General features: G+C 71.1%; 53 protein-coding genes and 2 pseudogenes (2 of these 55 only partly in view). 23 read left to right on the forward strand and 32 right to left on the reverse strand.

Going from position 1 to position 56,743, the window contains the following annotated elements:
* Together FB470_RS12290 and FB470_RS12295 are read left to right on the forward strand one after the other, a co-directional pair.
* On the forward strand, positions 1–191 hold the 3' portion of the coding sequence (locus FB470_RS12290) for a hypothetical protein (protein ID WP_306991201.1). The gene continues 118 nt to the left of window position 1, outside the view; only the last 191 of its 309 coding nucleotides appear in the window; the start codon falls outside the window, past its left edge; it ends in the stop codon at positions 189–191.
* Between the two features lie 43 nt (positions 192–234).
* The gene (locus FB470_RS12295) at positions 235–948 is read left to right on the forward strand and encodes a DedA family protein (RefSeq protein WP_306991203.1); all 714 of its coding nucleotides are present in this window, start codon (positions 235–237) and stop codon (positions 946–948) included.
* A gap of 52 nt (positions 949–1,000) precedes the next feature.
* Here FB470_RS12295 and FB470_RS12300 read toward each other — a convergent pair whose 3' ends face one another.
* Positions 1,001–2,392 (reverse strand): FAD-binding oxidoreductase, encoded by a 1,392-nt coding sequence (locus tag FB470_RS12300; RefSeq protein WP_306991206.1) that lies wholly within the window; start codon positions 2,390–2,392, stop codon positions 1,001–1,003.
* Between the two features lie 1,659 nt (positions 2,393–4,051).
* Between FB470_RS12300 and FB470_RS12305 the strand changes: the two genes are divergently transcribed.
* From FB470_RS12305 to FB470_RS12320, 4 genes are all read left to right on the forward strand, one after another.
* Positions 4,052–4,576 (forward strand): MarR family winged helix-turn-helix transcriptional regulator, encoded by a 525-nt coding sequence (locus tag FB470_RS12305; RefSeq protein WP_306991208.1) that lies wholly within the window; start codon positions 4,052–4,054, stop codon positions 4,574–4,576.
* Complete coding sequence (locus FB470_RS12310) at positions 4,573–7,206, forward strand: MFS transporter (protein WP_306991210.1); 2,634 nt, start codon at positions 4,573–4,575, stop codon at positions 7,204–7,206. Before FB470_RS12305 ends, FB470_RS12310 begins: the two co-directional genes overlap by 4 nt.
* On the forward strand, positions 7,203–8,024 hold the full coding sequence (locus FB470_RS12315) for a YceI family protein (RefSeq protein WP_306991212.1): 822 nt from the start codon (positions 7,203–7,205) through the stop codon (positions 8,022–8,024). Before FB470_RS12310 ends, FB470_RS12315 begins: the two co-directional genes overlap by 4 nt.
* A 118-nt stretch (positions 8,025–8,142) precedes the next feature.
* A complete protein-coding gene (locus tag FB470_RS12320) occupies positions 8,143–8,826 on the forward strand; it encodes a DedA family protein (protein ID WP_306991214.1) in 684 nt (227 codons plus the stop codon).
* Positions 8,827–9,184: 358 nt separating this feature from the next.
* Here the strand turns inward: FB470_RS12320 and FB470_RS12330 are convergent, their stop codons facing one another.
* Positions 9,185–9,928 (reverse strand): SDR family oxidoreductase, encoded by a 744-nt coding sequence (locus FB470_RS12330; protein ID WP_306991216.1) that lies wholly within the window; start codon positions 9,926–9,928, stop codon positions 9,185–9,187.
* A gap of 93 nt (positions 9,929–10,021) precedes the next feature.
* On the opposite strand from FB470_RS12330, the gene FB470_RS12335 reads away from it, so the two are divergent.
* On the forward strand, positions 10,022–10,582 hold the full coding sequence (locus FB470_RS12335; RefSeq protein ID WP_306991218.1) for a TetR/AcrR family transcriptional regulator: 561 nt from the start codon (positions 10,022–10,024) through the stop codon (positions 10,580–10,582).
* Here FB470_RS12335 and FB470_RS12340 read toward each other — a convergent pair.
* The 8 genes from FB470_RS12340 to FB470_RS12375 form a co-directional block, all read right to left on the reverse strand.
* Complete coding sequence (locus tag FB470_RS12340; protein ID WP_306991220.1) at positions 10,554–12,086, reverse strand: class I adenylate-forming enzyme family protein; 1,533 nt, start codon at positions 12,084–12,086, stop codon at positions 10,554–10,556. The two genes, FB470_RS12335 and FB470_RS12340, sit on opposite strands and share 29 nt — an antisense overlap.
* A gap of 50 nt (positions 12,087–12,136) precedes the next feature.
* Positions 12,137–12,550, reverse strand: a complete 414-nt coding sequence (locus FB470_RS12345) for a VOC family protein (RefSeq protein ID WP_306991222.1) — start codon at positions 12,548–12,550, stop codon at positions 12,137–12,139.
* A gap of 117 nt (positions 12,551–12,667) precedes the next feature.
* Positions 12,668–13,414 carry an SDR family oxidoreductase gene (locus tag FB470_RS12350; protein WP_306991224.1) on the reverse strand — a complete coding sequence of 249 codons (747 nt, stop codon included), beginning with the start codon at positions 13,412–13,414 and terminating at the stop codon, positions 12,668–12,670.
* The gene (locus tag FB470_RS12355) at positions 13,411–14,049 is read right to left on the reverse strand and encodes a nucleoside/nucleotide kinase family protein (RefSeq protein ID WP_306991225.1); all 639 of its coding nucleotides are present in this window, start codon (positions 14,047–14,049) and stop codon (positions 13,411–13,413) included. Before FB470_RS12355 ends, FB470_RS12350 begins: the two co-directional genes overlap by 4 nt.
* A complete protein-coding gene (locus FB470_RS12360) occupies positions 14,046–14,885 on the reverse strand; it encodes a PfkB family carbohydrate kinase (RefSeq protein WP_306991226.1) in 840 nt (279 codons plus the stop codon). The genes FB470_RS12355 and FB470_RS12360 overlap by 4 nt, the downstream gene beginning before the upstream one ends.
* The gene (locus FB470_RS12365) at positions 14,882–15,688 is read right to left on the reverse strand and encodes an ATP-binding cassette domain-containing protein (protein ID WP_306991227.1); all 807 of its coding nucleotides are present in this window, start codon (positions 15,686–15,688) and stop codon (positions 14,882–14,884) included. Before FB470_RS12365 ends, FB470_RS12360 begins: the two co-directional genes overlap by 4 nt.
* Entirely contained in the window at positions 15,685–16,674 is a 990-nt protein-coding gene (locus tag FB470_RS12370) for an ABC transporter permease (RefSeq protein ID WP_306999223.1), read from the reverse strand. The genes FB470_RS12365 and FB470_RS12370 overlap by 4 nt, the downstream gene beginning before the upstream one ends.
* Complete coding sequence (locus tag FB470_RS12375; protein WP_306991229.1) at positions 16,671–17,675, reverse strand: substrate-binding domain-containing protein; 1,005 nt, start codon at positions 17,673–17,675, stop codon at positions 16,671–16,673. Before FB470_RS12375 ends, FB470_RS12370 begins: the two co-directional genes overlap by 4 nt.
* Before the next feature lie 118 nt (positions 17,676–17,793).
* Here FB470_RS12375 and FB470_RS12380 point away from each other — a divergent pair, with 118 nt between their 5' ends.
* On the forward strand, positions 17,794–18,810 hold the full coding sequence (locus FB470_RS12380) for a LacI family DNA-binding transcriptional regulator (RefSeq protein ID WP_306991230.1): 1,017 nt from the start codon (positions 17,794–17,796) through the stop codon (positions 18,808–18,810).
* A gap of 219 nt (positions 18,811–19,029) precedes the next feature.
* Here FB470_RS12380 and FB470_RS12385 read toward each other — a convergent pair whose 3' ends face one another.
* The gene (locus tag FB470_RS12385; RefSeq protein WP_306991231.1) at positions 19,030–20,019 is read right to left on the reverse strand and encodes a glycoside hydrolase family 76 protein; all 990 of its coding nucleotides are present in this window, start codon (positions 20,017–20,019) and stop codon (positions 19,030–19,032) included.
* 56 nt (positions 20,020–20,075) lie between these two features.
* On the opposite strand from FB470_RS12385, the gene FB470_RS12390 reads away from it, so the two are divergent.
* Positions 20,076–22,256, forward strand: a complete 2,181-nt coding sequence (locus tag FB470_RS12390) for a molybdopterin-dependent oxidoreductase (RefSeq protein WP_306991232.1) — start codon at positions 20,076–20,078, stop codon at positions 22,254–22,256.
* On the opposite strand, the gene FB470_RS12395 is transcribed toward FB470_RS12390, so the two are convergent.
* The 5 genes from FB470_RS12395 to FB470_RS12415 all read right to left on the reverse strand — a co-directional run bounded on the left by FB470_RS12395 (position 22,222) and on the right by FB470_RS12415 (position 25,485).
* The gene (locus FB470_RS12395; RefSeq protein ID WP_306991233.1) at positions 22,222–22,872 is read right to left on the reverse strand and encodes a TrmH family RNA methyltransferase; all 651 of its coding nucleotides are present in this window, start codon (positions 22,870–22,872) and stop codon (positions 22,222–22,224) included. The two genes, FB470_RS12390 and FB470_RS12395, sit on opposite strands and share 35 nt — an antisense overlap.
* Positions 22,869–23,453 (reverse strand): hypothetical protein, encoded by a 585-nt coding sequence (locus tag FB470_RS12400; RefSeq protein WP_306991235.1) that lies wholly within the window; start codon positions 23,451–23,453, stop codon positions 22,869–22,871. Before FB470_RS12400 ends, FB470_RS12395 begins: the two co-directional genes overlap by 4 nt.
* A 15-nt stretch (positions 23,454–23,468) precedes the next feature.
* On the reverse strand, positions 23,469–23,858 hold the full coding sequence (locus FB470_RS12405; RefSeq protein ID WP_306991237.1) for a DUF2784 domain-containing protein: 390 nt from the start codon (positions 23,856–23,858) through the stop codon (positions 23,469–23,471).
* Between the two features lie 113 nt (positions 23,859–23,971).
* Positions 23,972–24,535 (reverse strand): orotate phosphoribosyltransferase, encoded by a 564-nt coding sequence (gene pyrE / locus FB470_RS12410; RefSeq protein ID WP_306991238.1) that lies wholly within the window; start codon positions 24,533–24,535, stop codon positions 23,972–23,974.
* Between the two features lie 68 nt (positions 24,536–24,603).
* Positions 24,604–25,485, reverse strand: a complete 882-nt coding sequence (locus tag FB470_RS12415) for a LysR family transcriptional regulator (protein ID WP_306991240.1) — start codon at positions 25,483–25,485, stop codon at positions 24,604–24,606.
* A 126-nt stretch (positions 25,486–25,611) separates the two neighbouring features.
* Between FB470_RS12415 and FB470_RS12420 the strand changes: the two genes are divergently transcribed.
* On the forward strand, positions 25,612–26,826 hold the full coding sequence (locus tag FB470_RS12420; RefSeq protein ID WP_306991242.1) for an MFS transporter: 1,215 nt from the start codon (positions 25,612–25,614) through the stop codon (positions 26,824–26,826).
* Complete coding sequence (locus FB470_RS12425; protein ID WP_306991244.1) at positions 26,823–28,067, forward strand: FAD-dependent oxidoreductase; 1,245 nt, start codon at positions 26,823–26,825, stop codon at positions 28,065–28,067. The genes FB470_RS12420 and FB470_RS12425 overlap by 4 nt, the downstream gene beginning before the upstream one ends.
* Positions 28,068–28,415: 348 nt before the next feature.
* On the opposite strand, the gene FB470_RS12430 is transcribed toward FB470_RS12425, so the two are convergent.
* On the reverse strand, positions 28,416–28,667 hold the full coding sequence (locus FB470_RS12430) for a hypothetical protein (protein ID WP_306991246.1): 252 nt from the start codon (positions 28,665–28,667) through the stop codon (positions 28,416–28,418).
* Between the two features lie 174 nt (positions 28,668–28,841).
* Between FB470_RS12430 and FB470_RS12435 the strand changes: the two are divergent.
* A pseudogene (locus FB470_RS12435) lies at positions 28,842–29,842 on the forward strand (IS481 family transposase).
* Here FB470_RS12435 and FB470_RS12440 read toward each other — a convergent pair.
* On the reverse strand, positions 29,839–30,405 hold the full coding sequence (locus FB470_RS12440) for a TetR/AcrR family transcriptional regulator (protein ID WP_306991248.1): 567 nt from the start codon (positions 30,403–30,405) through the stop codon (positions 29,839–29,841). The pseudogene FB470_RS12435 and the gene FB470_RS12440 sit on opposite strands and share 4 nt — an antisense overlap.
* Before the next feature lie 83 nt (positions 30,406–30,488).
* On the opposite strand from FB470_RS12440, the gene FB470_RS12445 reads away from it, so the two are divergent.
* A complete protein-coding gene (locus FB470_RS12445) occupies positions 30,489–30,968 on the forward strand; it encodes a DoxX family protein (RefSeq protein WP_306991249.1) in 480 nt (159 codons plus the stop codon).
* On the opposite strand, the gene FB470_RS12450 is transcribed toward FB470_RS12445, so the two are convergent.
* On the reverse strand, positions 30,930–31,883 hold the full coding sequence (locus tag FB470_RS12450) for a helix-turn-helix transcriptional regulator (RefSeq protein ID WP_306991251.1): 954 nt from the start codon (positions 31,881–31,883) through the stop codon (positions 30,930–30,932). The genes FB470_RS12445 and FB470_RS12450 overlap by 39 nt on opposite strands.
* Before the next feature lie 91 nt (positions 31,884–31,974).
* Here FB470_RS12450 and FB470_RS12455 point away from each other — a divergent pair, with 91 nt between their 5' ends.
* Complete coding sequence (locus FB470_RS12455; protein WP_306991252.1) at positions 31,975–32,499, forward strand: DinB family protein; 525 nt, start codon at positions 31,975–31,977, stop codon at positions 32,497–32,499.
* A gap of 166 nt (positions 32,500–32,665) precedes the next feature.
* Positions 32,666–33,213, forward strand: a pseudogene (locus FB470_RS12460) (DDE-type integrase/transposase/recombinase); the annotation flags it as partial.
* Between the two features lie 77 nt (positions 33,214–33,290).
* On the opposite strand, the gene FB470_RS12465 reads toward FB470_RS12460, so the two are convergent.
* The 5 genes from FB470_RS12465 to FB470_RS12485 all read right to left on the reverse strand — a co-directional run bounded on the left by FB470_RS12465 (position 33,291) and on the right by FB470_RS12485 (position 40,441).
* Complete coding sequence (locus FB470_RS12465; RefSeq protein ID WP_306991254.1) at positions 33,291–34,055, reverse strand: SDR family NAD(P)-dependent oxidoreductase; 765 nt, start codon at positions 34,053–34,055, stop codon at positions 33,291–33,293.
* Positions 34,052–34,783, reverse strand: coding sequence for a type III secretion system chaperone family protein (locus FB470_RS12470; protein ID WP_306991256.1), 732 nt, complete (start codon positions 34,781–34,783; stop codon positions 34,052–34,054). Before FB470_RS12470 ends, FB470_RS12465 begins: the two co-directional genes overlap by 4 nt.
* A 60-nt stretch (positions 34,784–34,843) precedes the next feature.
* Entirely contained in the window at positions 34,844–37,447 is a 2,604-nt protein-coding gene (gene clpB / locus FB470_RS12475) for an ATP-dependent chaperone ClpB (protein ID WP_306991258.1), read from the reverse strand.
* Positions 37,448–37,607: 160 nt separating this feature from the next.
* Positions 37,608–39,911, reverse strand: coding sequence for an MFS transporter (locus tag FB470_RS12480; protein WP_306999225.1), 2,304 nt, complete (start codon positions 39,909–39,911; stop codon positions 37,608–37,610).
* A 35-nt stretch (positions 39,912–39,946) separates the two neighbouring features.
* On the reverse strand, positions 39,947–40,441 hold the full coding sequence (locus FB470_RS12485) for a MarR family winged helix-turn-helix transcriptional regulator (protein ID WP_306991260.1): 495 nt from the start codon (positions 40,439–40,441) through the stop codon (positions 39,947–39,949).
* Between the two features lie 336 nt (positions 40,442–40,777).
* On the opposite strand from FB470_RS12485, the gene FB470_RS12490 reads away from it, so the two are divergent.
* Together FB470_RS12490 and FB470_RS12495 are read left to right on the forward strand one after the other, a co-directional pair.
* On the forward strand, positions 40,778–41,950 hold the full coding sequence (locus tag FB470_RS12490) for a globin domain-containing protein (protein WP_306991262.1): 1,173 nt from the start codon (positions 40,778–40,780) through the stop codon (positions 41,948–41,950).
* 9 nt (positions 41,951–41,959) lie between these two features.
* The gene (locus FB470_RS12495) at positions 41,960–42,655 is read left to right on the forward strand and encodes a dienelactone hydrolase family protein (RefSeq protein WP_306991264.1); all 696 of its coding nucleotides are present in this window, start codon (positions 41,960–41,962) and stop codon (positions 42,653–42,655) included.
* 266 nt (positions 42,656–42,921) lie between these two features.
* Here FB470_RS12495 and FB470_RS12500 read toward each other — a convergent pair whose 3' ends face one another.
* The 6 genes from FB470_RS12500 to FB470_RS12525 form a co-directional block, all read right to left on the reverse strand.
* A complete protein-coding gene (locus FB470_RS12500; protein WP_306991266.1) occupies positions 42,922–43,359 on the reverse strand; it encodes a heat shock protein transcriptional repressor HspR in 438 nt (145 codons plus the stop codon).
* The gene (gene dnaJ, locus FB470_RS12505; protein ID WP_306991267.1) at positions 43,356–44,537 is read right to left on the reverse strand and encodes a molecular chaperone DnaJ; all 1,182 of its coding nucleotides are present in this window, start codon (positions 44,535–44,537) and stop codon (positions 43,356–43,358) included. Before dnaJ ends, FB470_RS12500 begins: the two co-directional genes overlap by 4 nt.
* A 29-nt stretch (positions 44,538–44,566) precedes the next feature.
* Positions 44,567–45,253: a nucleotide exchange factor GrpE gene (grpE, locus tag FB470_RS12510; RefSeq protein WP_306991269.1), complete on the reverse strand. Its 687-nt coding sequence runs from the start codon at positions 45,251–45,253 to the stop codon at positions 44,567–44,569.
* Entirely contained in the window at positions 45,250–47,106 is a 1,857-nt protein-coding gene (gene dnaK, locus FB470_RS12515; RefSeq protein WP_306991271.1) for a molecular chaperone DnaK, read from the reverse strand. The genes grpE and dnaK overlap by 4 nt, the downstream gene beginning before the upstream one ends.
* 134 nt (positions 47,107–47,240) lie before the next feature.
* Positions 47,241–48,620 (reverse strand): alpha/beta hydrolase, encoded by a 1,380-nt coding sequence (locus FB470_RS12520; RefSeq protein WP_306991273.1) that lies wholly within the window; start codon positions 48,618–48,620, stop codon positions 47,241–47,243.
* Complete coding sequence (locus tag FB470_RS12525; protein WP_306991275.1) at positions 48,617–49,288, reverse strand: DUF4097 family beta strand repeat-containing protein; 672 nt, start codon at positions 49,286–49,288, stop codon at positions 48,617–48,619. The genes FB470_RS12520 and FB470_RS12525 overlap by 4 nt, the downstream gene beginning before the upstream one ends.
* 147 nt (positions 49,289–49,435) lie before the next feature.
* Here FB470_RS12525 and FB470_RS12530 point away from each other — a divergent pair, with 147 nt between their 5' ends.
* The gene (locus FB470_RS12530; RefSeq protein WP_306991277.1) at positions 49,436–49,972 is read left to right on the forward strand and encodes a YbhB/YbcL family Raf kinase inhibitor-like protein; all 537 of its coding nucleotides are present in this window, start codon (positions 49,436–49,438) and stop codon (positions 49,970–49,972) included.
* A 719-nt stretch (positions 49,973–50,691) separates the two neighbouring features.
* On the opposite strand, the gene FB470_RS12535 is transcribed toward FB470_RS12530, so the two are convergent.
* Together FB470_RS12535 and FB470_RS12540 are read right to left on the reverse strand one after the other, a co-directional pair.
* Positions 50,692–51,252 (reverse strand): TetR/AcrR family transcriptional regulator, encoded by a 561-nt coding sequence (locus FB470_RS12535; RefSeq protein WP_306991279.1) that lies wholly within the window; start codon positions 51,250–51,252, stop codon positions 50,692–50,694.
* 13 nt (positions 51,253–51,265) lie between these two features.
* Positions 51,266–51,589 carry a DMT family transporter gene (locus FB470_RS12540; protein ID WP_306991280.1) on the reverse strand — a complete coding sequence of 108 codons (324 nt, stop codon included), beginning with the start codon at positions 51,587–51,589 and terminating at the stop codon, positions 51,266–51,268.
* 147 nt (positions 51,590–51,736) lie between these two features.
* Between FB470_RS12540 and FB470_RS12545 the strand changes: the two genes are divergently transcribed.
* The 5 genes from FB470_RS12545 to FB470_RS12565 all read left to right on the forward strand — a co-directional run.
* Positions 51,737–54,022, forward strand: coding sequence for a (Fe-S)-binding protein (locus FB470_RS12545; protein WP_306991282.1), 2,286 nt, complete (start codon positions 51,737–51,739; stop codon positions 54,020–54,022).
* A gap of 394 nt (positions 54,023–54,416) precedes the next feature.
* Complete coding sequence (locus tag FB470_RS12550) at positions 54,417–54,887, forward strand: DUF742 domain-containing protein (protein WP_306991284.1); 471 nt, start codon at positions 54,417–54,419, stop codon at positions 54,885–54,887.
* Between the two features lie 20 nt (positions 54,888–54,907).
* Positions 54,908–55,912 carry a cation diffusion facilitator family transporter gene (locus FB470_RS12555; protein ID WP_306991286.1) on the forward strand — a complete coding sequence of 335 codons (1,005 nt, stop codon included), beginning with the start codon at positions 54,908–54,910 and terminating at the stop codon, positions 55,910–55,912.
* A gap of 52 nt (positions 55,913–55,964) precedes the next feature.
* Entirely contained in the window at positions 55,965–56,561 is a 597-nt protein-coding gene (locus FB470_RS12560; RefSeq protein ID WP_306991288.1) for a TetR/AcrR family transcriptional regulator, read from the forward strand.
* Positions 56,554–56,743, forward strand: partial view of an acyl-CoA dehydrogenase family protein gene (locus FB470_RS12565; RefSeq protein ID WP_306991289.1) — the 5' end (the start) only. It continues 1,424 nt past the right edge of the window; 190 of the gene's 1,614 nt are visible here — the first part of the coding sequence; its start codon is at positions 56,554–56,556; its stop codon lies off the right edge, out of view. The genes FB470_RS12560 and FB470_RS12565 overlap by 8 nt, the downstream gene beginning before the upstream one ends.

Consider the following 56,743-nt stretch of genomic DNA (forward strand, 5'->3'; position numbering starts at 1 on the left):
GCGCCGACGCGAGCTCGCTGGAGCGCGAACGCGCCGCGCTCGAGCAGCCGGCCCGGTCCGGGCCGCCGCCGGCGAAGGTGCGCCGCGTGGTGCCGCAGGTCCGCCACCTGCCGGTCTACTGGGTGCTCGGCCTGGCCGCCGTGCTCGGTCTCGCCACGGGCGCCGTCATCGGTCTCATCACGCTGCTGTGAGCCCACACAGTGCACACAGGGTCACCCTGTACCGTTTTGTGCTGTGATTCTCGCCGAGACCGCGACCACGCTCGCTCTGATGCCGAAGTGGTTCAACCCCGAGTACCTGCTGACCCAGTTCGGCGCGTACGTCATCGTCGGGTTGTGCCTGGTCATCTTCATCGAGAGCAGCATCTTCCCGGTGCTCCCCGGTGACTCGCTGCTGTTCACCGCGGGTCTGTTCGTGGCGCAGGGCTCGATCCGCACGCCGCTGTGGCTGGTGTGCCTCGTGGTGACCGTCGCGGCGCTGCTGGGCAACGTCGTCGGGTACCTCATCGGCTGGAAGGCGGGCCCGGCGCTGTTCAAGCGGCCGGATTCGCGGTTCTTCAAACAGGAGTACGTGGACAAGACGCACGCCTTCCTGGAGAAGCACGGCTCGAAGGCCGTCGTGCTGGCGCGGTTCGTGCCGTTCGTGCGGACGTTCATCACCTGGATCGCCGGCATCGGCCGCATGGACCCGAAGAAGTACTTCACCTACACCGTCATCGGCGGCATCCTGTGGGCCGCCGGCATCACCGCGCTGGGGCACCTGCTCGGCAACATCTCGTTCATCAAGAACAACATCGAGGCCATCTTCATCCTGATCGTGCTGGTCTCGGTGGTGCCGATCGCCATCGAGTGGGCGAAGAACCGCCGCGAGAAGAAGCTGGCCGCCGCCAAGGCGACGTCCGACGCCGACTCGGAAGTCACCCAGCAGATCCCGCGCATCGACGGCTGAACCGTACGAACAAGGCCGCCGCACGACAACGGTGCGGCGGCCTTTTCGCGTCTCAGGTCAGCGAGAACATCGAGCCCGGGTTGAAGAGGTTCTCCGGGTCGAGGGCCTGCTTGATCTGCCGGTGCACGCGCATCCCCACCGGACCGATCTCGCGTTCCAGCCACTCCCTCTTGATCTTGCCGACGCCGTGCTCGCCGGTCACCGTGCCGCCCAGCTTCAGCCCCACGTCGAGGATCTCGTCGAACGCCCGCCGCGCCCGCGCGAACTCGTCCTCGTCGTCCGGCTGGTAGACGATCGTCGGGTGCATGTTGCCGTCGCCGGCGTGCCCGACCACCGCGATGCGCAGCCCGACCTCCTCGCTGATCCGCTGGCAGCCCGCGATCAGCTCGGCGATCCGGGTCCGCGGCACGGACACGTCGTCGGTCAGCCACACGCCGTACTGCTCCAGCGCCGTCAGCACCACCCGCCGGGCCTGCATCAGCATGCGGCCCTCCGCGAGGTCGTCCGTTGCGTACGTCATCGTCGCGCCGGCGTCCTGGCAGATCTGCTCGAGCGCGGCCAGTTCGCGCCGCGCCACCTCGCCGCCCGCGTCGGACTGGCACAGCAGCAGCGCCTGGCAGTCGGAGCCGGCGCCGAGATCGGTCTTCAGGTACGTCTCGGCCGCCTTGATGGAGCTGGCGTCCATGATCTCCATCAGCGACGGCACCAGGCCCTCGCGCACGGTGCGGGCCACCGCGGTGCCCGCCGCCTCGGTGGTGTCGAACCCGGCGACCAGCGTGCCCGGCGCCTGCGGCAACGGCCGCAACGCCAGGGTCGCCTGCGTGATCACCCCGAGCGTGCCCTCGCTGCCCACGAACAGGCGCGCCAGGTCGTACCCGGCGACGCCCTTGACCGTCCGCCGGCCGGTCTTCAGCACCGACCCGTCGGCCAGCACGACCTCCAGGCCCAGCACCGAGTCGGTGGTCACGCCGTACTTCACGCAGCACAGCCCGCCCGCGTTGGTGGACAGGTTGCCGCCGATGGTGCACCAGTCGTAGCTGGACGGGTCCGGTGGGTAGAACAGCCCGTGCTTCTCCACGGCGTTGCGGAAATCGAGGTTGACCACGCCCGGCTGGACCACCGCGAGCCGGTTGCCCGCGTCGATCTCGACGATCTGGTCCAGCTTGGTCATCACGAGCACGACGCAGCCGTCGATCGCGTTCGCCGCGCCGGAGAGCCCGCTGCCCGCCCCACGCGGGACGATCGGCACCTTTGCCTCGGCGCACGCCCGGACCACCGCCTGCACGCCTTCGACATCGCTGGGCAGGACCACCGCCAGCGGACGGCCGGAGGGTGCCAGCGGCATCATGTCGCGGGAGTAGCTGCCGGTGACGTCCGCGTCGGTCAGAACGGCGTCCCTGCCCAGCTCGGCGCGCAGTTTCGTCAGCAAAGCGTCGGTGCTCATGCATCTATGCTAGCGGCGATCGCGTCCGCAGTGCGGAAAAATTTTTCCGAACGTGGGGGGAGGGGTTGGGGAGGGTGGCTGCGTTCCTGGTGGCTGGGGTGAGCTGAGCAGGGGTTCGGCAGGTCGGTGGCTGTGGTGGGTGGGGTTTGCCGGGCCTGGTGGCTGCGGTGAGCGGGCACTGTTGGGCCGGGGCCAGGTGTTGCCGGGGCCAGGGGCCATGTGGTGGGGGTTTGTTGGGCCGGGTGGCCGCGGTGAGCGGCGTTTGTTGGGGCCGGGGTCCCCGGTGGCGGCGGTTTGTTAGGGCCGGGGTCCCCGGTGGCGGGGATGCCAGGCCGGTGCCCTTGGTGAGCGGGCGCTTGCTGGGCCAGGGCAAGGGCTTTGCCGGGTCTGGCAGCTGAGGGGGAGGGTTTGCCGGCCGGGGCAAGGGGTTCGCCATGGCCTGGTGGCCGCGGTGGGTGGGGATTGCCGGGCACCGGTGCTTTCCCGGCGGGTAAGGCCTGACGCTCCGGTGGCTCGGCTGAGCTGGGTTCGGCGCATGGGCAGGTGGCGCGCGTTCATCGTTGGACCAGTGACGCGTCGGTGATAGGACCAGTGGTGCGGTTGCCGGTGGTGGCCGCGCGAAGGGACCGGTGGCGGCTGTGCGAATGGGCTGATGGTGGCCGCGCGAACGGACGGGTGGCCGCTGCGCGAATGGGCCGATGGTGGCCGCGCGAAGGGACCGGTGGCGGCCGGCGCGAGCGGATCGGTGGCGGCTGTGCGAACGGACCGGTCGCGGCTGCGCGAGTGGGCGGCTGGTTGGCGTGTGGATGGACCGCTGGCGCCTGTGCGCGTGGGCCGCTGGTAGCCGTGCCGGCTGACCGCTGGCGGCGTGGTGCACGAGCGGGCCAACCATCTGGCGGTGGGTGGAGCGCTGGTGGTGCGGCGACGGGCCGACGGTGAGGTTCGCCGATGGGTCAGTGGCGCGTGCATGAGCGGACCACTGATGTCGCGGCGACCGGACCAGCGACCCGGGTGCACGACTCGACCAACGACGCCGCGGCGGGTGGCGCACCGGCGCGCATGAGGGGAGCGCTCGGCTCCACACCACATCGACCAGTCGCGCCATGACCCGACCCACCCCCTGTGCCCAAGAAGCACCCGAGCAAGCCCACCCCAGCGCTCACAAGAAGCACCCGAACGGCCCAGCGCTGGTGCCGGCTGCGGAGGCTGCGGTGCCCGCAACACCCGCCCGCGGGCACGCCCGCGTGCCGCCGGGTCGCCCGCGAGCCGCCCGCCGCCGCGCCCGCGGCTCGCCCGCCGGGTGCCCGCGTGCCGCCCGCCAGCGCGCTCGCGAGCCGCCCGCGACTCGCCGCCAGGCGCCCGCCACCCGCCTGCCGGCGCGCCCGCCACCCGCCCGCCGAGCCGCCTGCGAGCGGCCCGCGACTCACCCGCCGGCACGCCCGCGTGCCGCCCGCCGAGCCGCCAACCACCAGCCCGCTGGCGCGCCCGCCACCCGCCCGCCCCACACCTAAAACCAGTTGCCTATGGCAACTAAAGTGTCCTCGACCACAGAGCGGGTTATTTGAGTGGCGCAACCAACTAGTCAGGGTGCATCCTTGACAAGAGCAAGTAGTTGCTTCGGTCAAATAAGACATCCCGCACGAAGAGAGTGATCCGGCCATGCCATCTCCCGTCGAGGAAGCGGCCTTCACGGACACCGAGCTCGACATCGCCGACGAGCTGGGCGTTCAGCTCGTGCGCTTCATGCGACTGCTCACCAAGGCCAAGTCCCAGGTCGCCAAGCTCGGACCGGACGGGATCGAACGGGCCGCCTACGCGATCCTGTTCCAGCTCATCCACGACGGGCCTCAGCGCACCAGCAAGCTGGCCGAGGCGCTGCACTCCGAGATCTCCACGATCAGCAGGCAGAGCAGCGCGCTGGTGCAGCACGGCCTCGTCGAGCGCCTGGCCGACCCGGAGGACGGGCGCGCCTGCCTGCTGGCCCCGACCGCGGAGGGCATGCGGGTGTTCGAGGAGAACCGCAAGCAGCGCAACCGCTGGCTGGCGGAGGTCCTCGCCGAATGGCCGGAGGACGAACGCCGGGTCCTGAACAAGCTCCTGGACCGGCTCAACACGGGGATCGAACGACACGCTCCACACCTCGCCGACCAGGTCTCGGCGCGCATCAAGGGGGACAACGCATGACACGCTCCACAAGACAACAACCGGTGCCCGCGGGGGGCGCCGTCGCGGACGAGGGTCCGCGCCTGAGCCACAAGCAGATCCTGACCATCCTCAGCGGACTCCTGCTGGGGATGTTCCTGGCGGCGCTGGACCAGAACATCGTCAGCGTCGCGATCGTGAAGATCGCCAACGACCTGCACGGCTTCGACCAGCAGGCGTGGGCGACCACGGCGTACCTGATCACCGCGACCATCGCGACCCCGCTGTACGGCAAGCTGTCCGACATCTACGGGCGCAAGCCGTTCTACCTGATGGCGATCGCGCTGTTCGTGATCGGCTCGGCCGCCTGCACGTTCGCCACCTCGATGTACGAGCTGGCCGCGTTCCGCGCCTTCCAGGGCCTGGGCGCCGGTGGTCTGATGTCGCTGGCGATGACGATCATCGGTGACGTGGTGCCCGCCCGCGAGCGGGTCAAGTACCAGGGCTACTTCATGATGGTCTTCGGCAGCGCGACCGTGCTCGGCCCGGTGCTGGGCGGCCTGTTCTCCGGGTTCGAGAGCCTGGGCGGTCTCGACGGGTGGCGCTGGATCTTCCTGATCAACGTGCCGATCGGCGCCCTCGCGCTCGCGGTCGTCGCCAAGGTGCTCAACGTGCCGCACCAGCGGCAGAACCACCGCATCGACTGGTTCGGCGCGGTCTCACTGGCCATCGCGGTGGTGCCGCTGCTGCTGGTCGCCGAGCAGGGCCGCACCTGGGGCTGGGGCTCCACGACCGCGGTGATCTGCTACGCCGTCGCGGCGTTCGGCGCGGTGCTGTTCCTCTTCGTCGAGTACGTGATGAAGGACGAGGCGCTGATCCCGCTGCGGCTGTTCCGCAACTCGACGTTCAGCGTCGCGATCGGCGGCGGGACCCTCGTCGGTATCGGCATGTTCGGCTCGATCAGCATGATCCCGCTGTACTTCCAGGTCGTGCGGGGTTACTCGCCGACCCAGGCCGGCCTGCTGATGTTGCCGCTGGTGCTGGGCATCATGACCGGCTCCCAGATCTCGGGCCGCATCACCGCGAAGACCGGGCACTACAAGATCCTGCCGGTCATCGGCACGGTCCTGATCGCCGGCGGTGCCGCGATCTACGCCCAGGTGCACTACGACAGCCCGCTGTGGCAGCCGCTGCTGATCGCGCTGCTCATCGGCCTGGGCCTGGGTGGCTGCATGCAGACGCTGATCATCGCCGCGCAGAACGCCGGCCCGCGCCGGGACATGGGCGTGTCGACGGCGTCGGCGACGTTCTTCCGGCAGATGGGCGGCACGCTGGGTGTCGCGGTCTTCCTGACCATCCTGTTCAACCTGCTGCCGGGCAAGATCGCCGGCGCGTTCGGCGGCCGCCTGCCGCAGGGCTTCGACCAGAGCCAGCTGGGCGCGCTGCAGGCCGACACCAGCAGCCTGCACAACCTGCCCGACGCGGTGCAGATCCCGATCCTGACCGGGTTCACCAACTCGATCCACGGGGTCTTCTACGTCGCCGGCGGCGTGGCGCTGCTCGCCGCGATCGTGCTGGCGTTCATGAAGGAGATCCCGCTGACCGGCGGGCCGGCCAAGCCGGCCCCGCCGATCGAGGGCGGCGAGGCACTGGTGCCGGTCGAGGACACGGCGAAGGCCATCGCGGAGGCCGACACCTGGGCGGACGCGGACGCCGCGTTCGCCGAGGACCGCGAACCCGTGCTTGTTGGTGGGAGGCATGCAGTGAGTGAAAACGGACACGGCGACTACCAGCTGGCCGCGCAGAGCGCGCCGATCACGAACGCGGTCGCGAGCGCCGGGACGGACAACGCGCTGGGCACCGGCGGTCAGCCGATCACCGGCACCATCCGCCGCCAGGACGGCACGCCCGTCGGCGGCGCCGCGCTGACCCTGATCGACCAGCGGGGCCGCCAGGTCTCGCGGGCGTCGGGCAGCGGCGACGGCGGCTACCGCATCGGCGCGCCGGGCAACGGCACCTACGTGCTGATCGTGTCGGCGGCCGGGCACCAGCCGCAGGCGGCCAGCGTGGTCGTCGCGGACGGGCCGGCGCGACTGGACCTCACGCTCGTCGGCTCGGGCGAGGTCAGCGGCGTGGTCCGGGTGGCGGGCAAGGGTTCCCCGCTCGCCGGTGCGACCGTGACGCTGACCGACGCGCGCGGTGAGGTCACCGGCGCCGCGATCAGCAACGCCGAGGGCGTCTACGTGTTCAACGGGGTCAGCTCCGGCACCTACACGCTGGTCGCCAGCGCCGACCGGATGCGCCCGGTGGCCTCGCTGATCACCGTGCCGGACAGCGGTGTGCTGCACCAGGACGTCGAGATCGCACCGGCCGTGCTGCTGGCCGGCACCGCCCGCACCGACGGCGGCCGCCCGGTCCCGGACGCGCGGATCACGGTCCTCGACTCCGAGGGCAACGTCGCCGCGGTCGCCCGGACGGACGAGAACGGCCAGTACGTCGTCAGCGACCTCCCGGAGGGTGACTACACCGTGGTCGCCAGCGGGTACCCGCCGGCGACGAGCCAGGTGAACCTGCCGGGTGGCGGCGACGTCAGCCACGACGTGCGGCTGGGCTACGAGCAGGTGCTCGACCAGCTGGGCGACCCGGCGAAGAACGGGGTGGAGCACTCATGAGCGGGTTGCGTGCGCAGATCCGCACGGCCGAGGGCTGGGCGGTGGAGAACGCGGTTCTGACGGTGACCGACATGAGCGGCCAGCAGGTCGCCCGTGCGGTCGCGGACGCCACGGGCGCGGTGGCCACGCCACCGCTCCCGCCCGGCGTCTACACGGCGGTCCTCACCGCCGCCGGGCACAGCCCCCTGGCGCGGACCGCGCAGATCGGGTCGGACGGGTCGGGGTCGCTCGGCGACCTGGTGGTGACGCCGATGGCCGGTGCCGTCGAGCTGCCGCCCGCCGGGCCGTGGACGATCGACCCGGTGCACTCGAGCGCGGTCGCGACCGCCCGGCACCTCGGGATCGCGAGCATCAAGGCGCGGTTCTCCGACATCAGCGGCCGCATCGAGGTGGCGCGGCCCGCCGAGCAGTCGCGGGTCGAGGCCGAGATCAAGGCCGCGAGCATCGACACCGGCATCAAGATGCGCGACGACCACCTGCGGTCGCCGGAGTTCCTGGACGTCGAGTCCTACCCGGTGATCGGGTTCCGCAGCACCGGGATGCGGCAGCGCGGCACCGACACCTGGGTGCTGGCCGGCGAGCTGACGCTGCACGGTGAGCGCAAGCCGATCGAGATGGACCTGACCTACGGCGGCTACGGACCGGACCCGTGGGGTGGCGTGCGCGCCGCGTTCCACGCGGAAACGCAGCTGCACCGGAACGATTTCGCGATCAACTACAACGCGATGGTGCGGGCCGGGGTCGCCGCGATCGGATCGACGGTGAAGATCGAACTCGACATCGAGGCCGTTCAGGGCGAATCACTGCCCCAGATGTGAAAAAACCGGACCGCGGCCGTGCTCCTTTTCGTGAGGGCACGGCCGCGTTCGGTAACAGATCACCTCGATTACGTCGATCGGCTGACCGGTCGTTGCGTGCGGCACGTACGCTTTCCGGGTGACTTTCACCTACGCCGCGTCCGAAGCCGTCGGCGTGGGCTGGTTGGACACGGCCGGCCCGCTGCTGGTCTGGGTCATCGTGCTCAGCTTCGTGTTCGTCGAATGCGCCCTGATCATCGGGCTGTTCCTGCCCGGTGACTCGCTGCTGTTCGCAGCCGGTGTCGTGCTCGCCTCGCACGGTGCGCACACCAGCGCGTGGCTGCTGTCGGTGGCGGCGCTGGTCGTCGCGGTCATCGGCAACCAGGTCGGGTACTACATCGGGCAGCAGACCGGGGTCAGGTTCATCGCCCGGCGCGGTGGCAAGGTCCTCAACCGGCACAACCTCGAACGAGCCCGCGAGTTCCTCGACCGCAAGGGCTTCTTCGCGATCGTCGCCGCCCGGTGGATCCCGTGGATCCGCACGCTGGCCCCGCTGATCGCCGGGGCCGCCCGGATGGACTCCCGGCGCTTCCTGCTCGCCACCACCCTCGGCGGCGTGTTCTGGGTGCCGACGCTGGTGCTGGTCGGCTACTACGGCGCCGGCCTGCTGGACGCGATCCCGTGGGTCAAGACGGTGCTGGTGTGGCTGTCGATCGCGTTCTTCGTGTTCGGCACCGGGTACGGCTTCGTGCGCTACCGGCAGGAGATGCGCCGCCCGGTCGACGAGGAACCCGACGAGCGCGAATACCCGGCCGCCGCCTAGGTGTACTTGGCCAGGACGTTGGTGGCGGTTGGGCTGGGTTGACGTGGGGAGGGCCTCCGGTTGGGGTGTGGCTTGTCCAGGACCCACGCCAGGCCGGAGGCTGCGCCGCTTTCCTGCAGCGGGCGATCGCCTCCTTCGCTGATCGCGGCATCACTCGGATCCAGCGGTTGATGACCGACAACGCCTGGGCCTGCCGCTGGTCACTCCGGCCAATCTGTGCCGAGCACGGCATCCGACAGACGTTCATCAAGCCCCACTGCCCCTGCCAAACCGGCAAAGTCGAAAGCTGCAACGGCGGCCACCCACCTACCAGCCGCCTGCCACCAACCTGATGGCCGAGTACACCTAGGGCGCCCGCTCAGCCCTGCCTGGCCGGCCGGATGGTCAGGTCGCCGATTTCCACGTCGTCGGGCTGCTCGATGGCGAACGCGATCGCGCGTGCCACGGCGTCCGGGCTGATGCCGAGCGCCGCCATGGCCTGCTGGGCCTGATCGCGCTGCCCGGGGTCGGCCACGTGGTCGACGAGCTCGGTGCGCACGAACCCCGGCGAGATGGCGGTCGTGCGGAGGACGCCGTCGGTGGACTCCTGCCGCAGGGCTTCCAGCAGCGTGCGCACGGCGTTCTTGGTGCCCGCGTAGACGGCCTGCGCCGGCACGATCTTGAGGCCCGACGTCGACACCGTGGTGACCAGGTGCCCGTGGCCCTGACGGCGGAACACGGGCAGCGCGGCGGCGATGCCGTGCAGGACACCGCGCAGGTTGACGTCGATCATCGCGTTCCAGTCGTCGACGTCGAGGTCGGCGACCGGCGCGATCCGGGCGACTCCGGCATTGCTCACCAGCACGTCCAGGCGTCCGAACCGGCGCACCGCCAGTGCCACCATCCGCTCGAGATCGGTGCGTTCGGTGACGTCGACCGGTAGCATCTCCGCCCGGCCGCCGCCGTCCCGGATCCGCGCCACGAGCGAGTCGAGCCGGTCGGTGCGCCGGGCGCCCAGCACGACCGCCGCGCCGCGGCCGGCCAGCTCCAGTGCGGTGGCCGCACCGATGCCGCTGCTGGCTCCCGTGATCGCCACGACCTTGTTCTCCACACTGCTCGTCACGTCTTCTCCCAAGCTAAGGTGACAACTGTCCGGTTACTGCGTTCCACCGTACCGGACAACTGTCCGCTTTGCTGTGCCCGAGGAGGTCGCCCGGTGCCGGGTCGTGAGCGGCGGTCGGACGCGGCCGCCAACCGGGAGCGCATCATCGAGGTCGCGCGGACCGAGCTGAGCCGGTCCAACCGGGCGGCGGCCGACCTCAAGCTGCACGCGGTCGCCAAGTCGGCCGGGGTCGGGCAGGGCACCCTCTACCGGCACTTCCCGACCCGCGAGCACCTGCTGGCGGAGGTGTACCGCGACGAGCTGACGCAGCTCGTCGACGCGGTGGCGCCGCTGCTGGCCGAGCATCCCCCGCTGCGGGCCCTGACCTGCTGGCTGGAGCGGCTGGTCGAGTACGCGCGGGTGAAACGCGGCGTCATGGCGGCCATCGAGGCGTCGGCGTGGCAGGACCTCTACTCGGGCCAGCACCACCGGCTCGACGAAGCGCTCGGGACGTTGCTCGAGCGCGGCAAAGCCGCCGGTCAGGTGCGTGACGAGGTCGACGCCGCGGACGTCATCCTGCTCCTGGGCGCGTTGTCACGGATACCCGAGCCGGACTGGGACACCCGCGCCCACCGGCTCGTCGCGGTCATCGTCGCCGGTCTCCGCCCTCGTTGAGCAGCCTGCTCTTCTGGATCTTGCCCGCCGGGGTCAGCGGCAGGCTGTCCCGGACCACGATTTCCTTGGGTACCTTGTAGTCGGCGATCTTCCCGGCGCAGAACGCCGTCAGCTCCTCGGCCGTCGTGGTGGCGCCCGGGGCGAGGACGACGTAGTAGCGGCCGATCTCGCCCAGCACCGGGTCCGGGACGCCGATCCCCGCGGCCAGCACGACGTCCGGGTGCGCGGCGAGCACGTTCTCCACCTCGACCGGGTAGACGTTGAACCCGCCCTGCACGAACATCTCCTTGGCCCGGCCGCGCAGCCGCACCGCGCCGTTGCCGGTCACGCACGCCATGTCGCCGGTGCGCAGCCAGCCTCCGGCGAGCGTCTCCGCCGTCTCGCGGGGCCGGCCGTGGTAGCCCGCCATGAGCGACGGCGACCGCACGAGCAGCTCGCCCGTCTCGCCGGCCGGGAGGTCGGTTCCGGCCGGGCCGGCGACGCGGATTTCGACGTCCGGCAGCGGGTGCCCCACCGTCGCCACCGTCGTCTCGAAGTCGTCGTCCCAGGCGGTCATCAGGACGGCGCCGGAGGTCTCGCTGAGCCCGTAGAGGTTCATCACGGTGGCGTTCGGGAACCGCGTGGTCAGCCGGTCGAGCAGGGCGGGCTCGGCGTTCGCGCCGCCGGTGACGACCAGCCGCACCGCCGAGGTGTCGACCGATTCCAGTTCCGGCCGGTTCAGCAGCAGCGTGTGCATCGTGGGCACCCCGACCCACAGGGTGAGACCGGGACGGGTGAACAGGCCGGCGACCTCGCGGGGGTCGAACGCGGGCAGCAGGACGGCGCGGGCGCGGGCCACCAGTGCCGTCAGGACGCAGCAGGTGATCCCGCTGACGTGGTTGAGCGGCACGGCGACAGGCAGGACGTCGTGCTCGCCGAGGCGCATGTGCCGGGCCTGCGCCCGCGCCGCCGCGAGCTGGCCGCGGTGCGTGAGGACGGCGCCCTTGGGCGTCCCGGTGGTGCCCGAGGTGTAGATGATCATCACCGGGTCGTCCGGGGCCACCGCGACCTTGGCTTCCCCGGGCGGTCCGGCCTCGGCCGACAGCTCGTCGTAGGACCGGTCACCGAAGGACACGACGGTGTCCAGGTGCGGCAGGCGGTCACGCAGGCGCTCGAGGAGCGCCACGAAGTCCACCCCGTCGTGCGCGGGCACCGTGACCACCAGGCGCGCGCCGGAGTCGCCGAGCATGTGCGCGAGCTCGTTCTCCCGGTAGCGCACGCTCAGGCCCACCACGACCGCGCCGATCTTGGCCGCGGCGAAGTACACCACGAGCCACTCCGGCGTTGTGGGGCCGAGCACGCCGATGCGGTCGCCGTGCCGGATGCCGCGGCGCAGCAGCCCGGCCGCGACCCGGTCGGACAGCCGGTCCATCTCGGCGAACGTGATCGCCCGGTCGCCGGTGAGCCAGCCGGGGGCGGACGGGACCCCGGCAGCGTCGGCGAGGGCGTCGAAGATCCGGGACATCCACAGTCCTCCGGGTGCGGTGGGCGGGCCGGAAGGTGATTCTTCGCAGCTTAGGAGTCGAGGTCGGCCCAGACCTCGAGCTGGATCCCGTCCGGGTCGCGGAACACGACGACGGCCGAGCCGGGCAGCGTGCGGGACGCCTTCGCCGGGCTGTAGGTGACCCCGTACGCGGCCAGCCGCTGCTCCCACTGCTTCAGCTCGCCGAAGCTCGGCACCGTGAAGGCGACGTGGTCGAGCCCGGTTCTGCGCTCGTCGAACGGGCCGCGTTCGGTCTCGGGGTGTTGCAGCAGCACCATGGAGAACGCGTCACCGGGGGCTTGGAGGAGGACCTTGCGCAGGCCCGTCTCCGGGTCTTCGCGCCGCCCGGTCTCCTTGAGTTCGAGCACCCGCTCGTACCACGGAACGCTCCGGTCGACGTCGGTCACCGTGAGGGCCAGGTGGTGCACTCCGGTCAGCTTCGACATGCAGTCCCTTCTCACCCGTTCGTGCCCCCTCGTGGGTACAACGTCCTCGACGGGTTCCCGGTTTCCACCGGCGTACCTGTGGACAACTCGAAGATTCATCCACAGGCTGTGGGCAAGTCAGCGACCGCCTCCGACCGGCAGGACCGCGCCCACCGCGTAGGACGCGGCCGGCGAAAGCATCCACAGGACCGCCTCGGCGATCTCCTCCGGCTCGGCGGCCCTCGCGAGCGGGATCGACGGCGCGATCCGCGAGATCCGGCCGGGCATCCCGGCCGCCGCGTGCAGGCCGGTGTCCACCAGTCCGGGCGCCACCGCGTTGACCCGCACGCCCTCGGGCGCGACCTCCTGCGCCAGGCCCCAGGTCAGGGTCTCGACCGCGGCCTTCGTGGCCGCGTAGTGGACCCACTCGCCCGGCGAACCGGTGCGCGCGGCGGTTGACGATACGTTCACCACGGCACCACCGGAGCCGCCGTACCGCGTCGACATGCGCCGCACCGCCTCGCGGCAGCACAGGAACACGCCCGTCACGTTCACGTCCAGCACGCGCCGCACGACCGACACGTCCTGCGCGTCCAGCCGTCCGGGCGTGTTCCCGGTGATCGCCGCGTTGTTGACCACAGCCGTGAGGGGCCCCAGCCCGGCCGCGGCGTCGAACAACGCGATCACGTCCTCCTCGTCGGCGACGTCCCCGCGCACCGCGAGCGACTTCCGTCCGAGGGCCTCCACGCGGGAGACGACCGACTCGGCGGCCGGACTGTCGCTCGCGTAGTTGACGACCACGTCGTACCCGCGCGACGCGCCCAGGACCGCCACCGCCGCGCCGATGCCCCGGCTGCCGCCGGTGACGACGAGGACACCGCTCATATCACGAAGTTCTGCAGCGGCAGGTTCTCCAGCACCAGGTCGGCCCGCCCGGCGGTGGTCTCGATCAGGTCGGCGTTGCGCTGGTCGCTGCCCAGCGCGCGGCCCTTCGCCTCGACCAGGGTGCGGCCGTAGCTGCGGTGGCGGTTGACCAGCCGCTCAACCCGTTCCTGCTCGTCGGGCCGCAGGAACCACACCTCTTCGAGCAGCCCGGGCACGTCGCTCCACGGCTCGGCGTCGACCAGCAGGTAGTTGCCCTCGGTGATGACCAGCGGCACGTCCGGCGGCACGCACACCGCGCCCGCGATGGGCTCCTCGATCTCGCGCCGGAACTGCGGCGCGTACACCGTCTCCTTGGTCTCCTTGATGCGCCGCAGCAGGTTCACGTAGCCGTGGGCGTCGAAGGTGTCCGGCGCGCCCTTGCGGTCGGTCCGGCCCAGGCGCTGCAGCTCGACCTGCGCGAGGTGGAACCCGTCCATCCCGACCACGACCGCGCGGTTGCCCAGCGCGTCGGCCAGCCCGCGGGCCAGGGTGGTCTTGCCGGCGGCGGGCGCGCCGACGATCCCGAGGATGGACCGCCTGCCACGCGTCACCAGGCCCTCGGCCCTGGCCAGCAGCTCGTCGAACGTCGCAGTCATCGCACTCCCAACTTCCCGACCGGAAGGACCCACGCCCGGGGCCCCACGTGCCGCACCTTCTCCGCGGCCACCTCGTTGGCGAACCGGATCAGCTCCGGCAGCCCGAACCTCCCGACGCCGTGCACGAGCGCGCCGTGCCAGACGTCCCCCGCGCCCAGTGTGTCGAGCGCCCGCACCTCCGGCACCTCGATCTCACCGGCATCGTCCGCCGTTTCCCAGCGCACCGGGCGGGGGCCGTTCGTGACGACGACCGTCGGCACCCCGCGCTCGCGCAGGCCGGGCCCGGGCGCCTCGAAGTGCGCCGAGCAGGCCGCGATGTCCACCAGCGGCAGCAGCTCGTCCAGCACCGGCTTCCAGCTGCCGGCGTCCAGCACGACCGGGATGCCGCGATCACGGGCCCACCGCGCGACCCCCAGCGCCAGTCGCGGCAGGTGCCCGTCCACCAGCACGGCTCGGACGCCGTCCGGCATTTCGGACGGCACGGTGCCCGGGTTCTGCCCGGCGTTGCGGGACACGACGGTCCGCTCGCCGTCGCGATCGCGCACGGCGACGGCGCTGACCGCCGGTGGTTCCGCCTGCTCGGGGGCGATGTCGACGACCCGGACGCCGTGGGCGGTCAGGTCGGCGCGGGCCAGCTCGGCGAGCGGGTGCCTGCCCAGTGCCGTCACCAGGACGGCCGCTTCGCCGAGGGCCGCGACCGTCACGGCGGCGTTCGTCGCCGGTCCGCCCGCGGCCACCTCGACGCTCGAGGACTGGACCTTCTCCCCGGGTGACGGGAGCTCCGCCACCCGCTGCACGAGATCGACCGTGCACAGCCCCGCGAGCAGGACGGTCATGCCGACAGTCCGGTGTGGATCGCCGACTCGACTTCCTCCACCTGCCCGTCCGGTCCGACGCGCAGGGCGCCGGTGATCAGCCCGACCACCTGGTTCATGCTCGTCGTCTTCGGCGACACCACGCCGACCCGCCTGCCGAGCCGGTGCACGTGGATGCGGTCCGCGATTTCGAACACGTGCGGCATGTTGTGGCTGATCAGCACGACCGGCAGGCCGCGCTGCCGGATCCGGTCGATCAGCTCCAGCACCTTCGCGGATTCGGCGACACCGAGCGCGGCGGTCGGCTCGTCCATGATCACGGCCTTGGTCCCGAACGCCGCGGCCCGCGCCACCGCGACGCCCTGCCGCTGCCCGCCGGAGAGCGTCTCGACCGGCTGCGTGATCGACTTGATCTTGATGTCCAGCTCGTCCAGCACCCGCTGGGCCTCGGCGCGCATCTTCGCCGTGTCCAGCTTGCGGACCAGCCCGAACACACCGCCGCGGCGGATCTCCCGGCCCAGGAACATGTTCGTCGCGATGTCCTGCGCGGGCGCGAGCGCCAGGTCCTGGTAAACGGTCTCGATACCGCAGCGCCGCGCGTCCAGCGGGGTGCGGAAGTGCACCGGTTCGCCGTCGACCCGGATCTCGCCCGCGTCCGGCACCAGCGCGCCGGACAGCGCCTTGATCAGGCTCGACTTGCCGGCACCGTTGTCGCCGACCACCGCGAGCACCTCGCCCGGTTCGAGGTCGAAGTCCGCGCCGTCGATCGCGGTGACGCGGCCGAAGCGCTTGACCAGGCCGCGCGCGGAAAGGGTGGGGGTCATTTCTGCCTCCTGGCCAGCCGGTCCACGGCCACCGCGGCGATCACCAGAGCACCGGTGGCGACGTCCTGGTAGAGCGAGTCGACGCCGAGCTGGGTCAGCCCGGAGCGCAGCACCGTCACGATCAGCGCACCCATCATCGTCCCGAACACCGACCCGCGGCCGCCGAACAGGCTGGTGCCGCCGAGCACGACCGCGGTGATCGAGTCGAGGTTGCCGAGCTGGTAGGCGTTCGGGTCGGCGTTGGGCACGCGGCCGAGCGCCTGCCACGCGGCGATGCCGAAGATCAGCCCGGCCACCAGGTAGACCGACACGATCGTCCGGTTGACCTTGATGCCGGACAGCCGCGCGGCCTCGGGCGCGTTGCCGACGGCGTAGACGTGCTTGCCCCAGGCGGTCCTGGTCAGCGCGTACCAGAGCACGAGGTACATGACCAGCGCGAGCGTCATGCCGTAGGTGACCGGGATGCCGCCGAACAGGTAGCGGCGGGTGCCGAGCCAGGCGAGCAGGGAGCCGGGGGCGATGGGCACGGCCTGGCCGCCCGCGACCAGCTTGCCCGCGGCGGTCAGCATCGTGAACAGGCCGAGGGTGACGATGAACGGCGGCAGCTTGATCCGGGTGACCAGCGAGCCGGTGACCAGCCCGAGCAGCGCCGTCACGAGCACGCCGAGAACCAGCGCGAAGATCCCCGGCACGCCGCCGACCAGCAGTTTCGCCATCAGCAGCGTGGCCAGCACCATCGCCGCCGCGTTCGACAGGTCGATGCCGGCGGTGAGGATGATCAGCGTCTGGCCGAGCGCGAGCGTGCCGACCACCAGCGACTGCTCGACCACCAGCGACAGGTTGTCCAGGTTCAGGAACGTGCTGGTGGACACCGAGAACACGACGACCGCCACGACCAGCGCGAGCGCGGGCCCGATCGCCGGGGCGCGGAGGAAGAACTCGCCGAGCGTCTCCCGCTCGGTGCGGTCAACAGTGGTCGCCGTCATTTCGTCCCCCAGCAGTTCTGCAGGCCCCACGTCGTGTCCTGGCTGGGCACGCCGGGCATCGGCCGGTCGGTGATGACGACCGAGCCGGTGTCGATGAACCCGCTCGGCTTCTGTCCGGTCTTCGCGTACTGGACGGCCGCGGTGACACCCTCTTCGGCCATCTTGCGCGGGAACTGCATGACGGTCGCCGCGTAGAGGCCGTCACGCACGTTCTGCACGCCCTGGCAGCCGCCGTCGATCGAGCCCATGAGCAGTCGCAGGCCGCGGGCCTGCAGCGCGGCGTACGCGCCGCGGGCGGTCGGCTCGTTCATCGTGTAGACGGCGTTGATGTCGGTGGTGCGCTGCAGCAGGTTCTCCATCTTCTGCTGCGCGATGGACTGGTCGCCGTTGGCGTTGTCCCGGCCGACGATCGCCGGATCGCCGTCCTTGAGCCCGATGCCCTCGAGGAACCCGTTGTGGCGGTAGGTGTCCACAGTGCTGCCCGCGGTGCCGTCGATCATGATCACCTTGGGTGCGGCGGGCCCGAGCGCGGCCTTCACATAGGCGCCCTGCTGGCGGCCGGCGGCGACGTTGTCCGTGGCGTAGGTGGCGTCCACCGCGCTCGCCGGTTCGGTCGCGGTGTCCAGCGCGATGACCATGACGCCGGCCTGGCGGGCCCGCTCGATCGCGGCGAGCACGCCGGTCGAGGAGTTCGGCGTGATCAGGATGGTGGTCACGCCCTGCTGGACCATGTTCTCGATGGCCCGGACCTGGCCGTCGTTGTCGCCGTCGAACTGCCCGGCCAGTGCCATGAACTCCGCACCCTGGGCCTGCGCGGCGGCGCTCGCCGCGTTGCGCAGCTCCACGAAGTACGGGTTGGTCTCGGTCTTCGTCACCAGGCCGACCTTGGCCCGGCCGCTGCCAGCCGGGGCGGAGCTCCCACCCCAGTGGCGTTCCACTGTGCACCCGCTGACGGCCAGCAAGCCGGCCGTGACGAGGCACAGGAGACTCCGCTGTCTCACGCTGCCCTCCCCGTTGAGGCTGATCGTTTGCCGACGGGGACGGTAGGAGGGCTTACACTACTTCGGCAAGCGTTTGCGCAAACGCTTGCGAATCGCTCGTGCTCGTTGGAGAACTTGAATGCCGTCCAGGCCCACCCAGAAGGACGTCGCCGATCTCGCGGGCGTCTCGATCACCACCGTCTCACACGTGGTGAACGGGACGCGCGCGGTGGCCCCGGAAACCAAGGCCGCCGTGCTGCGCGCCATCGAGGAGACCGGCTACACCGGTGACGCGATCGCCCGGTCGCTGGTCACCGGCGGCACCCGGCAGATCGGCGTCGCGATCTCGCTGCTGGCCAACCCGTACTTCGCGGCGCTGATGCAGGCGATCGAACGCGAGGCCGCGGCCGCCGGGTACACGGTGCTCCTGGCGGACACCCACGACACGGTCAAGACCGAGCAGGAGACGGTCCGGACGCTGCGGTCGCGGCGCGTCGAGGGCATGCTCCTGACACCGGCCGCGGGGGACGGCCGCGTGATCAGCGAACTGGTCTCGCTCGGGCTGCCGACCGTCCTGATCGACCGGCTCACCATGCGGTCCGACGTCGACCAGGTCGGCTCGGAGAACATCCAGTCCACTTCGGCCCTGACCGAGCACCTCGCCTCGCTGGGGCACCGGCGGATCGGGTTCGTCAGCGGGATGCCCGGGCTGACCACCTCCGAGGAGCGGACGCTCGGGTACCGGCTCGGGCTCGGGCGCGGTGGGTTGTCGTGGAACCCGGAGCTGGTGGTGTCCGGGCATTCGTCGCGCGAGGGCGGGGCGGCGGCGACGGCGAAGTTGCTGGCGCTGCCCGACCGGCCGACCGCGCTGGTGGTGGCGAACGACTCGATGATGGTCGGGGTGCTGCACGAGGTCCGGCGCCAGGGGCTGCGGGCGGGGTCCGATGTGGCCCTGGCCGGGTTCGACGACGTCGAGTGGTCGGACCTGGTGGAGCCCCCGCTGACCACGATGGCCCAGCCGATCGAGGAGATCGGCCGCCGGGCCGTGCGGTTGCTGCTGGCGCGGATCAAGGAGCCGGAACGGCCGTTCGAGACGGTGCGGTTGCCGCCACGCTTGATGCACCGGTCGTCCTGCGGCTGCGGTCTCCAGATGTAGTGATCTGACAGGTTGTGCGAATTCGGTGATCGGGTCGATCGCCGACAACGGCGATATGTCGCGACGACGCAGGACGCGGCCCACGACAGAGGCCACCAATCCGAGCTGCCAGCAAGAACACCGCGCCCCGATGGCACTGCTGGGGCAACGCCAGGATCGCGGCTTCGGTCTCCGCGGGAAGGCGGGTGGGGCTGTGATGCGGGCGGGGAGTCACGACATCTAGAGCGTGGCCGCCGCCTCCAGCAGCATCCACGCGCCGAGCTGTACCGAGAGGTCCCGCGCCGGGTGGTCCTTCGGCAGGGGTGGCGCCGGGGCGGGCTCGCTCCACTCCGGACTGAACAGCGGGCCGCCGTAGGCGTCGGCGGCGCCCGTCCAGGCGGCTTCCGCCGAGGCCAGCACCAGTGAGCGGGCCGCGTCCGACTCCGGGCCCGCCGGCAGGCGGCGCGCGGCCAGCGCCAGGTAGCGCGCCAGGATTCCGGCGAACAGGCCGCCGTCGCCACCGCCCTGCCCGCGCAGGACGCCGCCGGGGGCGCAGTGCGCCGCGACCGCCCGGATCGTGCGACCGGCCCGGTCCATTTCGGACATCTCCAGGCAGGCGCCGAGGAAAACTCCCTGACAGTAGGTGTAAATCTCCTGCACCAGCTCGTGGCTGTCCACCCGCAACCCGTCCCACACCAGGCCGGTGTCGGGGTCGACCAGCGTCTTCTCCATCCAGTCCAGCAGTTCCCGCGCCCGTTCGACGTCACCGGCCCTGGCGAACAGGATCGCCGCCGGGCCGTTCGACGGCGCGTTCTTGAACCGGTCCCCGCGCCGCCACCAGATCCCGCCGCCGCCCTCGGGCGTCCACCCCGACCGCAGCTCGTCCAGGAAGAAGCTCACGTCCCGGCCGGTGCGCTGCAGGGCGAGCCCCAGCCACGCCAGGTCGTCGTAGTAGTCGTTGCGCCAGTTGCCGAAGTTGCGCACCCGCACCGACGACACGAACCGGTCGATCGCGGCCTCCCGCGCCGACGTCGGATCGCGCTCCTGGGCGTCGACGAGGCAGTCCAGCAGGTGCGCCTGCCACCAGTAGTTCCAGTGCCAGTGCACCCGCTGGCCGGGCGAGGCCGGCCAGCCGCTCCGGGCGAGCAGCGTGCCCGGCAGGCCCCAGACGCGGCGCAGGTGCCGGGTGGCGATCGCCCGTTCCGCGGCGGCGGCCCAGTCGCTGTGCATGAACCCATGATGGATTGGCCCTCGACAGCTCGCTCGGTTCCGTCGACCATCAGGGGATGACAACGGCGCATGTCACTTGCCCGCTCTGCGAGGCCACCTGCGGTCTCCGGGTCACCTTCGACGATCGCCGGGTCATCCAGGTGCGCGGCGACGACGAGGACGTCTTCTCGCGGGGTTTCCTCTGCCCCAAGGGCGCCTCCCTCGGCGCGCTGCACCACGACCCGGACCGCCTGCGCACCCCGCTGGTCAAGCGCGACGGCAAGCACGTCCCGGTCTCCTGGGACGAGGCGTTCGCCGAGATCGACGACCGCCTCCGTCCGATCATCGAGACCCACGGCCCGGACGTCGTGGCCGTGTACGCGGGCAACCCGAGCGTCCACAACCTCTCCACCGCGCTCTACGGTCGCGTCTTCTTCAAGGCGCTGGGGACCACGAACTTCTACACCGCGGGCAGCGTCGACCAGCTGCCCAAGCACTACTCCAGCGGTTACCTGTTCGGCGACGGCATGTCGATCCCCGTCCCCGACGTGGACCGCACGCGGCACCTGCTCGTGCTCGGCGCCAACCCGCTGGTGTCCAACGGCAGCCTGATGACCGCGCCGGACATGCGCAGCAGGCTCCGGGCGATCCGCGAGCGCGGCGGGAAGGTCGTCGTGGTCGACCCGCGCCGGTCCCGCACCGCTCAGGTCGCCGACGAGCACCACCCGATCCGGCCGGGCACCGACGCGCTGCTGCTGTTCGCTCAGGTCAACGTGCTGTTCGCCGAGAACCGCGTGCACCTCGGCGACCTCGCCGGCCACGTGGCGGGCGTCGAGGACGTGGGCCGGCTCGCCCGCGACTTCGCGCCCGAGGCCGTCGCTCCGGTCACCGGCATCCCCGCCGGCGAGATCCGGCGGATGGCGCGGGAACTGGCCGCCGCCGAGTCCGCCGCGGTCTACGGGCGCATCGGCACCACCACGCAGGCGTTCGGGACCCTCACCAGCTGGCTCGTCGACGTCCTCAACGTCCTGACCGGGAACCTCGACCGGCCCGGCGGTGCGATGTTCCCGCTCGCCGCGGCCGGTCAGGCCAACAGCGCACCCGGCAAGCGCCGCCCGTTCCGGCACGGCCGCTGGCGCACCCGCGTGCGCGGGCTACCGGAAGTGCTCGGCGAGGTCCCGGTCGCGACGCTGGCCGACGAGATCCTCACCCCCGGTGACGGCCAGGTGCGCGCGCTGATCACCGTCAGCGGCAACCCGTGCCTGAGCACCCCGAACGCCGGGCGGCTCGCGGAAGCGCTGGCGCGCCTGGACTTCATGGTGTCGCTGGACATCTACCGCAACGAGACCACCCGGCACGCCGACGTCATCCTGCCCGGCCCGACGCCGTTGGAACGGCCCCACTACGACGTCGCCCTGTACCAGCTGGCCGTGCGCAACGTGGCGAACTGGACCCCGGCGGCGATGCCGAGCGACCTGCCGCAGGAGTGGGAGACCATGCTGCGCCTCACTTCCGTCGTCACCGGCCAGGGACCGGCCCCGGACCTCGACGCGCTGGACGCGTTCGTCGCCGGGCAGATCGCCCAGCGCTCGGGCCTCGACCCGGCCGTCGCCGGCGATCGGCGCGGCCCGGAGCGGCTGATCGACCTGATGCTGCGCGCCGGCCCGTACGACCTGACCCTGGCCGACCTGGAAGCCGCCCCGCACGGCGTGGACCTCGGCCCGCTGCGGCCGCGGGTACCGGAAATCCTGTCCACCCCGAGCGGGAAGATCGAGCTCGCACCGGAGGCGATCACCGTCGACGTCCCGCGCCTGGCCGCGGAACTCGCGCACGCACCGGACGGCGAGCTGGTGCTCATCGGGCGGCGGCAGCTGTCGTCGAACAACTCGTGGATGCACAACCTGGAACCGTTGGTGCGCGGCAAGAACCGCTGCACCGCGCAGGTCCACCCGCACGACGCGGCGCGGCTCGGGCTGGCCGACGGCGAACCGGCGCTGGTCCGGTCGAAGGCCGGGAAGGTCGAGGTGCCGGTCGAGGTCACCGAGGAGGTCCGGCCGGGCGTGGTCAGCATCCCGCACGGCTGGGGCCACGGCGGGCCGGGCACGCAGACCGCCGTCGCCGCGGCGCACGCCGGCGTGAACAGCAACCTGGTGGCCGACGAGACGCTGCTGGACGCGCTGTCCGGAACCGCTGTGCTGAACGGGATCCCGGTGGAGGTGACGCCTACCAGGCCGCCGACAGGTCCGCGTGCTGCCTGATCCAGGTGTGCATCACGATTCCGGCGGCGACCCCGGCGTTGATCGAGCGGGTGGAGCCGAACTGCGCGATCGACACGACCATCGAGGCGACGTCGTGGGCTTCGCCGGACAGCCCGGGGCCTTCCTGGCCGAACAGCAGCACGCACTCGCGGGGCAGCTCGGCCGTTTCCACGCGTTCCGACCCCGGGGTGTTGTCGACGGCCACGATCACCAGGTTCCGGGCGCGGGCGAACTCGGCGAGCGACGGCACGTCGGGGTGGTGCTCGAGGTGCTGGTACCGGTCGGTGACCATCGCGCCGCGCCGGTTCCAGCGCCGGCGGCCCACGATGTGCACCGCGGCGGCGGCGAAGGCGTTCGCGGTGCGGACGACCGTGCCGATGTTGTGGTCGTGCTGGAAGTTCTCGATCGCCACGTGGAACGGGTGCCGTCGCCGGTCGATGTCGGCGACGATCGCCTCGCGCCGCCAGTACCGGTAGGCGTCGACGACGTTGCGGCGGTCGCCCTCGGCGAGCAGCTCCGGGTCGTAGCGCTCGTCGGCGGGCCACTCGCCCGCCCACGGCCCCACGCCGACCGGCTCCCGAACGGTCCACTCGGTCGGTCCGGCTTCGTCGTTCATCGCACCTTCAGACGCTGTGTGAGGTCGGCCAGGAGATCCGCGGTCGCGACGATGACATCCGGTTGCGCGAGTTCGCCGGGGACCACCGCCGCCACGTGCTCGTCGGTGAAGAACAGGGCACGGCCCTGCATCCGCAGATCACCGGCGAGCTCCTGCGCGAGCGGCGGCGGCAGCGCGCGCAGCCGGTCGTAGTCGTCCGGTCCACGCAGGACCAGCGACGGGCCGGGTGCCGGACGCGGCACCAGCACCATCGTCGCGGCGTCCGACGTGGTGTACGCCACCTGGTCCATCCGGTAGCGCAGTTGCAGCACACGCACCGGAACCCCGCGCCACGGCCCGGACAGCCGCAGGGTCACCTGGATGCCGTGGTGCGCCGACGAACCGAGCACCTCGTCGATGCCGGGGAAGGCCACCTGCGGGTTCGGCACCGGCGCGCGGTCGGACCGCCACCCGGTGCGCGCCGCGAGCGCCCGCACCTGCCGGGCGTACGCGTCCTGGGCGGCGCGTGCCTTCGGGCGCAGGACCAAGCCCGCGACGACACCGCACGCGAGGATGCCGATCAGGACGAGGACGACGACCACACCGGCGATTGTGTCCTAGGCCTGCGTCATGGCCTGCGCCGACGGGTGCTCACGGTGCTTCCACCGCAGGTACGCGCCGACGTAGGAGAAGACCACCAGCACCAGTGCGATCGCGGCGACCACCGGGAGCATCGGCCGCGGGAACACCGTGCCGTAGATGTAGTAGGCGTTGAAGCCGCCCGGAAGCGGACCCAGCCCCTGCAGGCCGCGGAAGTAGTCCTCGAGCGCCGTGAGCGGGCACGGAATCGGGAAGACGTTGACCACCACACCCCACATGGCGAAGAACACATGCACGAATGCGCTTCGTGGCCACCGCCACGCGAAAAACCCGCCGAGACCGATGTAGAGCAGGGCCAGAACGTGCACTCCGACCGTGATGTCGGCCAGTACTCGCGCTACCGTCACGCCGCCCCCTTCCAGCGAATCCCCTGGTACCGAGATTACTCCTGATCACCGCAGGAATGTCATCTCGAATTCCGGAGATCACTTCGGGGATTACCCTTAGGGGCCGGGGCGAATCAGGCCAGACCCAAGTCGTCGAGGTCCAGCAGGTAGCGGTAGGCCAGCCCGTCCTTCTCGATGGCTTCGCGCGCGCCGGTGTCGCGGTCGACCACCGTCGCGACGCCGACGACGGTGGCGCCGGCCTCGTTGAGCGCCTCGACCGCGGTCAGCACGCTGCCGCCGGTGGTCGAGGTGTCCTCCACGGCCAGCACCCGCTGCCCGGCGACCTCGATGCCCTCGATGCGCCGCTGCATGCCGTGGGACTTGGTGTTCTTGCGCACCACGAACGCGTCGAGGACCTTCCCGTCGGCGGCGGCGGAGTGCAGCATCGCGGTGGCCACCGGGTCCGCGCCCAGGGTGAGCCCGCCCACGGCGACGTAGTCCCAGTCGGCGGTGAGCTGCCGCATGAGCCGGCCGATGAGCGGGGCCGCGGCGTGGTGCAGGGTGGCCCGCCGCAGGTCGATGTAGTAGTCGGCCTCCTTGCCGGAGGCCAGGGTCACCTTGCCGTGCACGACGGCGAGCTCGGTGACGAGCCGAGCCAGTTCGAACTTCGCTGCCTGATCCAACGCCGGGTTTGCCACGCCCGGAAGTCTTACACACACCCCCGGCGGTCCCGGGTGCCGTCGGGACTCCGCGGCGGTGCGCGCCCTCACGGCGTGCGCCCCAGTCCGATCAACTCCTCCGCCACCTCCGCCACGACCGTCCGGGTGGAGCGCTGCCACGCCAGCCACGTGACCAGCTCCAGCTCCGGCTCCACGAGCGGCCGCCACGGCCAGCTGGTCAGCAGGCGCGTCGCCGAGTGTTCGGTCAGCAGGACCGCGTCGGCCTTGGTCGCTTCCGCGCACGCCAGCGCGTGCTCGGCGAACTGGGCGAACTGCCACCGCGGCACCGCCCCCGCGTCGTGCGCCGCGAGCACCAGGCGGTCGTGCGCGACGGGCACCTGCTGGCTCCCGTGCGCGAGGATCCGCACCCCGTCCAGCTCCCGCAGCCGGCACGCCGGGCCGTCGGCGAGCGCGTGACCCGGCCGCACGGCGACCCCGAACGGCTGCGCGAACAGCCGCGCCCCGCGCAGGCCGCCGAGCGGCTGCTCGTGCACCAGGCCCAGGTCGAGCCGTCCGGCGCGGACCATCTCCAGCTGCTCGGTGCTGCTCGCCTCGGTCAAGGTCACCGCGGCGTGCGGCACCGCGGCGTCGATCCCGGCGAGCGCCGGCAGCAGCCAGTCCGTGGACAGGCCGGGCGGGATGCCGATGTCGACCACCTCCCGCGTCTGGCCGGCTGCGGCGTGCGCGGTGTCGCGGGTCGCGTCGGCCAGGCGCAGCAACAACACCGCGTGCGCGTGCAGCGCGACACCGGCCGGGGTGAGCGTCGTGCCCGTCGCCGCACGCTCCAGCAGGGGCGCGCCGACGTCCCGTTCGAGCTGGCGGATCTGGCGGCTCAGCGAGGGCTGGGTGAGGTGCAGCCGCTCCGCGGCACGCGTGAGCGAGCCCTCCGCGGCGACCGCGACGAAGTACCGCAGGTGGCGCAACTCCACGACGTCCTCCCCTGCCTGTGAGGCATGCCCCACCTGATTAACCGGCATTGGACAGCGCCGCGTCAAGCCACGTGTACTACTCCCTGCCTGTCAGGCACCGGAAGAAGTGAGAAGGGATGCTCAACGATGAGTCGAACCCCCGGCCGGCACCCCTACCGCTGGGTCGTGCTGGTGCTGTCCTGGGCCGCGTTCACGATGACGTCGGTGGACCGGTCGACGTGGGGACCGGCGTCGGTCGCGGTGGGCGAGCACCTGGGGGTCTCGCTCGCCGGGCTGGGCGTCTTCGCCACCGGCTACTACGTCGGCTACGTCATCTCCAACGCGGCGGGCGGTGTGCTCACCGACTGGCTGGGGGCCCGCGTCGTGATGAGCGCGTCGCTGTTCCTCGCCGGCGGGTTCATGATCGCCTTTGGCGAGACCGACTCGGTCGCGATGGGCATCGCCTTCCAGGCCGCGGTCGGGATCTTCGCCGGGTGTGACTACTCCGCCGGTGTGAAGCTGATCGCGCAGTGGTTCACCCCGAAGGACCGCGGGTTCGCGATGGGCGTGTTCATGACGGCCACGTCACTGGGCACGGTCATCGCCAACGCGGTGGTGCCCCGGCTGCTCGAGGCGTCCGGGTGGCAGACCTCGTACCACTTGTTCGGCGGGGCGTCGATGGTCATCGCGCTGCTGTGCCTGCTGCTGGTGCGCGGACGGACCGCCGAGGACGCGACGGCCCGCGCGGTGCCGGACCTGCGACCGCTGGCCCGTTCGCGCGATCTGTGGCTGCTCGGGCTCGCCGGGTTCGGCGGGCTGTGGGGCACCTACGGCTTCATCACGTGGTCGAACGCGCTGATGATCAAGGGCAGCGGGCTGACCGCGGTGCAGGCCGGGAGCGTCGTCGCGATCTTCGGCATCGCCGCCATCGCGGCCAAGCCGTTCATCGGGGTGGTGTCCGACCTGCTGGGCGGGCGGCGGCGGACCCTCACGGTGGTGGTGCTCGGTGCGTTCGTGGTGGCGCTGCTGGTGTTCGGCACGCGCGGCAGCCTGGCCGGGTTCCTGTGGGTGGCGCCGTTCCTGGGCGTCACGGCCTACGTCTACAGCCCGCTGATGGTCGCGATGATCCCGCGGATCGCCGGGGTGGGGCTGGCCGGTTCGGCGGCGGGCGCGACGAACGCGTTCTGGCAGCTGGGCAGCACGGTCGTGCCGGTGGTGCTCGGCGCGGTGTTCCAGGCGACCCATTCGTTCTTCGCGGCGTTCGCGACGCTGGCCGCGGGCCCGCTCGCCGGGGCGCTGCTCATGCTCGGTGTCCGCGAACGGGAGGCGGAGCCGGTGGCGCGCGAGAAGGAGACGGTGTGAGCGAGGCGTACGACGTGATCGTGGCCGGCGGCGGGTCGGCCGGGATCGCGGCGGCGATCGGTGCCCGGCGCGCTGGGGCGCGGACCCTGCTGATCGAGCGCGGCCCGTGCCTGGGCGGCGCGGCGACGCTGCGGAACGTGGTGACCTACTGCGGCCTCTACACGCGGGACGACCGCGAGCAGGCGGTGTTCGGCGTGGCCGGGGAGATGCTCGAAGGGCTGCGCGAACTCGGCGCGGTGAGCGAGCCGACGCGGTTCACCGCGGTGGCGGTGGTGTTCGACCCGGAGGCGGTGAAACGCGTCGCCGACGACCTGTGCGACGCCGCCGGGGTGGACGTCCTGCTGCACTCGCACCTGCTGGACGCGTCCAGAGTGGACGATCGGGTGCGCGCGGTGCGGGTGGCGGACCATTCCGGGGTGCACGAGTACCGGGCCGAGGTGTTCGTGGACGCGACGGGCGAGGCCGATCTGGCGCAGCACGCCGGCGCCGAGGTCCGGTACGGCAACGACGGCTGGGTGCAGAACGGCACGCTCGGCGTGCGCTTCGGCGGCATCCCGGCGAGCGCGGACGTGTCACGCGAGACGGTCCGGGAGGCGGTGCGCGCGGCGAAGGCGGCTGGGGCGACCGGGTTGACCGCGGAGACCGGCCTGATCGCGCGGATGCCGGTGTCCGGCGACCTGATCACCTACCTCGCCGACGAGGGCTACGACGCCCGCGACGCCGCCGACACGAGCCGCGCGGAACGGAGCGCGCGCCGGCAGGCCGCGGCGTACCTGCGGGTGATCCGGTCGCTGCCCGGTTGCGGCGGCGCCTACATCGTCAGCACGGGGCCGGAGATGGGCACGCGCGAATCGCGCCACCTGGTCGGCCGGGCGCAACTGTCCGAAAAGGACGTCCTGGAGCCGGGCCCGGTGGGCGACGCGGTCGCAATCGGCGCCTGGCCGATCGAGTACCACCCCGGGGTGGGGGTGCCGTCGGAGTGGCGGTTCATCGGCGGGCCCGGCTACTACGGGATCCCGCTGGACGTGCTGTGGAGCCGCAACACGCCGAACCTGTTCTGCGCCGGGCGGACGGTGGACGGCGACCGCGGGGCGGGCGCGTCGCTGCGGGCGATGGGAACGGCCTTCGCGACCGGGCACGCCGCCGGCGTCGCCGCGGCACTCGCGGTGTGGAACGGGGACGTAAGCGCTTCCCAGGTGCGCGACGAACTGCAGCGACAGGGCGCCCGCCTGCCGGACTAGGGCATGTCTGACAAAGAGCGCGGCTGGTTCTGACATCCGATCCGGACCTGGCATCGCCGGATGGCTGGTGACGGCACGTGGGACACCGTGCTGCAGCGCCTGCTCGCCACCGCGGATCCTGCCGGGCAGATCGACTGGGCGAGCTCAGTCGATTCCATGATCGCGGGCACATCAGCACTCCACCAACATCACCCGCCCCACACGGGGCTGGGTCGAATGACCCGGATCTGCCGACCGAGCCGTCTGACCATGCGATCGGTCGGTCCCGGGCAGTACTGCGACGCGCCGATGTTCCCGCACCTCCTGCGGCATCTGCGCGTCGCCCGACCGCGTCCGTGGCGATACGGCCTACTCCTCGAGGGCGATCCGCAGGCAGTTGCGCGCGCGTGGCATCACTGCGGTGATCGCTGAACCTGCCGACCAGATCGGGCATCGCAAGGGCCGCGGCTCCGCGGCGGCCGGCCACCTGCATTCGACCCGGTAGACCACCGCGGCCGCAATGTCGTCGAACGCCGCTTCAACCTGCTCGCACAATGGCGCGGCCTGGCCACTCGCTACGACGAACTCGCCATCATCTACCGTTCCGCGGTCGTCCTCCACGCCGTGATCACCTCGCTGTCGCGCGGGGTGCCGCGGGCGACCCACCTTGGCCGACTAGCTGTTGCGGGTCATGACGTTGGTGTCGGCTGGCGGGGTCTGAGACAGGGGGACGGGTCTTTCGGCGGCAGGATGAGAAGTGCGACCCACTCGTCCGCCGAGTAGAAAGACCCGTCCATGCACCACCGTAATGCCCCCTTGTCGCTTGAGGGCCGCCGCCGGCTCGTCGCGCGTTGCCAGACTCGCCCGATCGCCCACGTCGCCGCCGAGATGGGCATCTCCCGCCAATGCGCCAGCAAGTGGGTCAACCGCTGGCGCCGTTATGGCGAAGCCGGCCTGCGCGACCGGCCCAGTGTCCCGCACCGCCAGCCCACCGCCACCCCAGCCGAGGTGGTGGCCCGGATCGAGCAGCTGCGCCGACAGCACAAGTACTCCGCCCGGCGGATCGCCACCGAACTGGCCGCCGAAAGCATCACCATCTCGGTCCGCACCGTCGGCCGATACCTGCTCCACCTCGGCCTGAACCGGCGCCGCTTCATCGATCCCACCGGCCAGAACAACCGGCAACCACAGCGGATCACCGCCCGCTGGCCCGGACACATGATCCACCTGGACGTGAAAAAGACCGGCCAGATCCCCGACGGCGGTGGCTGGCGGATCCACGGCAAAGGCAGCGACCAGGACCGGCAGGTCGCCCGCGGCAAAACCCGAGGCCAGCGAGCCCGCTACACCTACCTGCACTCCGCCATCGACGGCTACTCACGCCTGGCCTACACCGAAGCCCTGCCCGACGAGAAAGCCCGCACCGCGATCGCCTTCACGCACCGCGCGCGGGCCTTCTTCGCCCGCCACGGCATCACCCACATCCACCGCCTGGTCACCGACAACGGCGCCTGCTACCGCGCCCGCGACTTCACCACCGTCCTGCGCGGCGCCCGCCACCAGCGGATCACCCCCTACACCCCACGCCACAACGGCAAAATCGAACGCTACAACCGGATCCTGGCCGAAGAATCCTCTACGCCCACGGCTGGACCAGCGAGCGGGAACGCACCGCAGCCCTGGCGATCTGGAACATCCACTACAACTACCATCGACCACACACTGCCGCCGGAAACCAGCCACCAGCATCCAAGCTCCACACCGGCGTCGCCAACGTCATGGCCTCATACAACTAGCTGTCGCGGACCACGGGCACGTCCCGGAACAGCATTCCGGCCACCGAGCGCGCCGAGGATTCGAGGTCCTCGGTCACCTCGGCCGGCAGTGCGCCTGTGATCCACAGTGACGCGAAGCCGTGCACGAGCGACCAGGCCGCCACCTGCGCGAGCTGTCCCTCCGCGACCGGCCGCACGGCCGCCGCCAGCACGTCTCCCGCGCGCCGCTGGGCGGCGGCCAGCGCCGGGTCGTCCGGGCGGTGCAGGTCGGGCCGGAACATCACGTCGAAGTGCGCGCGGTGCGCGACCGCGAACCGCACGTAGGCCACCCCGGTCTCCACGAGGCCGGCGTCCCGGCGCGCGGCCAGAGCGTCGGCCAGCAGCGCGAAACCCTCGGCCGCCAAGGCGGTCAGCACACCCGCCTTGTCGCCGAAGTGGTGCACCGGCGCGGCGTGTGACACCCCCGCCCGCCGGGCCACGTCGCGCAGGCTGAGTGCCGTCGCGCCGTGCTCCGTGATCGCCTCGGCGGCCGCGGTCAGGATCGCCCGGCGCAGATCGCCGTGGTGGTAGGAGCCCTTCGCCATGCGGGTCAGTCTAGACGCAATCTTTCCATTGACAAGTTCGGGTCGGGCCGGCATCTTGTCAATGGAAAGACAAGGAGATCCCCATGGCACCGATCGTCATCCTGGTTGTGGTCACGCTGGTGCTCGCGGGCGCCGGAGCGGCCGGCGTCCCGTGGCTCCGGCCGTGGCAGGTGGCCCTGCGCGGTGGCGTCGCCGCGATGTTCACGGCCACCGGCGTCGCGCACTTCGTCGGCCTGCGCGAGCAAATGATCAGCATGGTCCCGCCCGCGCTGCCCGCGCCGGGCCTGCTCGTGACCCTGACCGGCATCCTCGAACTCGCCGGCGCCGCGGGCGTTCTGTGGCCGCGCACGACGAAATGGGCCGCGGCCGGGCTCAGCGCCATGCTCGTGCTGATGTTCCCGGCGAACGTCCACGCCGCGGTCGACCACGTCCTCACCGCGTGGCACGACCAGCTCGTGCCGCGAACCCTGATGCAGGTGGTGTTCCTCGCCGCCACGCTCACGGTGTCCGGGCACGCGCGCCGGTCACGCACGGCCGAACCGGTCCGCCCACTCGCGCAGTAGGTCCCGCAGCTCCTGCGGCCGGACGACCTCGAACTCCGCGCCGAGCCCGCCCAGCGCGAGCGCCGGCCAGTCCAGCGACGCGACCGTCATCCGCAGGCGGCACCGTTCGTCGTCGACCGGCTCGATCGTCGCCCACCGGCCGATCTGCTTGCGCGCGACCGCGGCCGGGACGGCGACGACGACCTCGACCTCGTGCGGGCGGGGCAGCGCGCCGAGTCCTTCGCGCACGAACTCCGCGGCGTCGGCGGCGGGCAGCTCGCGCGGCCGGAACCGGGCGCCGGTGGTCTCCGGCTTGCTCACCCGGTCGGCCCGGAAGCTGCGCCAGTCGTGTCGGGCGAGGTCGTAGGCGACCAGGTACCACTGCCGCCCCAGCGACACCAGCCGCAGCGGTTCGACGTGCCGGTCGGTCTTCCGGCCGGCCGCGTCGGTGTAGGCGAAGCGGAGGCGCTCCGTGTCTCGGCAGGCGAGGGCGAGCGCGGTCAGCACGCCGGGGTCGACGCGGGAGACGGCGGCGCCCGGCCAGGTCGTCGGCACGGTCATGGTCCGCAGCGCCTCGACCCGCCGACGCAGCCGGGCCGGCATCACCTGCACGACCTTCGCCAGCACCCGCACCGACGACTCCGCCACACCGTCGACCGAACTCTGCGCGGCGGTCTGAAGCCCGACGGCCAGCGCCACCGCCTCCTCGTCGTCGACCACGAGCGGCGGCAGCGACGCGCCCGGCGCGAGCTGGTAGCCGCCGTCGACCCCGCGCTGCGCCTCGACCGGATACCCCAGTTCGCGCAGCCGGTCGATGTCCCGCCGCAGCGTCCGGGCCGACACGCCCAGCCGCTCGGCCAGTTCGCCACCCGGCCAGTACCGGTGCGTCTGGAGCAGCGACAGCAACCGCAGCGTCCGCGAGCTCGTGTTCGCCATGTTTTCCATCCTCCCGCGGATTGCGGACGGAAAGTGGCCGCAATGGGTCCTACCGTGGTTTTCACAGGGACAACGACGAAGGGCGAAGGCCATGAACACCATCGAGAAGACCGTCACCGGTGAGCGCGCCGACCTGCTGGCCATGCTGGCCAAGAGCCGGTTCTTCCTGACCTTCACCGCGCGCGGCCTCACCGACGACCAGGCGCGGCAGCGCACCACGAAGAGCGAGCTGTGCCTGGGCGGCCTGATCAAGCACGTCACCTCGGTCGAGCGGCACTGGGCGAACTTCATCGTGGAGGGGGCGTCCGCGATGCCGAACTTCAACGAGATGACCGAGGAGGACTTCGCGCAGCGCGAAGCCGAGTTCCAGTTACTGCCGGACGAGACGCTGGCCGGCGTGATCGCCGAGTACGAAGAGGTCGCGCGCCGCACCGACGAGCTGGTCGCGACCGTCGACCTGGACGCGGTCCTGGAGCTGCCGGAGGCGCCGTGGTTCAGCGACCGGGCCTGGTCGTCGCGCCGGGTGCTGATGCACATCGTCGCCGAGACCGCCCATCACGCCGGGCACGCCGACATCATCCGCGAATCGCTCGACGGCCAGAAGAGCATGGGCTAGGTGTGTTGTTCGGTGAGGTTGGTGGCGCCGGGTTGGTGTTGACGTGGGGAGAGCCTCCGGTTGGGGTGTGGCTTGTCTAGGACCCACGCCAAGCCGGAGGCTCTCGTGTCCCACCGTCATGCGCGCACGACGTTCTTGGGCAGGTTGCTGATGTTCAGCGGCATCGCCGCGGCGGACCAGTGCCGAGACCGAGCGGCGGATTGTCGAACTGCGGGAGCGAGAGCGTCGGGGCCCGGACTGGGTGGGGGCGCAACTGGGCGTGCCGACGCGGACGGTGTCGCGGGTGCTGGCCCGCAACAACGTGCCTCGCCTGTCGGCTCTGGACCCACTCACCGGGCAGGTCATCCGGGCCAGCAAGACCACCGCGGTGCGGTGTGAGCGCGACCGGCCGGGCGAGCTGGTGCACATGGACGTGAAAAAGGATCGGCCGGATTCCGGACGGCGGCGGGTGGCGAGCGCATGGCCGCGCTCACCGGGACGCCACCCGCGACCGCAACGCCAGAATCGGTTTCGACTACGTCCACTCGCTGGTCGATGACCACTCCCGGCTGGCCTACTCCGAGATCCCTGCCCGATGAGAAAGGCGCGACTTGCGCTGCCTTCCTCGCCCGAGCGATCGCCCACTTCGCCGAGTGCGGCATCACCATGATCGAGCGTCTGATGACCGACAACGCCTGGGCCTACCGCTGGTCACTCCGGCAGATCTGCGCCGAGCCTAGGGGCGGCCACCCCCGACGGCGCGTCGGCTGGCGAGGCGGGCTACGGGCGGCGAGCGGGGACGAGGCCGGCCGTCAGGTGCGGTCGCGGCCGGCGACGAGGCTGGAGATGCGCCGCAGCAGTCCGCGCGGCAGCAGCCCGCCGATCGCCACCACGGCTTTGTACTGCGGTGACGGGATGGAGATGACCTTGCCGCGCCGCAGGTCGGCCAGGCCCTCGGCGACCACGCGGTCGGCCTTGAGCCAGAACGCCTTCGGGCCCGGCTTCTCCAGCCCGGCGCGCTCGTGGAACTCCGTCTCGGTGAAGCCGGGGCACAGTGCCATCATCCGGATGCCGGACGGCAGGGCGGCGGCGATGCCCTCCGTGAACGACGTGACCCAGTTCTTGCTCGCGGTGTACGTCGAGCCGCGGCCGGAGAAGAACCCGGCGACGCTGGAGACGTTGATGACGTCCCCGCGGCCCCGCTCGATCATGCCGGGCAGGGCCGCGCGGGTCAGCCGCAGCACGGCGGTGACGTTCACGTCCAGCTGCGCCTGCAACTCGTCCACCGGCGCGATCCAGAACTCGCCGGCCAGGCCGAACCCGGCGTTGTTGACCAGCAGGTCGACCGGTTCCGCGGCCAGCCGCGCCTCCACGGCCGCCCGCCCGTCCTCGGTGGCCAGGTCCGCGGGCAGCGGAACGGCCTCGATCCGGTGCCGCTGCGACAGCTCCCCGGCAAGCGCTTCCAGCCGTTCGGCGTTGCGCGCGACGAGAACCAGGTGGTAGCCCTCCTCGGCCAGACGGCGGGCGAACGCGGCGCCGATGCCCGCGGTCGCGCCGGTGACCAGCGCGGTGCTCACTGCGCGGGTTCGCTCGGGGGCGGCGTGCCCAGGCCCGGCTGATCGGCCCGGCCGGGCTGCCAGTGCTGGCCACCCGTGCCGGCCGCGTACTCGTCGTCGAACGGGTCCACGATGTCGGCGATCTCGCCGAGGTCCCGCAGCAGGCGCTCCAGCCGCGACGGCCCGGCCTGCGGCGCGACGCTGGCGAGCACCCACTCGTTCTCCAGCCAGGCCACGCCGACGTCACCGCCGAGCGCGTCGGCGGCGTCCACGAGCTCCTGGGTGATGACCGCGCGGGCGCCCTCCGGGTCGTCGGCGAACGCGTAGCGCTGACCGACGGGACCGAGCAGTTCCGGCATGTCCGCCCGCTGGAACGGCACGCTCGCCAGCCACAGCTCGACCAGCACCGGGTGCACGCGGTTGCAGCGCACGGCGACCACGACCGCCGGGATCTGGCCGTCGGCCTCGATGTCGAACACGAACACCGGGCGGCGGCCGTCGGCGGTGAAGGTCGAGCCGACGACGACGTTCACCGCCGTCTCGGCGCGGAAGTAACCGAGCGCGCCGCCGGACCACTGCCGGACCAGCCGCTCGTCCTCCTCCACGAACTGCCATCCGCGCAGGTCGGACCAGCGCATCCGCTCCCGGTTGCGGGAGCCTTCCCTGGTCCGGTCCACGGCGAGCAGCAGCAGACCCGCCACCAGAGCGACGGCGGCGATGACGAACCAGACCCACGCCGGAATACCCACGAGGGTGAGGGTAGCGCGCTGGGCCGCTGAACCAAGGTCAGCGGCCCGTGTCGCACCCCGTTAGTCCGCCCGGGTGACCACGAGCGTGTCGCCCGCGTCCAGCCCGGGCACGTCGACCCGCACCGTGTCGCCGTCCCGGACCTCGCCGGCCAGCAGCTTCTTCGCCAGCTGGTCGCCGATCGCGGACTGCACCAGCCGGCGCAGCGGGCGGGCGCCGTAGATCGGGTCGAACCCGTTGAGCGCGAGCCAGTCGCGCGCGCCCGGCGTGACGTCCAGGGTGAGGCGGCGCTGTGCCAGCCGCTGGGCCAGCTTCCCCACCTGGATGTCCACAATGGAGGTCAACTGCTCGGTGTCGAGCGAGTGGAACACCACGATGTCGTCCAGCCGGTTCAGGAACTCCGGCTTGAAGTGCCGCTGCACCGTCGACAGCACCGCGTCCCGCCGCTGGTGCTCGTCGAGCGCGGCGTCCGCGATGGCCTGCGAACCGAGGTTCGAGGTCAGGATCAGGATCGTGTTGCGGAAGTCGACCGTGCGACCCTGGCCGTCGGTCAGCCGCCCGTCGTCGAGCACCTGCAGCAGCACGTCGAACACGTCCGGGTGCGCCTTCTCGACCTCGTCGAGCAGCACCACCGAGTACGGCCGCCGCCGGACGGCCTCGGTCAGCTGACCGCCCTGGTCGTAGCCGACGTAGCCGGGGGGAGCACCGACCAGCCGCGCGACGCTGTGCTTTTCGCTGTACTCGCTCATGTCGATGCGGGTCATCGCGCGCTCGTCGTCGAACAGGAACTCCGCCAGCGCCTTGGCCAGCTCGGTCTTGCCGACCCCGGTCGGGCCGAGGAACAGGAACGACCCGGTCGGCCGGTCCGGGTCCGCGACCCCGGCGCGCGTGCGGCGCACCGAGTCCGACACCGCCTGCACGGCCTCGCGCTGCCCGACGACCCGCTTGCCCAGCTCCTCCTCCATCCGGAGCAGCTTGCCGGTCTCGCCCTCGAGCAGGCGGCCGGCCGGGATGCCGGTCCAGGCGGAGACGACGTCGGCCACGTCGTCCGCCCCGACCTCCTCCTTGAGCATGACCTCCGCCCCGGAGGTGCTGTTCGCGTTGTTCTGCTGCGCGGCCTCCAGCTCCTTCTCCAACGCCGGGATCTTGCCGTAGCGCAGCTCGGCGGCGCGGCCCAGGTCGGCGTCGCGCTCGGCCCGGTCGGCCTCGCCGCGCAGCTGCTCCAGCTGCTCCTTGAGCTCGCGGACCTTCTCGATCGAACCCTTCTCGTTCTGCCAGCGGGCGGTCAGCGCGGACAGCTCCTCGCGCTTCTCGGCCAGCTCGGCGCGCAGCGCGGCCAGCCGCTCGATCGAGGCCGGGTCCTCCTCCTTGGACAGCGCCATCTCCTCGATCTCCAGGCGGCGCACGGCGCGCTCGACCTCGTCGATCTCGACGGGACGGGAGTCGATCTCCATGCGCAGCCGGGACGCGGCCTCGTCGACGAGGTCGATCGCCTTGTCCGGGAGGAACCGCGCGGTGATGTAGCGGTCGGACAGCGTCGCGGCCGACACCAGCGCGGCGTCGGTGATGCGGACGCCGTGGTGCACCTCGTAGCGCTCCTTCAGGCCGCGCAGGATGCCGATGGTGTCCTCGACCGACGGCTCGCCGACCAGCACCTGCTGGAAGCGCCGCTCCAGCGCCGCGTCCTTCTCGATGTGCTGGCGGTACTCGTCGAGCGTGGTCGCGCCGACCATGCGCAGCTCACCGCGGGCGAGCATCGGCTTGATCATGTTGCCCGCGTCCATCGCGCCCTCGCCGGTCGCGCCCGCGCCGACGATCGTGTGCAGCTCGTCGATGAAGGTGATGACCTGCCCGGCCGACTCGGTGATCTCCTTGAGGACGGCCTTGAGCCGCTCCTCGAACTCACCGCGGTACTTCGCGCCGGCGACCATCGAGCCCAGGTCCAGCGCCACGACCCGCTTGCCGCGCAACGACTCCGGCACGTCACCGGCGACGATCCGCTGGGCCAGTCCCTCGACGATCGCCGTCTTGCCGACGCCCGGTTCACCGATCAGCACCGGGTTGTTCTTCGTGCGCCGGGACAGCACCTGGACCACGCGGCGGATTTCGGCGTCGCGGCCGATCACCGGGTCCAGCTCGCCCTTGCGGGCGCGGTCGGTCAGGTCGACGCCGTACTTCTCCAGCGCCTGGAACGTGCCCTCCGGGTCCGGGCTCGTGATGCGCGCCGAGCCGCGCACCTTGGTGAACGCCTCGCGCAGCGAGTCCGGGGTGGCGCCGTGGCGCTTGAGCAGGTCGGCCACCTGGCCGCCCTCCGCGGCGAGCCCCACCATCAGGTGCTCGGTGGAGACGTACTCGTCACCCAGCTCGGTGGCGAGCTTCTGGGCGTGCGTCAGCGACTTGACCGCGGGCGGGTCGAACTGCGGAGTGGACACGGTCGCGCCCGTCGCCGAGGGCAGCCCCTGCGTGATCGGCTCCAGCTCCTTGTGCACCTGCCGCGGGTCGGCGCCCACCGCCGTCAGCAGGGGGCCGGCCAGGCCGTCACCCTGCGCCAGCAGCGCGCCGAGCAGGTGTGCGGCGGTGACGCTGGGGTTGCCCGCCACGGTCGCCGCCTGCGCCGCCGACGAGATCGCCTGCTGGGTCTTCGTCGTCGGGTTGAAAGCGTCCATCCCACACTCCATGTCGCATGCCTGCCGGAGACCTTCCTCCAGGTCCCTCGACATGTACAACGGCAACAAACTTGAGTGTGTTCCGCTCAACCCCGACTTCTTCCGAAAAGCACGAAGGCCGCCCCCCGGGGGACAGGGGCGGCCTTCGCGAGTCGCTGCGTCAGCGGGTGGGGTGCGTCAGCTCCACGTCGCGGGACAGCGGGGTTCCGGCGATCACCTCCAGCGGCGCGGCCACTGGCGCGTATCCGCTGGTCACGAGGGTGTAGTCGCCCGCGGGGAGGTCGGTGAAGGAGTACCGGCCCTCCTCGTCGGTCAGGGTCGTCGCGACCACCTCACCGGCCGGGTCGAGCAGGGTCACCTGAGCCTCGGCCACCGGCCGGTCCTCGCGGCCCGCCCGGACGACCCCGGCCAGGCGGGCGGTCCGCACCAGCTCGACGTCGTGCGTGGCCTGTTCGCCCTCGGTGGTCACCAGCGGTGTCGCGGAGGGCTGGTGGCCGGCCGCCGTGACGGTCAGGGTGTGAACCCCGCCCCCCACGTCGTCGAAGTGGTACCAGCCGTCGCCGCCGGTGATGCTCGACGCGACCACCTCGCCGCGCTCGTCGGTCAGCACGAGCGTCGCCCCGCCGACCGGCTGCCCGCCCGCGGTCCGGACCACGCCGCTCAGCCCACCGGCGCCGGCCATCTCGACGTCCCGCCGCACCGGCTTGCCGTTGAGCGTCACCATCACCGCACTCGGCTGGAACGACCCGGCGGAGGTGATCAACAGGTAGCTCGCGTTCGACGGCGCGGGCAGCCGGTAGCTGCCGTCCGCGGCGGTGAGTGCCCGCGCGACCTGCTGGCCCGACGTGTCGGTGAGCGTCACCGCGACACCGGCGAGGGGGCGGCCCGACGGGCCGGTCACCACGCCGTGCACGGCCGAACCGGTGACCGGACCCGGGACCCCAGCCGGCGCGGCCTCGGCGTTCTCGCTGGTCAGGTCGATGCTGCGGCGCAGCGGCACGTCCTTGATGAACAGCACCGCGATCAGCGTGACCACCGCGATGATGCCGCCGGCGAAGAACACCGAGCCGATGCTGTCGCCGTAGGCGGCGCGCACGATCGACTGGAACGGCTCCGGCAGCGCGCCCAGGTTCAGGCTGCCGCCGCCGGTCGGCGCCGAACCGGCGTTGATGCCCAACGCGGACAACGCACTGGTCACGTGGCTGCTGACCTTCGCGGCGAGCAGGGCGCCCAGCGCGGAGACACCGGCCGAACCACCCAGCGTGCGGAAGAACGTCACCGACGACGACGAGGACCCCATGTCCTTCATCGCGACGGTGTTCTGCACGACCAGCACGAGGTTCTGCATCAGCGCACCGACACCGATGCCCAGCAGGGCCAGGTAGATGCCCATCAGCACCAGGTTCGTGTGGTGGTCGATGGTGCTCAGCAGGAACAGGCTGGCCACCAGCAGGATCGCGCCGCCGACCATCCACGGCTTGGTCCGGCCGGTGCGCGAGATGAACTGCCCGGCGATCGTCGAGGAGAGGAACAGGCCGAGCATCATCGGGATCGTCATCAGGCCGGCGTGCGTCGGCGAGTACCCGCGGGCCAGCTGGTAGTACTGCCCGAGGAACACCGCGCCACCGAACATCGCGGTGCCGACCGACAGGCTCCCGATGATGGCGAGCGTGAAGGTGCGGTTGCGGAACAGGCGCAGCGGCACCACCGGGGCGGACACCTTGGTCTCGACGAACACCGCCAGCGCCAGCGCGGCCACGCCGCCCGCCACGTAGCACAGCGTCGACCACGACCACCAGGCGAAGCTGCCGCCCGCCAGCGAGACCCAGATCAGCAGCAGCGACACGCCGCCCACGAGCAGGGTCGCGCCCAGCCAGTCGATCTTCACCTTCTGCTTGAAGACCGGCAGGTGCAGGGTCTTGCCCAGGACGATGAACGCGACCACCGCGACCGGGACCGTGATCCAGAAGTTCCAGCGCCAGCCCAGCGGAGAGTCGACGATCAGGCCACCGAGCAGTGGGCCGGCGACCGTAGCCAGCGCCATGACCGCGCCGATGTAACCGCTGTAGCGGCCGCGGTCACGCGGCGAGATCATCGCCGCGATGACGACCTGGACCAGCGCCTGCATGCCACCGAGGCCCAGGCCCTGAACCGCGCGGAACGCGATCAGCTCGGGCATGGACTGCGAGATGCCGCCGAGCACCGAGCCGAGCGTGAAGATCACGATCGACAGCTGGTACAGCATCTTCTTGCTGAACAGGTCCGACAGCTTCCCCCAGATCGGGGTGCTCGCCGTGGACGCCAACAGGGTGGCGGTGACCACCCACGTGTACTGACTCTGCGAGCCGTTGAGGTCGGCCAGGATCGTCGGGAGTGCGTTCGAGACGATCGTGGACGACAGCATGGCGACCAGCAGCGCCAGAAGGAGGCCGATGAAGGCGCGCCCGACCTGGCGCGGCGTCATCGCCTCCTGGTTCGCTGTCGTGCTCACTTCGGGGATCACTTCCTCTTCTCCGCCGGTTCCGGCGGGCAGGTGACCGGCGCTTGCCCGAGGGCCTCGCGCAGTCCTTCGTTCATCAGGGTCAGCCGGGCGGTGAGCGACTCGATCTCGTCGTCGGTCCAGTCCGCCAGTGCGCGTTGCATGAAGGCGACGTGCAGCTCGCGCCAGCGTTCGAGCTCGGCGCGGCCCGCGTCGGACAGGCTGATCAGGCTGGCGCGCCCGTCCTCGGGCGCGGGCCTGCGGCTGACGAGGCCGGCGGCGGTCAGCTGGGCGATCTGCCTGCTGATCACGGAGACGTCGACCATCTTGCGTTTCGCCATGTCCGACGGACGGCTCTCGCCGTGCACGTTGAGGTCGGACAGCAGCATGGCGGCCGCGGGGTGCAGACCGTCGTGCTCGCGCTGCCACGACTGGTTGATCCAGGCGTGCTGCAGCTGCCCGGCCGTGCGCAGCTCGCGCATCAGTTCAACGGCCTTCTCGTCGCAGTCCCCCATGGACCCACCTCCCGGTTGGTTGTCACATACAACTATAACGCGGGTAGTTGTATGCCACAACTATCTAAGTTGGTGACGTGTCCCACTGGTCGAGCGATTTCGGCGAACCACCCGGAAGGAGCAACTTCGCGAAGAAAGGGCCCGAGACGGTTACCCTGCGACGGATCGTGTTCGCATTAGAGGGTTGCGACTGACTGGATAGGGTGGATTATTCATGATCAATTCACGCTGTGACGGGCCCTCTGGCCTGCTGTTGCGTGGCGCGCTCCTGCTGTTGCGCGTTCGTGAATAATCGACGGCGAGCATGACCGAGCATCCCGGAGCAGCCCCGATCCCATGACCGCCGACCCCGTCAGTCCCGTACCCCGGTCCGTGCACCGGGAGGCGCCGCCTGCCGTCGCCGCGATGGTGCGCCTGATCCGGGAATCGTGGGCGAAGGCCGAGCCGTACCTGCCCGAGGTGACGCAGTTCTTCTACGGCATGTTGTTCACCCTGGCGCCGGCCACGCGGGACTTCTTCCCGATCAACATGGAGGTGCAGCGCAACCGCATGGTGCGGGCGCTGGTCCACGTGTGCCAGATGGTCGACCAGCCCGACGACCTGGTTCCGTTCCTGCGGCAGCTCGGCCGCGACCACCGCAAGTTCGGCGTCGTGCCCAACCACTACGAGGCGGTCGGCACGGCGCTGCTGGCGGCGATGAAGACGCACCTCGGGCCGGACTGGACCGCCGACGTCGAGCGCGCGTGGGCCGAGGCGTTCACGATCGTGGCCCGGCAGATGCAGGAGGCCGCGGCCACCGACGCGAACCCGCCGAACTGGACGGCGCGGGTGGCCGAGCACCGGCGGCTGAGCTGGGACCTGGCGATGGTGCGGCTGGAACCGGAGCGGCACGTCCCGTTCCGGGCCGGGCAGTACCTGAGCGTCGAGGTGCCGCAGCGGCCGCGGCTGTGGCGGTACCTGTCGCCGGCGAACGCGCCGCGCCCGGACGGGTCCCTGGAGTTCCACATCCGGGCGGTCGACGGCGGCTGGGTGTCACGGGCCATCGTGAGCCACACCCAGCAGGGTGATGTGTGGCGGTTCGGTCCGCCGCTGGGAACGCTGGACGTGGACCGGGACAGCGGCCGGGACGTGCTGATGGTCGCGGGCGGCACGGGTGTCGCGCCGATGCAGGCGCTGCTCGACGAGCTGAGCCAGTGGGCCGAGAACCCGAAGGTGCACCTGTTCTACGGCGGGCGCACGCGCGACGACCTGTACGCGCTGGAGGGGCTGCGCATGATCGCGGCGTGCAACCCGTGGCTGACCGTGACGCCGGTTGTGGAGAACGGGCCCGGTCTGGTCAGCGGCGAGCAGGGCACCCTGGCCGACGTCGTGACGCGGTACGGCGCGTGGCCCGGTCACGACGTGCTGGTGTCGGGTTCGCCGGCGATGATCCGCGCGACCGTGTCCCGGATGCTCGTGGCGGGAACGGCGCTCGATCAGATCAGGTACGACCCGTTCACGATCGACTAGCCTGCGCCGATGGACATCCCTGTCGCTGACGGAACCATCCGGGGTTATCTGGCCGCACCGCAGGAAGAGGTGTCCGGCCCGCCGCCGTGGCCCGGCGTCGTGATCGTGCACGACGTGGTCGGCCTGTCGTACGACGTGCGCAACACCACCGACCGGTTCGCCACCGCGGGGTACCTGGCGCTGTCCCCGGACCTGTACTCGCGGGGCGGTTTCGTGCGGTGCGTGAAGTCGGTGTTCAAGGAGCTGACCGCGGGTAGGGGCCGGGCGTTCGAGGACCTGGACGCGGCGCGGTCGCTGCTGGCGTCGCGGGAGGACTGCACGGGCAAGGTCGGCGTGGTCGGGTTCTGCATGGGCGGCGGTTTCGCGCTGGTCGCCGCTTCACGGGGGTTCGACGCGTCGGCCCCGTACTACGGCCGGCTCCCCGCTGATTTGTCCGTTCTGGACGATGCGTGCCCGGTCGTGGCGTCGTACGGGAAGAAGGACTTCTCGCTGCGCGGGGCCGCGGACAAGCTGGAGCGGGAGCTGACCGCCCGCGGGGTGCCCCACGACGTCAAGGAGTACCCGACGGCGGGCCACAGCTTCGCCAACCAGTTCCACGGCCCGGTCAACGTGCTGCTGAAGATCGCCGGCATGAGCTACAACCGCGAAGCGAGCGAGGACGCGTGGCGCCGGGTGATGGCCTTCTTCGCCGAACACCTGCGCTAGCGGAGCGCCGTGCGCTACGGAGAGCCGGGATCACCACAGCGACCACCCGGCGAAGGCGACCTGACAACCCCCGTCATCCCGGAGCCTGCCCGTCCGGCGAGGGCATTTCTTGATCTTTTCGCCGCTTCGCGGCGCCGACCACAGGCGGGCTGGGGATCGGGGCGGGGGAGGTCTGGGAAGGTCCCGGGACGGCTTGTGTTGCCGGGTTCCGGGGCGTGGCGCAAAGAAAACAGGCCCCGCCGTTGGCGAGGCCTGTGGATCTTGTGCTAGCGCTTCCGCCGTGGTTTCCACACGACGAGCGCCGTCTCCTGCTTCAGTGGTACGAGGTCTTTGCGGTAGGACCGGTGCACCGCGGCTGCGGCTTGTTCGGCCGCCGCGTAGGCCGCGGCCAGCTCCTCCGTCAGCTCGTTGACCCGCGACTGGAGTGCCTCGACCTGGTTTTCCAGCTCGATGATCCGCTTGATGCCCGCCAGGTTGACGCCTTCCTCCTGGGACAGGCGCTGCACCTCACGCAGCAGCGCGATGTCCCGCATGGAGTAGCGTCGCCCGCCGCCGGAGGTCCGGCCCGGCGACACCAGGCCCAGTCGGTCGTAGGACCGCAGGGTCTGGGCGTGCAGGCCGGACAACTGCGCGGCCACGGAGATCACGAAGACCGGGGTCTCCTCGTCGGCCCCGTGCGGCAACCCGCCGAACACCTCGATCAACTCCTCTCACGGAGCAGTTTCGTGATCTCCGGACGCGGGTCGTGCTTCTCGGCGACCTTGGCGTACGCCTCGAGCGCCTCCCGCTCCGAAGACTCCAACCGCGACGGCACGGCCACCTGCAGCGTCACCAGCAGGTCACCCTGCGAGCCGTCCCGCTTCTTGATGCCCTTGCCGCGCACCCGCAGCACCCGCCCGCTGCCGGTGCCCGCCGGCACCTTCACCGACACCTTCCCGTCCAGCGTCGGCACCGTGATCGTCGCACCGAGGGCCAGTTCCGGGTAGCTCACCGGGACCGTGATCGTCAGATCATTACCCGACCGGCCGAACACCGGGTCCGGGTTCACGTGCACCCGCACGTACAGGTCACCGGCCGAGGCGCCACCGCGGCCCGGCTCGCCCTGACCGGCCAGCCGGATGCGCTGGTTGTCGTCGACACCCGCGGGCACCCGCACGGTCAGCGTCCGCGTCTGGGTGCTGATGCCCTCGCCACCGCACTCGGGGCACGGGTCGTCGATGATCCGGCCGCGGCCACGGCAGTCGCGGCACGGCTCGGAGAACGCGAACGCGCCCTGGCTGCGGCTCACCAGCCCCGACCCCTGGCAGGTCGGGCAGGTGCGCGGCGAAGTGCCCGGACGGGCGCCGTTGCCGTGGCACGTCGAGCAGGTCGCCGGGCTCGACAGCCGCAGCGGCAGGGTCGCGCCCTTCACCGCCTCGGCGAAATCGATCCGCACGTCCGTCTCGACGTCGGCGCCGCGCTGGCCGCGCGCCGCCGTGCTCTGCTGGCCCCGGCGGCCGAACAGGCCACCGAGGATGTCGCCGAGCCCGCCGAAACCGCCCTGCGCGCCCGCGCCCGCGGTCTGGCCGAAGATGTCGCCCAGGTCGAAACCGCCCGCACCGCCGCCGGCGCCGGGGAAGCCGAAGCCGCCCGGGCCGCCGCCGGAGCCGAACAGCCGCCGCGCCTCGTCGTACTCCTTGCGCTTGGCCGGGTCCGACAGCACGCCGTAGGCCTCCGACACCGCCTTGAACTTCTGCTCGGCGTCGGTGTTGCCGGGGTTGGCGTCCGGGTGGTTCGCCCGCGCCAGCTTCCGGTAGGCCTTCTTGATCTCGTCCTGCGAAGCGTCGGAGGAGACGCCCAGCTCACGGTAGAAGTCCTTACCGATCCACTCCCGTGCACTCACGGACGTCTCCTCCTCTCACCACATACCTCTTACTGCTGTGTGTTCTCATCCGACAACTGCTCGACCGGTAGCTCACCCTCGACCGGGGCGTCGCCCGGCTCGTGGTCGGTGACGCCCACCAGCGCGGCCCGCAGGGCCCGGTCGCCGAACTTGTAGCCGCGGCGCAGCACCGTGGTCACCGTCGGTCCGGACACGTCCGGCGAGGTGGTGTGCTGCACGGCCTCGTGCACGCTCGGGTCGAAGGGGTCGCCCTCCGCGCCGAACGGCTCGAGCCCGATCCGCTGCAGGCTCGCGACCAGCTTGTCCGCCACCGCCTTGAACGCGCCGGTGAGGTCGCCGTGCTGCTCGGCCCGCTCGAAGTCGTCGAGCAGCGGCAGCAGCTCACCGACCACCGACGCCTTCGCCGCGGTCACCACGGCCTCGCGGTCGCGTTCCACGCGCTTGCGGTAGTTCGCGAACTCCGCCTGCAGGCGCTGCAGGTCGGCCGTGCGCTCCGCGAGCTCCTTCTCGACGTCGGACGGGGCGGCGGACACCGCCTCGTCGACGATCGTGTCGCCGAGCGACGGGCCGGCGTCGGCCTCGGCGTCGGGCGCCTCCGCGGGCGGCGGCGTCCGCAGCTCGCCGGTCTGCGGGTCGATCTTGCGCCTGTCCCGCACGACCAGGGGCTCGGTGACCGGCTCCTGCTGTTCCGTGTCGTTCGAGTGGCGTCCCGTCACTTCTTCTCGTCCTCGTCCACGATCTCGGCGTCCACCACGTCATCCGCGCCCTTGGCGTCGGTCGCGCCCGCGGCACCCTGGTCGGCACCCGGGGTGGCGCCACCGGCCTGCTGGGCGTTCGCGTACAGGGCCGTGCCCAGCTCCTGCGACGCGGTGTTCAGCTTCTCGATGGCTTCCTTGATCTTGGCCGTGTCGGTGCCCTTCAGCGCCTCGTTGGCCTCGTCGATCGCGGTCTTGACCTTGCCCTTGACGTCCTCGGGCAGTTTGTCGTCGTTGTCCTTGACGAACTTCTCGGTCTGGTAGACCAGCGTCTCGGCCTGGTTGCGGGTTTCCGCCTCCTCGCGGCGCTTGCGGTCCTCCTCCGCGTGCTCCTCGGCGTCGCGGACCATGCGCTCGATGTCCTCCTTCGGCAGCGCGGAGCCGCCGGTGATGGTCATCGACTGTTCCTTGTTGGTGCCCAGGTCCTTCGCCGTGACGTGCACGATGCCGTTGGCGTCGATGTCGAAGGTGACCTCGATCTGCGGCACGCCGCGCGGGGCCGGGGGCAGGCCGGTCAGCTCGAACATGCCGAGCTTCTTGTTCTGCGCCGCGATCTCGCGCTCGCCCTGGAACACCTGGATCTGCACCGACGGCTGGTTGTCGTCCGCCGTGGAGAAGATCTCGGACCGCTTCGTCGGGATGGTCGTGTTGCGCTCGATGAGCTTGGTGAACACGCCGCCCTTGGTCTCGATGCCCAGCGACAGCGGGGTCACGTCGAGCAGCAGGACGTCCTTGACCTCACCCTTGAGCACACCGGCCTGCAGGGCGGCGCCGACCGCGACGACCTCGTCCGGGTTCACGCCCTTGTTCGGCTCCTTGCCGCCGGTCAGCTCCTTGACCAGGTCGGACACGGCCGGCATGCGGGTGGAACCACCGACGAGCACCACGTGGTCGATCTGGCCGACCGAGATGCCCGCGTCGCGGATGACGTTGTTGAACGGCGCCTTGGTGCGGTCCAGCAGGTCGGAGGTGATCCGCTGGAACTCCGCGCGGGACAGGGTCTCGTCCAGGAACAGCGGGTTCTTGTCCGCGTCGACCGTGATGTAGGGCAGGTTGATGTTCGCGCTGCTCGAGCTGGACAGCTCGATCTTCGCCTTCTCCGCCGCCTCGCGGATGCGCTGCAGCGCCATCCGGTCCTTGGTCAGGTCGATGCCGTGGCTGGCCTTGAACTTGTCCACCAGCCAGTCGACGATCCGCTGGTCCCAGTCGTCACCACCGAGGTGGTTGTCACCACTGGTGGCCCGGACCTCGACGACGCCCTCGCCGATCTCCAGCAGCGAGACGTCGAAGGTGCCACCACCGAGGTCGAAGACCAGGATGGTCTGCTCCTTCTCGCCCTTGTCCAGGCCGTAGGCCAGGGCGGCCGCGGTGGGCTCGTTGACGATGCGGAGCACGTTCAGGCCGGCGATCTGCCCGGCCTCCTTGGTGGCCTGCCGCTGCGCGTCCTCGAAGTACGCGGGGACCGTGATGACCGCGTCGGTGATCTCCTCACCGAGGTAGGCCTCGGCGTCGCGCTTGAGCTTCATCAGCACGCGCGCGCTGATCTCCTGCGCCGTGTAGGCCTTGCCGTCGATCTCGGTCTTCCAGTCGGTGCCGATGTGCCGCTTCACGGACCGGATCGTCCGGTCGACGTTCGTCACGGCCTGGTTCTTCGCCGGCTGGCCCGTCAGCACCTCGCCGTTCTTCGCGAAGGCGACGATGGACGGGGTAGTGCGGGACCCTTCCGAGTTGGCGATGACCGTCGGCTCGCCGCCCTCCAGGACGGCGACGACCGAGTTGGTCGTGCCGAGGTCGATGCCGACCGCTCGCGCCATGGTGATGTTCCCTCCTGGTCAATGCCTGGTGCGCAGCTCTCCGAGCTGCGGTTTCGCGCCCGCGTTGAGCGGGTTCTACTCAAGTTCTATCTCGGGCGCGTCTGGTGCGTCAATCAGACTTGAGTGGTGCTCGCTCAACCTTTCTGACAGGGTAACGAGCGGGTCTGCGGTGTTGTTCCCGGCGTACCCGAAATCAGGTAGGCGGCTTCGTGGCGGCGCACACAGGCGGAGTTGTAGACGCCGGTGTGCCCGTCCTCGTCGTGGGTGAGCAGCACGCTGCCGTGGATCCGGGTACTCAGCGAGTGGGCCCAGGTCAGCGGTGTCGCCGGGTCGTGCTCGCCGCCGACCACCAGGATCGGCGGGGCGCCCCGGACCGGCTCGGGGTGCGGCGGGTTCTCGGCCGGCACCGGCCAGCCGAGGCAGCCCGTGGCGAAGTCCCAGAACTCGGAGTAGCGCCAGCTGTGCGGCGCGACCTGCCGGACCCGGTCGGCGAGCCGCCGCAGGTCGGCTGGGCCGGTGAACGGCGCCGGGAAGTCCTGGCAGCCGACGGACCGGTAGGCGGGGTACTCCGGCGAGGTGAACGGCATCGCGGCGGTCAGGGCGCTCGCGTCCTCGGGTGCGGCGCGGACGGCCTCGGCGAGCCGCGGCCACAGCTGCGGGAAGTAGAGGTGGGCGTAGACGCCCGCGGCCAGTTCCTCCGGGGTGGCGCGACGGCCGAGCTGCCTCGATGGTGCGCCGTGGGCCATCAGGTCGTCGTAGCGGGCGAGCAGGTCGTCGCCGCACACGCCGGGCCCGGCGCACCACTGGGCGAAGCGGAGCAGGCCGTGCTCGGTGGCGGCGGCCTCGTCCAGGATCGCGCGGCGCATCGGCAGGCCGTGGTCGACGGCGCCGTCCAGGACCATCGCGCGCACGTGTTCCGGGTGGCGGGCGGCGTAGAGCGCGCCGATCTCGGTGCCGTACGACACGCCCAGCCAGGAAATTCGTTCCTCGCCCAGCGCGAGCCGGATGCGCTCGACGTCCTCCGCGACCGTGCCGGTGTCCGGGTTCCGGGGGCCGCTGCAGGTGAGGCCGACCTCCCGGTTGTGGGCGACGAGCCGCTCGTAGCCGGCGTCGTCGGCGGGGAACCGGCTGACGGCCGGGTCGTGCATGGGGCCGCATTCGATCGCCGGGCTGCTGCCGCCCACGCCGCGCGGGTCGAAGCCGACGATGTCGAACCGCTGGTTGAGCTGCGCGAACTCCGGGGTGGCCAGGCCGAGACCGCCGTAGCCGACCACATCGGCGCCGGAACCGCCCGGACCGCCCGGGTTGACCAGCAGCGAGCCGATGCGCTGTGCCGGGTCGAGCGCGGGCAGCCGGGTCAGCCGCAGCCGCGCGCCCGGGACCGGCAGCTCGGCGCACTGCAGGCGCTTGGCGGTATCCGGGGTGGCGCAGTCGTGCCAGGTCAGCGCGGGTGCGGCCGGTGCGGTGACCGGGGTGAGCAGCAGGGCGGCGGCGAGGGTGAGCGCGGGGATCACCGGTTGGTCACCGTGACGTCCCCGCTGAGGGTGCTGAGGTCGAGGGCGTGCTGGGCGGCCGGGTCCTGCGCCACGTCGATGTGCCGGTCGCCGCTCTTGGTGTCCCCGCGGACGCGGTAGCGGCCCGCGGGAACGACGACGCGGATGTCGCCGCTGGCGGTTTCGGCCCGCACGTCCTGCGGGTCGCTCGACCACACCTCGATGTCGCCGGACTTGGCGTTGGTGGTGACCGGGCCGGTGACGTCGCGGACCTCGATGTCGCCGGAGCTGGTGCGCAGATCGACCGAGGCGGCGCCGTAGACGGTCAGGTCGCCGGAGCGGACCTCGCCGTTCACGGTGGTGCCCCGGGGCACGACGATGTCGTAGTCGACCGTGCAGTCGCGGCCGCATCCGCTGAGCCGGAGCCGTCCACCGTCGACGGTGAAGGTGTCGCCGGGCCGGTCGCCCCGGTAGTGGAACGTCTGGCGCACCGAGGTCGTGGCCGTGTCCTCGATGCGGACGTGCACGTCCCCCGAGTCGTTGTCGACCTGGACCACCGAGACCGGCTGGGTGACGTCGGCGCTGGCTTCCGCGCGGGCCGAGTTCGGCCACCAGTTCCACCCCAGTGCGATCCCGGCTCCGGCGACGATGAGGGCGACCCCGCCGATCGCGAGTGCCGGTTTGCCCATTGCGTCCTCCCCAGTCCTGTGTGCTGTGCGGGTCACGCTATGGCGTGGGAGTGGGCGCCGGTATCGGGGAAGCCCCCGGTTCATCCCGGGGGCCACCCCGAATCGCACTAGGGTGATCAGCGGCCACTTCGTGACGAGGAGGAATCGATGCCACAGCCACCGAACCCGTACGACTTCCTGCCCTCGGTGCCGGCCTTCACCGTGCGCAGCGATGATGTCGCCGACGGGGAGACGCTCGCGGCCCCGCAGCTCAGCGGGATGTTCGGCGTGCCCGGGGGTGAGGACCGGTCGCCGCACCTGGCGTGGGAGGGCTTCCCCGCCGAGACGAAGAGCTTCGCGGTGACGTGCTACGACCCGGACGCCCCGACCGCCAGCGGCTTCTGGCACTGGGCGGTGTACAACATCCCCGCCTCGGTGACGTCACTGCCCTCCGGCGCCGGTGACGGCTCCGGGCTGCCGTCCGGAGCCGTGACGCTGGCGAATGACGGCGGCGTGAAGAACTTCCTGGGTGCGGCGCCGCCTCCCGGGCACGGGCCGCACCGGTACTTCTTCGTGGTGCACGCGCTGAACGTCGAGTCGCTGGACCTGCCCGAGGGCGCGACCCCGGCGTTCCTGGGGTTCAACATGTTCGGCACGACCGTGGCACGGGCGACGATCACGCCGGTGTACGAGAACAAGGGCTGAGGTTTGTCCCTTGGTCCGTTGGCGGGGCGGGGCCTTCGGGCTCCGTCCCGCGGCTGAGTCCAGCTGCCGGGGCTGAGTCCAGCGGCTGGGGCTGGGTCCTGCTCGTGGGGCGGGCCCTGGGCTCCGTGGGTGAGAGCTGGGTTCCGCAGGTAAGAGGTGAAGAGCGCCTCGGCGGGCGGGCCCGCGAGGCTCCGCCCGCGCCCGGTTCGCGCAGAAGGGCGTTCGGTGCATTCGACCAGAAGGCCCTCGGTGCTGTCGTTCAGAAGGGCCATCGATGCTCGCGGATGCCCAGGCCTTCCGATGCAAGTGCCCGCTTGCACCCCCGCGAACGGACCATTCGCGCGGCGATGAACGGACCGTTCATCACCAATACGCACCGGCCCGTCAACCTCAGCCGTTAGCGGACCGCTTAACCGCGGTCATGAGCCGACGCCCAACCCCGCCATCAACAGACCGCTCAACTTGGTTGTGAATGGTGCGTTCAACCAGCCCTGAACGGGCCGTTCAACCGGTGATGAGCGGGCCGGCCGCACCCCGCTATTAGCGGTCAGCCCGATTGGTCGTGAGCGGTCGGTTCGGCCGGTTATGGATGGTCCGCTCAACACGATGAACGGCCGTTCAACCGGTGATGAACGGACCATCCAACCCCGCCACCGACGGACCGCCCCACCGCGCACACGAAACGACCGTTCGACCGCCCAACCCCGCTATCCCGCCGATCACCGTGGCTTGAGCAGGTACTCCACCGTCGGCCGGAGTTCTTCCGCCGTGGGCGGCTCGTCGTCGATCAGGCCTTGGATCAACAGGCCGTCGATGCCGGCCAGGAAGACCCGCAACGCCACCAGGTCGTCGGGCCGCACCATGGACGTCAGTACGTCCAGCCACCGTCGCGCGGCGGGCCTCAGCTCCGGCCGGCGGGCGGCCAGCAGGTACAGCTCGTACTCGGCCATGGTCCGGCCCCGCCGCGGCCCCAGGGCCTCGGCCAGCAGCGTTGCCACTTCCGAAGCTCCCCGGCTGCCGCGCGAGCGTGCCCGGTCGATCGTCCAGTACACCTCGGTCGCCATGTCGCGCGCGCACGAGATCAGCGTCGCGATCAACAGATCGTCCAGGGTCTCGAAGTGGTACGTCGTCGAGGTCGTGGGCACCCCGGCCTCGGCCGCCACCGTCCGGTGGGTCACCCCCGCGACCCCGTCCCGCTCGATCACCCGGAGCGTCGCGTCGATGATCTCCTGCCGCCGCTTCTCGCCCCGCGCCCGGCGGCCGTCGCGTTGCGGCTTCACCACGTACCTCCCGTCACGCCGACCCCACCTCGATCAGCACCACGCCCCCGATGACCAGCACCAGCCCGGCCACTATCGTCAGGTTCACCGGCTCCCCGAGGAACAGCACGCCGATCACCGCGACCGCCGCGACACCCACCGCCGCCCAGATCGCGTACGCCACGCCGACCGGCATGCCGCGCTTCAGCACGCTCGCGAGTGCCGCGAACGCCACGAGGTACCCGGCCACGACGACCAGCGAGGGCCACAACTTCGTGAACCCCTCGGACAACTTCATCGAAACAGTGGCGGTGACCTCGGCGGTGATGGCGAGAGCGAGCAACAAATAGGCGACCACCGGGCCAAACTACCGGTACGATCGTCCCGATATCCAGGGAGTCCTACGCCACACTCGTGGGACTCAACTCGCGCCGATCGGTTACTCATGGGTAAATCCACATAGGCTCCCGCCAACCCACCACATCACGGACGAAAGGCCCCGATCATGGGTGCACTGCAGATCACGCTGGGCGTGGTCGGCGTCGCCGTAAGCATCGTCGCTTGGATCATGTTCGGCACCGGCGTGTACCGGATGGTCCGGATCATCCGCCTCGGACAACCGGACGCGACCCGGAACGGTCCGTTCGGGCCGCGCATCACGACGCTCATCAAGGAGTTCGCCGCCCACACGCGGATGAACAAGTTCCGCCATGTCGGCCCGTGGCACTGGCTGGTCATGTGGGGCTTCCTGATCGGCTCGCTGGCCTGGTTCGAGGCCTACGGCGAGACGTTCGACCCGCACTTCCACTGGCCGATCATCGGCGCCTGGAGCATCTGGCTGCTGCTGACCGAACTGCTCGGCCTCGGCACCGTCGTCGGTGGCCTGGTCCTGGTGGTCATCCGCCAGCTGAACCACCCGCGCCGCGCCGACCGGCAGTCGCGCTTCGCCGGGTCGAACTTCAAGCAGGCCTACTTCGTCGAGACCGTGGTGATCGTCGAGGGGCTGGGCATCCTCGGTGTGAAGGCGTTCAAGATCTCCAGCGGCATCGAGGACCCGGCGCTGTGGACGAGCTTCGTGACGAAGCCGCTCGCCGAGATCCTGCCGGCCAGCACGGTCGCGGTCACGATCACCGCGCTGGTCAAGCTGCTGTCGGGCATGATCTGGCTGTACGTCGTCGGCCAGACGCTCACCATGGGTGTGGCCTGGCACCGCTTCAGCGCCTTCTTCAACATCTACTTCAAGCGCGAGGCGGACGGCGGCACGGCGCTGGGCGCGCTCAAGCCGATGATGAGCGGGGGCAAGCCGCTCGACTTCGAGGAGGCCGACCCCGAGAAGGACGTCTTCGGGGCGGGCCAGATCGAGGACTTCAGCTGGAAGGGCTGGCTCGACTTCACCACCTGCACCGAGTGCGGCCGCTGCCAGTCGCAGTGCCCGGCGTGGAACACCGGCAAGCCGCTGTCGCCGAAGCTGGTCATCACGCAGCTGCGCGACCACGCGTACGCGAAGGCGCCGTACCTGCTCGCCGGCGGCAAGAAGGACGTCACCGGTGAAGAGGTGGGCCTGACCGGCGAGAACCCGTACGCGGGCATCGACGTCCTCGCCCTGGCCGAGGCCGAGCGGCCGCTGGTCGGCGACGACGGGGGCGTCATCGACCCGGACGTGCTGTGGTCGTGCACCACCTGCGGCGCCTGCGTCGAGCAGTGCCCGGTGGACATCGAGCACGTCGACCACATCGTCGACATGCGCCGCTACCAGGTCATGATCGAGTCGAACTTCCCGAGCGAGCTGAACGGGATGTTCAAGAACCTGGAGAACAAGGGCAACCCGTGGGGCCAGAACGCCAAGGACCGGATGGCCTGGGCGGAGGACCTGGACTTCGAGGTGCCGGTGTTCGACGGCGAGCTGGGCGACACCGAGTACCTGTTCTGGGTCGGGTGCGCGGGCGCGTTCGAAGACCGCGCGAAGAAGACCACGCGCGCGGTCGCGGAGCTGCTGCACATCGCCGGCGTCAAGTACACCGTGCTCGGCCCGGAGGAGTCGTGCACCGGTGACCCCGCCCGCCGCGCCGGCAACGAGTTCCTGTTCCAGATGCTCGCGCAGCAGAACGTCGAGGTGCTGAACTCGGTGTTCGAGGGCCGCGAGCAGGGCAACCGGAAGATCGTCGCGACCTGTGCGCACTGCTTCAACACGCTCGCCAACGAGTACCCGGACCTGGGCGGGAAGTTCGAGGTCGTGCACCACACCCAGCTGCTCAACCGCCTGGTGCGGGAGAAGCGGCTGGTGCCGGTCGCGCCGATCGCGGACGACGTCACCTACCACGACCCGTGCTACCTCGGCCGCCACAACAAGGTGTACGAGGCGCCGCGTGAGCTGGTCGGGGCGTCGGGGGCGCAGTTCCGCGAGATGCCGCGGCACGGCGACCGGTCCATGTGCTGCGGTGCCGGTGGCGCCCGCATGTGGATGGAGGAGAAGATCGGCAAGCGGATCAACATCGAGCGCGTCGACGAGGCGCTCGGCACCGCGCCGTCGAAGATCGCGACGGGTTGCCCGTTCTGCCGCGTCATGCTCACCGACGGCGTCACCGCGCGCCAGAACGACGGCAAGGCGAGCGAGAAGGTCGAGGTCGTCGACGTCTCGCAGCTGCTGCTCTCGGCGGTCAAGCGCCGTCCGCAGCCCGCGCCGGCGCCGGGCGCGGAGTCGCTGCCGGCGACCGAGTCGGACCCGTTGTCGGCCGACGCGGCCACCGACAAGGTGCCCACGGGGACGTCTCTGCCCGCCGAGGACAAGTAACCCGGGTCCGCGAAGGCCACCTCGTCCACGGACGGGGTGGCCTTCGTCGTTCCCGCCGTGGGGGTATCGACAACCGGGTTATCCTGTTCGTCACGCTGCCGACGCTGCCCGCGGATGATGCTGACGCACGCGAACGGGGCCGAGCATGGGAGAACCCGGCGAGACCGGACCGGCTGGAGAGCCGTCGGTCGTGCGCGCCGGTGCCCGGTTCCCGTCCGCGACGCGGCTGAGGAAGCTGACCGGCGAACACGCCGAAACCACGGGTCCGGAGCCACAAGCCCCGGCTCCACCACCCGCCCCTGCCGAGACCGCGAAAACCCAACGGGCCGCCGGCGCCCGGTTCCCCACCGAGAAGCAGCTCGCTCGGTACACCGAAGCCGCCGAACCCCAGCCTGTGCCTGAACCGGAGCCCGAACCGTTGCCGGACCCCGAAGCGCGCGAGGAGTTCAAGCCCTCGCCGCGGCCCCGTCCCGAGCCCGCCGCCGTCGAGCCGGACCCCGCCGAGGTGCTCGACCCCGACGAGGAGAACCGGCTGCGCGTGCGGCCGTACGTGCTCACCAAGGGGCGCACCCACTCGGCCTACGAGCTGGCCATCGAAACGCTCGTCTCCGTGCGCGCGGACGCGAAGTGGACCGGGCCCGCGCTGAACGCCGAGTACCAGCCGGTGCGGGCCATCGTGGACAGCCCCCGGTCGCTCGCCGAGGTCGCCGCGCGGATGTCGATCCCGCTCGGCGTGGCCCGGGTGCTGTTGTCCGACATGGCGGAGCTGGGCCTGCTGCACATCCACGGCATCGAGCGGACCGCCGAGGGGCGGCCGCCGCTCGAGCTCATGAAGCGCGTCCTGGACGGCCTGCAGCGGCTCTGACCCACTCGTAGGATCGGCCGGTGAGCGAGGAAACGGAGCGCCCGGACGCCGGGGGCGAAAGCACCCTGACCGTGCTGCTGGCCGGTGGTGTCAACCTGGCGATCGCGATCATGAAGGCGATCGCCGGAGTCATCACCGGTTCGGGCGCGATGCTGTCCGAGGCCGCGCACTCGGTCGCCGACACGTTCACCGAGATCCTGCTGCTCACCGCGCTGCGCCGCTCCGGCAGGCCGGCCGACGTGATACACCCGTTCGGCTACGGCAAGGAACGCTACTTCTGGTCGCTGCTGGCGGCGGTGTCGATCTTCGCTTCGGGCGCGACGTTCGCGCTGTACGAGGGGATCTCGACGGTCCTCGGCGAGCCGGTGGAGCAGAGCAGCCCGATCGTCGGCTACATCGTGCTGGCGCTGGCGTTCGTGATGGAGTCTGTGTCCTGGACGCAGGCGTTCCGCCAGGTGCGCGCCGGCGCGGCGGAGCAGAACCGGACCATCTGGAAGTTCCTGCGCTACATCGACGACCCGGCGCCGAAGACGGTGTTCCTGGAGGACTCCGCGGCCCTGATCGGCCTGGTGCTGGCTTTCGCCGGGTTGTTCCTGCACCAGGTGACGGGGTCGGAGGTGTACGACGGGGTCGCGTCGATCCTGATCGGCCTGCTGCTGGCGGGCGTGGCCTACATCCTGGGCCGCACCAACCTGCGGCTGCTGATCGGGCGCCAGGCGGACCTGACGGTGGTGCGCGGCGTGCGTGAGCACCTGGCGTCGGCGCCGGAGATCGAGGCCGTCGTCGACCTGCAGACGATGCTGCTCGGAACGGACCACGTCCTGGTGTGCGCGCGGGTCGACTTCGACGACGCCCTCGGGGCCTCCGATGTGGAACGCGCGTGCGTCCGCCTCGCGGCCGAGCTGCACGAGGAGTTCACCGACGTGACCGAGGTGTTCATCGAACCGGTCCCGCGCAGCGACCCCGAACTGCGTGCCGCCGTGCTGGCGCGGTACGGCGAAATCGCGAAGCGCTACGGGCGGTAGCCGGCGCACGGCCCCTTGCGTGAAGCCGTGAATCAGTGGTTCACTTCTTCACGTGCCCTACCGACGCACCCCGCAGGTCCAGGCGCGCCTCGACGCCCAGCGTGAGGCGATCCTGACCGCCGCCGCCGAGCTCCTGGCCGAGCGCGGCTACGCGGGCTGTTCGGTGAGCGCCGTCGCGGAGAAGGCCGGCGTCGCCACGGGCACCGTCTACAAGCACTTCCCCGGCAAGGCCGAGCTGGTCGTGGAGCTGTTCCAGAACATCGTCAACCACGAGGTCGCCGCGGTGCGCAAGGCCGCCGAGACGCCCGGCGAGCCGGCCAAGCGGATCGTCACGATCATCGAGACGTTCGCCGAGCGGGCGCTGAAGGTGCCCCGCCAGGCGTACGCGCTCCTGGCCGAGCCGGTCGACGCCCCGATCGAGGCCGAGCGGATCGTGTTCCGGCGCGTGTTCCGGGACGAGGTCGCCCGGCACGTCCGCGAGGGCGTCCGCACCGGCCAGCTGCCCCCGCAGGACGCCGATCTCACGGCGGCGGCCCTGGTCGGGGGCGCCGCCGAGGTGCTCATCGGACCATTGACCACCGACAGCGCCGACGCCGTCGGCGCGCTCCGCACGTTCATCTTCCGCGCGCTGGGAGGCCGCCATGCCTGACACCCACGAGGTCCTCAACCAGGTCCCGCCGCTGGTCGGCTACGACGTCGCCGAGGACGCCGCCCTGCTGGACGGCCTGCGCCGCGAGGGCGGCGGCTGGGCCGAGGACGAGGTCCACGAGCTGGGCCGCCTCGCCGGCAGCGCGAAGGGCCAGGAGTGGGGCCGGGTCGCCAACGAGAACC

It is taken from the genome of Amycolatopsis thermophila (assembly GCF_030814215.1).
In the GTDB taxonomy this organism is placed as follows: domain Bacteria; phylum Actinomycetota; class Actinomycetes; order Mycobacteriales; family Pseudonocardiaceae; genus Amycolatopsis_E; species Amycolatopsis_E thermophila.

What these genes read in the sequence shown, in the direction of transcription:
- FB470_RS12345 (WP_306991222.1), bottom strand. Translation starts at nt 12,550, where the DNA reads ATGTCGAAGCTGACCGGAGTGCACCACCTGGCCCTCACGGTGACCGAC.
- FB470_RS12365 (WP_306991227.1), bottom strand. Translation starts at nt 15,688, where the DNA reads ATGACCCCCACCCTTTCCGCGCGCGGCCTGGTCAAGCGCTTCGGCCGC.
- FB470_RS12310 (WP_306991210.1), top strand. Translation starts at nt 4,573, where the DNA reads ATGACACGCTCCACAAGACAACAACCGGTGCCCGCGGGGGGCGCCGTC.
- FB470_RS12315 (WP_306991212.1), top strand. Translation starts at nt 7,203, where the DNA reads ATGAGCGGGTTGCGTGCGCAGATCCGCACGGCCGAGGGCTGGGCGGTG.
- FB470_RS12385 (WP_306991231.1), bottom strand. Translation starts at nt 20,019, where the DNA reads ATGCACAGCGACTGGGCCGCCGCCGCGGAACGGGCGATCGCCACCCGG.
- FB470_RS12305 (WP_306991208.1), top strand. Translation starts at nt 4,052, where the DNA reads ATGCCATCTCCCGTCGAGGAAGCGGCCTTCACGGACACCGAGCTCGAC.
- FB470_RS12450 (WP_306991251.1), bottom strand. Translation starts at nt 31,883, where the DNA reads ATGGCGAACACGAGCTCGCGGACGCTGCGGTTGCTGTCGCTGCTCCAG.
- FB470_RS12445 (WP_306991249.1), top strand. Translation starts at nt 30,489, where the DNA reads ATGGCACCGATCGTCATCCTGGTTGTGGTCACGCTGGTGCTCGCGGGC.
- FB470_RS12440 (WP_306991248.1), bottom strand. Translation starts at nt 30,405, where the DNA reads ATGGCGAAGGGCTCCTACCACCACGGCGATCTGCGCCGGGCGATCCTG.
- FB470_RS12420 (WP_306991242.1), top strand. Translation starts at nt 25,612, where the DNA reads ATGAGTCGAACCCCCGGCCGGCACCCCTACCGCTGGGTCGTGCTGGTG.
- FB470_RS12340 (WP_306991220.1), bottom strand. Translation starts at nt 12,086, where the DNA reads ATGTCCCGGATCTTCGACGCCCTCGCCGACGCTGCCGGGGTCCCGTCC.
- FB470_RS12370 (WP_306999223.1), bottom strand. Translation starts at nt 16,674, where the DNA reads ATGACGGCGACCACTGTTGACCGCACCGAGCGGGAGACGCTCGGCGAG.
- FB470_RS12485 (WP_306991260.1), bottom strand. Translation starts at nt 40,441, where the DNA reads ATGGGGGACTGCGACGAGAAGGCCGTTGAACTGATGCGCGAGCTGCGC.
- clpB (WP_306991258.1), bottom strand. Translation starts at nt 37,447, where the DNA reads ATGGACGCTTTCAACCCGACGACGAAGACCCAGCAGGCGATCTCGTCG.
- FB470_RS12490 (WP_306991262.1), top strand. Translation starts at nt 40,778, where the DNA reads ATGACCGCCGACCCCGTCAGTCCCGTACCCCGGTCCGTGCACCGGGAG.
- FB470_RS12380 (WP_306991230.1), top strand. Translation starts at nt 17,794, where the DNA reads ATGCCGTCCAGGCCCACCCAGAAGGACGTCGCCGATCTCGCGGGCGTC.
- FB470_RS12525 (WP_306991275.1), bottom strand. Translation starts at nt 49,288, where the DNA reads ATGGGCAAACCGGCACTCGCGATCGGCGGGGTCGCCCTCATCGTCGCC.
- FB470_RS12355 (WP_306991225.1), bottom strand. Translation starts at nt 14,049, where the DNA reads ATGACTGCGACGTTCGACGAGCTGCTGGCCAGGGCCGAGGGCCTGGTG.
- FB470_RS12350 (WP_306991224.1), bottom strand. Translation starts at nt 13,414, where the DNA reads ATGAGCGGTGTCCTCGTCGTCACCGGCGGCAGCCGGGGCATCGGCGCG.
- FB470_RS12300 (WP_306991206.1), bottom strand. Translation starts at nt 2,392, where the DNA reads ATGAGCACCGACGCTTTGCTGACGAAACTGCGCGCCGAGCTGGGCAGG.
- FB470_RS12390 (WP_306991232.1), top strand. Translation starts at nt 20,076, where the DNA reads ATGACAACGGCGCATGTCACTTGCCCGCTCTGCGAGGCCACCTGCGGT.
- FB470_RS12495 (WP_306991264.1), top strand. Translation starts at nt 41,960, where the DNA reads ATGGACATCCCTGTCGCTGACGGAACCATCCGGGGTTATCTGGCCGCA.
- dnaK (WP_306991271.1), bottom strand. Translation starts at nt 47,106, where the DNA reads ATGGCGCGAGCGGTCGGCATCGACCTCGGCACGACCAACTCGGTCGTC.
- FB470_RS12545 (WP_306991282.1), top strand. Translation starts at nt 51,737, where the DNA reads ATGGGTGCACTGCAGATCACGCTGGGCGTGGTCGGCGTCGCCGTAAGC.
- FB470_RS12360 (WP_306991226.1), bottom strand. Translation starts at nt 14,885, where the DNA reads ATGACCGTCCTGCTCGCGGGGCTGTGCACGGTCGATCTCGTGCAGCGG.
- FB470_RS12395 (WP_306991233.1), bottom strand. Translation starts at nt 22,872, where the DNA reads ATGAACGACGAAGCCGGACCGACCGAGTGGACCGTTCGGGAGCCGGTC.
- FB470_RS12455 (WP_306991252.1), top strand. Translation starts at nt 31,975, where the DNA reads ATGAACACCATCGAGAAGACCGTCACCGGTGAGCGCGCCGACCTGCTG.
- FB470_RS12480 (WP_306999225.1), bottom strand. Translation starts at nt 39,911, where the DNA reads ATGACGCCGCGCCAGGTCGGGCGCGCCTTCATCGGCCTCCTTCTGGCG.
- FB470_RS12530 (WP_306991277.1), top strand. Translation starts at nt 49,436, where the DNA reads ATGCCACAGCCACCGAACCCGTACGACTTCCTGCCCTCGGTGCCGGCC.